55 protein-coding genes (1 of these 55 running past the window's edge) are annotated in these 55,814 nt (G+C 67.4%); 32 read left to right on the top strand and 23 right to left on the bottom strand.

Going from position 1 to position 55,814, the window contains the following annotated elements:
* From AC57BR_RS07185 to AC57BR_RS07165, 5 genes are all read left to right on the top strand, one after another.
* A protein-coding gene (locus AC57BR_RS07185; protein WP_496359085.1) for a glycosyltransferase crosses the window boundary here: on the top strand, positions 1–186 show its final stretch. Its footprint begins 627 nt before the window's first position; the window shows 186 of its 813 coding nt (coding positions 628–813); its start codon lies beyond the left edge, outside the window; it ends in the stop codon at positions 184–186.
* Positions 183–1,469: a lipopolysaccharide biosynthesis protein gene (locus AC57BR_RS07180; RefSeq protein WP_496359084.1), complete on the top strand. Its 1,287-nt coding sequence runs from the start codon at positions 183–185 to the stop codon at positions 1,467–1,469. Before AC57BR_RS07185 ends, AC57BR_RS07180 begins: the two co-directional genes overlap by 4 nt.
* A 347-nt stretch (positions 1,470–1,816) precedes the next feature.
* Complete coding sequence (locus AC57BR_RS07175) at positions 1,817–2,866, top strand: metallophosphoesterase family protein (RefSeq protein ID WP_496359083.1); 1,050 nt, start codon at positions 1,817–1,819, stop codon at positions 2,864–2,866.
* Positions 2,867–2,988: 122 nt separating this feature from the next.
* A complete protein-coding gene (locus AC57BR_RS07170; protein ID WP_496359082.1) occupies positions 2,989–3,318 on the top strand; it encodes a type II toxin-antitoxin system Y4mF family antitoxin in 330 nt (109 codons plus the stop codon).
* The gene (locus AC57BR_RS07165) at positions 3,315–4,607 is read left to right on the top strand and encodes a type II toxin-antitoxin system HipA family toxin (protein WP_496359081.1); all 1,293 of its coding nucleotides are present in this window, start codon (positions 3,315–3,317) and stop codon (positions 4,605–4,607) included. Before AC57BR_RS07170 ends, AC57BR_RS07165 begins: the two co-directional genes overlap by 4 nt.
* A gap of 11 nt (positions 4,608–4,618) precedes the next feature.
* On the opposite strand, the gene AC57BR_RS07160 is transcribed toward AC57BR_RS07165, so the two are convergent.
* From AC57BR_RS07160 to AC57BR_RS07150, 3 genes are all read right to left on the bottom strand, one after another.
* The gene (locus AC57BR_RS07160) at positions 4,619–5,572 is read right to left on the bottom strand and encodes a hypothetical protein (RefSeq protein ID WP_496359080.1); all 954 of its coding nucleotides are present in this window, start codon (positions 5,570–5,572) and stop codon (positions 4,619–4,621) included.
* Between the two features lie 27 nt (positions 5,573–5,599).
* A complete protein-coding gene (locus tag AC57BR_RS07155) occupies positions 5,600–6,217 on the bottom strand; it encodes a uracil-DNA glycosylase family protein (RefSeq protein ID WP_496359079.1) in 618 nt (205 codons plus the stop codon).
* Positions 6,218–6,324: 107 nt separating this feature from the next.
* Complete coding sequence (locus AC57BR_RS07150; RefSeq protein ID WP_496359078.1) at positions 6,325–7,857, bottom strand: amidohydrolase; 1,533 nt, start codon at positions 7,855–7,857, stop codon at positions 6,325–6,327.
* A gap of 171 nt (positions 7,858–8,028) precedes the next feature.
* On the opposite strand from AC57BR_RS07150, the gene AC57BR_RS07145 reads away from it, so the two are divergent.
* The 3 genes from AC57BR_RS07145 to AC57BR_RS07135 are packed head-to-tail and all read left to right on the top strand — an operon-like array spanning position 8,029 to position 10,903.
* A complete protein-coding gene (locus AC57BR_RS07145) occupies positions 8,029–8,514 on the top strand; it encodes a hypothetical protein (RefSeq protein WP_496359077.1) in 486 nt (161 codons plus the stop codon).
* Entirely contained in the window at positions 8,511–10,256 is a 1,746-nt protein-coding gene (locus tag AC57BR_RS07140; protein WP_496359076.1) for a DUF4389 domain-containing protein, read from the top strand. Before AC57BR_RS07145 ends, AC57BR_RS07140 begins: the two co-directional genes overlap by 4 nt.
* Positions 10,253–10,903 (top strand): dihydrofolate reductase family protein, encoded by a 651-nt coding sequence (locus AC57BR_RS07135; RefSeq protein ID WP_496359075.1) that lies wholly within the window; start codon positions 10,253–10,255, stop codon positions 10,901–10,903. Before AC57BR_RS07140 ends, AC57BR_RS07135 begins: the two co-directional genes overlap by 4 nt.
* Positions 10,904–10,989: 86 nt before the next feature.
* Here AC57BR_RS07135 and AC57BR_RS07130 read toward each other — a convergent pair whose 3' ends face one another.
* The 7 genes from AC57BR_RS07130 to AC57BR_RS07100 form a co-directional block, all read right to left on the bottom strand.
* Entirely contained in the window at positions 10,990–11,373 is a 384-nt protein-coding gene (locus AC57BR_RS07130) for an RNA-binding S4 domain-containing protein (RefSeq protein WP_003798614.1), read from the bottom strand.
* Between the two features lie 34 nt (positions 11,374–11,407).
* Positions 11,408–11,602: a DUF2795 domain-containing protein gene (locus tag AC57BR_RS07125; RefSeq protein WP_496359074.1), complete on the bottom strand. Its 195-nt coding sequence runs from the start codon at positions 11,600–11,602 to the stop codon at positions 11,408–11,410.
* Between the two features lies 1 nt (position 11,603).
* Positions 11,604–12,500 (bottom strand): glycosyltransferase family 2 protein, encoded by an 897-nt coding sequence (locus AC57BR_RS07120; RefSeq protein WP_496359073.1) that lies wholly within the window; start codon positions 12,498–12,500, stop codon positions 11,604–11,606.
* A 197-nt stretch (positions 12,501–12,697) separates the two neighbouring features.
* Complete coding sequence (locus tag AC57BR_RS07115) at positions 12,698–13,354, bottom strand: GntR family transcriptional regulator (RefSeq protein WP_496359072.1); 657 nt, start codon at positions 13,352–13,354, stop codon at positions 12,698–12,700.
* 124 nt (positions 13,355–13,478) lie between these two features.
* On the bottom strand, positions 13,479–14,498 hold the full coding sequence (locus AC57BR_RS07110) for a transketolase family protein (RefSeq protein WP_496359071.1): 1,020 nt from the start codon (positions 14,496–14,498) through the stop codon (positions 13,479–13,481).
* Positions 14,495–15,361 (bottom strand): transketolase, encoded by an 867-nt coding sequence (locus tag AC57BR_RS07105; RefSeq protein ID WP_496359070.1) that lies wholly within the window; start codon positions 15,359–15,361, stop codon positions 14,495–14,497. The genes AC57BR_RS07110 and AC57BR_RS07105 overlap by 4 nt, the downstream gene beginning before the upstream one ends.
* A 65-nt stretch (positions 15,362–15,426) precedes the next feature.
* Entirely contained in the window at positions 15,427–16,764 is a 1,338-nt protein-coding gene (locus tag AC57BR_RS07100; RefSeq protein ID WP_496359069.1) for an MFS transporter, read from the bottom strand.
* 190 nt (positions 16,765–16,954) lie between these two features.
* On the opposite strand from AC57BR_RS07100, the gene AC57BR_RS07095 reads away from it, so the two are divergent.
* The 4 genes from AC57BR_RS07095 to AC57BR_RS07080 all read left to right on the top strand — a co-directional run bounded on the left by AC57BR_RS07095 (position 16,955) and on the right by AC57BR_RS07080 (position 20,900).
* Positions 16,955–17,779, top strand: a complete 825-nt coding sequence (locus AC57BR_RS07095; protein ID WP_496359068.1) for a sugar phosphate isomerase/epimerase family protein — start codon at positions 16,955–16,957, stop codon at positions 17,777–17,779.
* Positions 17,780–17,808: 29 nt separating this feature from the next.
* Positions 17,809–18,582 (top strand): SDR family NAD(P)-dependent oxidoreductase, encoded by a 774-nt coding sequence (locus AC57BR_RS07090; protein ID WP_496359067.1) that lies wholly within the window; start codon positions 17,809–17,811, stop codon positions 18,580–18,582.
* A 66-nt stretch (positions 18,583–18,648) separates the two neighbouring features.
* A complete protein-coding gene (locus AC57BR_RS07085; RefSeq protein ID WP_496359066.1) occupies positions 18,649–20,415 on the top strand; it encodes a dihydroxyacetone kinase family protein in 1,767 nt (588 codons plus the stop codon).
* Positions 20,412–20,900, top strand: coding sequence for a ribose-5-phosphate isomerase (locus AC57BR_RS07080; protein ID WP_496359065.1), 489 nt, complete (start codon positions 20,412–20,414; stop codon positions 20,898–20,900). The genes AC57BR_RS07085 and AC57BR_RS07080 overlap by 4 nt, the downstream gene beginning before the upstream one ends.
* Before the next feature lie 19 nt (positions 20,901–20,919).
* Here AC57BR_RS07080 and AC57BR_RS07075 read toward each other — a convergent pair whose 3' ends face one another.
* The 4 genes from AC57BR_RS07075 to AC57BR_RS07060 form a co-directional block, all read right to left on the bottom strand.
* Positions 20,920–22,044 carry a sulfite oxidase gene (locus tag AC57BR_RS07075; protein ID WP_496359064.1) on the bottom strand — a complete coding sequence of 375 codons (1,125 nt, stop codon included), beginning with the start codon at positions 22,042–22,044 and terminating at the stop codon, positions 20,920–20,922.
* A gap of 110 nt (positions 22,045–22,154) precedes the next feature.
* Positions 22,155–23,006, bottom strand: a complete 852-nt coding sequence (locus AC57BR_RS07070) for an SDR family oxidoreductase (protein ID WP_496359063.1) — start codon at positions 23,004–23,006, stop codon at positions 22,155–22,157.
* 8 nt (positions 23,007–23,014) lie between these two features.
* Positions 23,015–24,019: an aldo/keto reductase family protein gene (locus AC57BR_RS07065; RefSeq protein ID WP_496359062.1), complete on the bottom strand. Its 1,005-nt coding sequence runs from the start codon at positions 24,017–24,019 to the stop codon at positions 23,015–23,017.
* Positions 24,020–24,132: 113 nt separating this feature from the next.
* Positions 24,133–24,918, bottom strand: a complete 786-nt coding sequence (locus tag AC57BR_RS07060) for a hypothetical protein (RefSeq protein ID WP_496359061.1) — start codon at positions 24,916–24,918, stop codon at positions 24,133–24,135.
* A gap of 221 nt (positions 24,919–25,139) precedes the next feature.
* Between AC57BR_RS07060 and AC57BR_RS07055 the strand changes: the two genes are divergently transcribed.
* Positions 25,140–25,544, top strand: a complete 405-nt coding sequence (locus tag AC57BR_RS07055; protein WP_496359060.1) for a YchJ family protein — start codon at positions 25,140–25,142, stop codon at positions 25,542–25,544.
* A gap of 43 nt (positions 25,545–25,587) precedes the next feature.
* Here the strand turns inward: AC57BR_RS07055 and AC57BR_RS07050 are convergent, their stop codons facing one another.
* The 3 genes from AC57BR_RS07050 to AC57BR_RS07040 form a co-directional block, all read right to left on the bottom strand.
* A complete protein-coding gene (locus AC57BR_RS07050; protein WP_496359059.1) occupies positions 25,588–26,496 on the bottom strand; it encodes a YrzE family protein in 909 nt (302 codons plus the stop codon).
* 198 nt (positions 26,497–26,694) lie between these two features.
* Positions 26,695–28,668, bottom strand: a complete 1,974-nt coding sequence (locus AC57BR_RS07045) for an acyl-CoA dehydrogenase family protein (protein ID WP_496359092.1) — start codon at positions 28,666–28,668, stop codon at positions 26,695–26,697.
* Positions 28,669–28,861: 193 nt separating this feature from the next.
* Positions 28,862–29,164, bottom strand: a complete 303-nt coding sequence (locus AC57BR_RS07040; protein WP_496359091.1) for a hypothetical protein — start codon at positions 29,162–29,164, stop codon at positions 28,862–28,864.
* A gap of 314 nt (positions 29,165–29,478) precedes the next feature.
* Here AC57BR_RS07040 and AC57BR_RS07035 point away from each other — a divergent pair, with 314 nt between their 5' ends.
* The 4 genes from AC57BR_RS07035 (at position 29,479) to AC57BR_RS07020 (ending at position 36,136) form a co-directional block, all read left to right on the top strand.
* Positions 29,479–30,927, top strand: a complete 1,449-nt coding sequence (locus AC57BR_RS07035) for a DUF3375 family protein (protein WP_496359058.1) — start codon at positions 29,479–29,481, stop codon at positions 30,925–30,927.
* A gap of 2 nt (positions 30,928–30,929) precedes the next feature.
* Complete coding sequence (locus tag AC57BR_RS07030; protein WP_496359057.1) at positions 30,930–31,838, top strand: DUF4194 domain-containing protein; 909 nt, start codon at positions 30,930–30,932, stop codon at positions 31,836–31,838.
* Positions 31,835–35,287: an ATP-binding protein gene (locus AC57BR_RS07025; RefSeq protein ID WP_496359056.1), complete on the top strand. Its 3,453-nt coding sequence runs from the start codon at positions 31,835–31,837 to the stop codon at positions 35,285–35,287. Before AC57BR_RS07030 ends, AC57BR_RS07025 begins: the two co-directional genes overlap by 4 nt.
* 180 nt (positions 35,288–35,467) lie before the next feature.
* On the top strand, positions 35,468–36,136 hold the full coding sequence (locus AC57BR_RS07020; protein WP_496359055.1) for a hypothetical protein: 669 nt from the start codon (positions 35,468–35,470) through the stop codon (positions 36,134–36,136).
* Between the two features lie 63 nt (positions 36,137–36,199).
* Here AC57BR_RS07020 and AC57BR_RS07015 read toward each other — a convergent pair whose 3' ends face one another.
* Both AC57BR_RS07015 and AC57BR_RS07010 read right to left on the bottom strand, forming a co-directional pair.
* Positions 36,200–36,763 carry a TetR/AcrR family transcriptional regulator gene (locus AC57BR_RS07015; RefSeq protein WP_496359054.1) on the bottom strand — a complete coding sequence of 188 codons (564 nt, stop codon included), beginning with the start codon at positions 36,761–36,763 and terminating at the stop codon, positions 36,200–36,202.
* Positions 36,760–38,721 (bottom strand): MFS transporter, encoded by a 1,962-nt coding sequence (locus tag AC57BR_RS07010; protein ID WP_496359053.1) that lies wholly within the window; start codon positions 38,719–38,721, stop codon positions 36,760–36,762. The genes AC57BR_RS07015 and AC57BR_RS07010 overlap by 4 nt, the downstream gene beginning before the upstream one ends.
* Before the next feature lie 207 nt (positions 38,722–38,928).
* Here AC57BR_RS07010 and AC57BR_RS07005 point away from each other — a divergent pair, with 207 nt between their 5' ends.
* The 10 genes from AC57BR_RS07005 to AC57BR_RS06960 all read left to right on the top strand — a co-directional run bounded on the left by AC57BR_RS07005 (position 38,929) and on the right by AC57BR_RS06960 (position 49,392).
* Positions 38,929–40,062, top strand: coding sequence for an iron-siderophore ABC transporter substrate-binding protein (locus tag AC57BR_RS07005; protein WP_496359052.1), 1,134 nt, complete (start codon positions 38,929–38,931; stop codon positions 40,060–40,062).
* A gap of 24 nt (positions 40,063–40,086) precedes the next feature.
* A complete protein-coding gene (locus tag AC57BR_RS07000) occupies positions 40,087–41,196 on the top strand; it encodes a FecCD family ABC transporter permease (RefSeq protein WP_496359051.1) in 1,110 nt (369 codons plus the stop codon).
* Positions 41,197–41,216: 20 nt separating this feature from the next.
* On the top strand, positions 41,217–42,335 hold the full coding sequence (locus AC57BR_RS06995) for a FecCD family ABC transporter permease (RefSeq protein WP_496359090.1): 1,119 nt from the start codon (positions 41,217–41,219) through the stop codon (positions 42,333–42,335).
* Entirely contained in the window at positions 42,335–43,162 is an 828-nt protein-coding gene (locus tag AC57BR_RS06990) for an ABC transporter ATP-binding protein (protein WP_496359050.1), read from the top strand. Before AC57BR_RS06995 ends, AC57BR_RS06990 begins: the two co-directional genes overlap by 1 nt.
* Entirely contained in the window at positions 43,159–44,232 is a 1,074-nt protein-coding gene (locus AC57BR_RS06985) for a siderophore-interacting protein (protein ID WP_496359049.1), read from the top strand. Before AC57BR_RS06990 ends, AC57BR_RS06985 begins: the two co-directional genes overlap by 4 nt.
* A 141-nt stretch (positions 44,233–44,373) precedes the next feature.
* The gene (locus tag AC57BR_RS06980; protein ID WP_496359048.1) at positions 44,374–45,198 is read left to right on the top strand and encodes an SGNH/GDSL hydrolase family protein; all 825 of its coding nucleotides are present in this window, start codon (positions 44,374–44,376) and stop codon (positions 45,196–45,198) included.
* Between the two features lie 265 nt (positions 45,199–45,463).
* Complete coding sequence (locus AC57BR_RS06975; protein ID WP_496359047.1) at positions 45,464–46,558, top strand: extracellular solute-binding protein; 1,095 nt, start codon at positions 45,464–45,466, stop codon at positions 46,556–46,558.
* A gap of 1 nt (position 46,559) precedes the next feature.
* Entirely contained in the window at positions 46,560–47,447 is an 888-nt protein-coding gene (locus tag AC57BR_RS06970; RefSeq protein ID WP_496359046.1) for an ABC transporter permease, read from the top strand.
* A complete protein-coding gene (locus AC57BR_RS06965) occupies positions 47,434–48,261 on the top strand; it encodes an ABC transporter permease (RefSeq protein WP_496359045.1) in 828 nt (275 codons plus the stop codon). Before AC57BR_RS06970 ends, AC57BR_RS06965 begins: the two co-directional genes overlap by 14 nt.
* Positions 48,262–48,270: 9 nt before the next feature.
* Entirely contained in the window at positions 48,271–49,392 is a 1,122-nt protein-coding gene (locus AC57BR_RS06960) for an ABC transporter ATP-binding protein (RefSeq protein WP_496359044.1), read from the top strand.
* 88 nt (positions 49,393–49,480) lie between these two features.
* Here the strand turns inward: AC57BR_RS06960 and AC57BR_RS06955 are convergent, their stop codons facing one another.
* Positions 49,481–49,783, bottom strand: a complete 303-nt coding sequence (locus tag AC57BR_RS06955) for a YciI family protein (protein ID WP_496359043.1) — start codon at positions 49,781–49,783, stop codon at positions 49,481–49,483.
* 98 nt (positions 49,784–49,881) lie between these two features.
* Here AC57BR_RS06955 and AC57BR_RS06950 point away from each other — a divergent pair, with 98 nt between their 5' ends.
* Together AC57BR_RS06950 and AC57BR_RS06945 are read left to right on the top strand one after the other, a co-directional pair.
* Positions 49,882–50,367 carry a MarR family winged helix-turn-helix transcriptional regulator gene (locus AC57BR_RS06950; RefSeq protein WP_496359042.1) on the top strand — a complete coding sequence of 162 codons (486 nt, stop codon included), beginning with the start codon at positions 49,882–49,884 and terminating at the stop codon, positions 50,365–50,367.
* 80 nt (positions 50,368–50,447) lie between these two features.
* A complete protein-coding gene (locus tag AC57BR_RS06945; protein ID WP_496359041.1) occupies positions 50,448–51,209 on the top strand; it encodes an SGNH/GDSL hydrolase family protein in 762 nt (253 codons plus the stop codon).
* Positions 51,210–51,223: 14 nt separating this feature from the next.
* Here the strand turns inward: AC57BR_RS06945 and AC57BR_RS06940 are convergent, their stop codons facing one another.
* Genes AC57BR_RS06940 through AC57BR_RS06930 form a run of 3 tightly spaced genes read right to left on the bottom strand, consistent with a single transcriptional unit; the run spans position 51,224 to position 54,112 of the window.
* On the bottom strand, positions 51,224–52,093 hold the full coding sequence (locus AC57BR_RS06940; protein WP_496359040.1) for an FAD:protein FMN transferase: 870 nt from the start codon (positions 52,091–52,093) through the stop codon (positions 51,224–51,226).
* On the bottom strand, positions 52,077–52,649 hold the full coding sequence (locus AC57BR_RS06935) for an FMN-binding protein (RefSeq protein WP_496359039.1): 573 nt from the start codon (positions 52,647–52,649) through the stop codon (positions 52,077–52,079). Before AC57BR_RS06935 ends, AC57BR_RS06940 begins: the two co-directional genes overlap by 17 nt.
* A complete protein-coding gene (locus AC57BR_RS06930; RefSeq protein ID WP_496359038.1) occupies positions 52,646–54,112 on the bottom strand; it encodes a ferredoxin reductase family protein in 1,467 nt (488 codons plus the stop codon). Before AC57BR_RS06930 ends, AC57BR_RS06935 begins: the two co-directional genes overlap by 4 nt.
* 453 nt (positions 54,113–54,565) lie before the next feature.
* Between AC57BR_RS06930 and rpmB the strand changes: the two genes are divergently transcribed.
* The 3 genes from rpmB to rpsN are packed head-to-tail and all read left to right on the top strand — an operon-like array spanning position 54,566 to position 55,279.
* Positions 54,566–54,802, top strand: coding sequence for a 50S ribosomal protein L28 (rpmB, locus tag AC57BR_RS06925; RefSeq protein ID WP_003798559.1), 237 nt, complete (start codon positions 54,566–54,568; stop codon positions 54,800–54,802).
* Positions 54,802–54,969 carry a 50S ribosomal protein L33 gene (rpmG, locus tag AC57BR_RS06920; RefSeq protein WP_003798558.1) on the top strand — a complete coding sequence of 56 codons (168 nt, stop codon included), beginning with the start codon at positions 54,802–54,804 and terminating at the stop codon, positions 54,967–54,969. The genes rpmB and rpmG overlap by 1 nt, the downstream gene beginning before the upstream one ends.
* Positions 54,970–54,973: 4 nt before the next feature.
* Positions 54,974–55,279 (top strand): 30S ribosomal protein S14, encoded by a 306-nt coding sequence (rpsN, locus tag AC57BR_RS06915; RefSeq protein ID WP_003798555.1) that lies wholly within the window; start codon positions 54,974–54,976, stop codon positions 55,277–55,279.
* Positions 55,280–55,814: the final 535 nt, after the last annotated feature.

The raw sequence follows: 55,814 nt of genomic DNA, 5'->3' as shown, positions 1-55,814 counted from the left end.
ACGGGGCTGGGACGCATGATCCGCAAACACGGCTGGCGCGGTGCGAGGCTGGCGCTGCTGCCCGCCGCCGCGGCAGTCCGGGGCAGTGCCTTGAGCCTTGCCGCGGGCCAACCCCGATGGCTGCGCTACTATGTCGCTTTCTGCTGGTACAACTACGCGGGCCTGGCGCGGGGTCTCGCGTCGTGAGGGCTGAGCGGGGTGTAGCTGTCACGGACGCCTCGACCGTCCGGCACTCCGCCCTGCGCAGCTCGCTCGGCCTCATCGCGGGCAAGGCCGCCCAGACGGGCGCGGGCTTCGCTTTCTGGATCGTGGCCGCGCGCGCGACGTCTGACCGCGAGGTCGGGCTCACCACGGCTGCAGTCTCGGCGGTGATGATCTGCACGCAACTCGCGGTGCTGGGCGCCGGGTCGGCCGTAATCGTCTCGGTGGGGCGAGGGGAGCCGCCCGCACGGGTGTTGGACGCGGCGTTCGCCATCGTGGGGGTAGCCGGCACCGGGCTGGCCCTCGGCTACCTCGTGCTGCAGTCGGCCGTGGCGCCGGACACAGCTTCGGCATCGGTTCTCTTCTGGCTCACGTTCCTCGTGGCTGCCGTCACCGGCACCCTGGTCATCGTGCTGGACCAGGCGCTCGTGGCGTTGGGACGCGGTGCCACCGCGACCTTGAGGTACACGGTGGGCGGCGTGGTCTCACTGGCGGCTGTTGCGCTCGTGGCCTGGCGGGCGCACGGCGCCGCCGCCGACGTGCTGATGGCCTGCTGGGCCCTCGGAACAACCGTGGCGTGCGTGGTCGGTGCGGTGCAGCTGCGAAGACTTGTCGGCTACCGGCCGCGGCCGTCCTTTCGCTCGGCCCGCCGCGGCCGTCCGCTGCTGGCGCTGGGAATTCCGCACCAGCTGCTCACCCTCACCGAGCGAGCCCCCGGGCTGGTGCTGCCGCTTCTGCTTGCGCACATGGTGGCGCCGGAGGCCGCTGCCTACTGGTATCCCGCATGGATGATGGCTTGGGCCGCCTACACCGCTCCGATGCTGATGGGCATCGTCCAGTTCTCGGAGGGTGTCCGCGAGCCGGACCGCCTGGTGTCCACCACCTGGGCGAGTCTCCGTTGGTCGCTCGCTGTAGGAGGCCTGGCTGCCGCCGTCCTCGCGCTCTTCGCTCACCCGCTGCTCAGCCTGCTGGGGGAGCGGTATGCCGACTCGTCCGCCGACGCTCTGCGCTGGTTGGCGGCCGGACTCGTGGGGTACGCGGTGCTGCAGGCCTACAACGCAGTGTGCCGGGCCAGCGGCCGCTACGCGGAGGCGATCGCAGTCGGCCTGGTGCTCGGAATCGGCCTCTGCGTCTCAGCGCTGTCGGCCGCCGACAGGGGCGCCAGCGCCATGGCTCTTTCATGGCTGGTGGTGCTCTCCGTCGGGGCCGCGGCCGTCGGCCTCCGGATGGTCGCCATTCTTCGGCGCGTCAAGCGGGACACGCGATGATCAGCACGCTCGATGGGACCTGCCGCAGCGAGGGACGCTGGAATCTCCGTTACGTGTGGCCGACAGTGATTTGGATCGTCGTGGTGGTCGTGCTCATCGGGGCCGGAGCCTTCGTGGCGGACGTACCGCGGGATGAGCTCGCGTTCCGTGAGCTAGGCATCGCTGACGCCCTCTCGCGCCTACAGGGGCCCGACATCGAGGGGCACTTTAGCTGGCCGGGTATGTTCGCCCTCCGAGCCCCGATGAGCCGGACCAGATACCGGACAACCCAGATGCCGCCAGAGGCTCCCTGGCCTGAGGACCTTGTAGCTGCGCCTCTTCCTTCCACGCATGCTGGGACTGCTCGCGTGGAACGCGCCGGGCAATGGTGGCTCCTCAGCGACCTCCATCTGGGCCTCACGGACGACGACCCGCGGTGCCCCGGGAGAGTGCTGCCCCAGTTCCTGTGCCGTGAGGTGCTCGCCGCCTCCGGTCCGCAGCACGTCGCCTTCGTCGGTGACACGTTCGAGCTGGTCGGGTTCGCCGAGGACGAAAGCCTGGCCCGGCTTGAGTCCATCCTCACCCGCCACCCCGACACGTTGTGCGCGCTGCAGGCCTGTGCGGCCCGCGGCGTGCAGTTGCACTTCGTGTGCGGCAACCACGATGCGGAGCTGGCCCGCCCCTCCGTTGCCGCACGCCTGTCGGGGCTGTTATCACCCGCCGAGCCGGCACGGGTCCGGGTGTACCCGTGGTTCCTGCACGTGCCCCGTGTGCTCGTGGCCGAGCACGGGCACCAGCACCACGCCCTGCATCGGATGCCCGAGGTGCTCCGCGTGGCGGTGAACGGCACCGACGGGCTGGACCTGCCGCCGCTCGCCGCCTGGCACGCCGATCCGTCGAAGTCACCCCTGAGCCGTGCCGCGGCCGTTGCCCGGGCCTGCCTGGCGTCCGAGCGGGCGGAACGCCGCGTCCGTGAGCTCGCGTACTTCGAGCTGTTGCAGGCCGAGTCACTGCGGCTCGCGCTTGATGCAGTGGCCGTCCGGGACCTGGCGCACCTCTCCCGGTTCCGGACGGTGTCGGCGCTCCCGGTCGCCGCGACTCGCATGGTGCTCGCGGCCGCCGGGCGCAGAGTCGCCGGCAAGAGGGCCCCTGCTGCAGCGGCCCGGTTCGCACATACTCTCGAGGCGCACGGCGCCGGGGTGGCCTGGTACGTCTCGGCCCACACCCACCGGGCCTTTGAGTCGGCGCTCGAGGCGTGTCCCACCCGTTACGTCAATACCGGCACATGGAGTTCGGACGTCCGCGGTCGCGGCCCTGACCAGACGGACCGTCGGGCGTTCCCGTACGCCGTGGTCGACCTCGCCCGCGACGGCACCACCAGCGGCGGTTTGCGGTACTGGCGTCCGGACGGCGGGTGAGCATTAACTATCCAAGAAACCGGTACGAACGTTCCGAAATTCTCCGTGCCTCCATCCGTTGTTAGGGAGTACGATGTGGATGAAAGTGAAAACGGCACGATCGTACCGATGCGGGAGCGAATGTGGCTCAGGATTTTGCAGAAGATCTGGCGGCAGCCGTCCGCGCCCGTCGCAGCGCCCTCCGGCTGAGCCAGCAGGACCTCGCGGACATGGCCGGCGTCTCCGAGCGCTTCGTCCGCTTTGTTGAGCAGGGCAAACCGAGTCTCCGGCTGGACACCCTTTTGGCCTTGCTGGGCACGCTTGGCCTCGAGCTGCAGCTCGCCACCCGGACCAGCGCCGCCGCCCGTTCACTGGTGGCCCAGCCACTGGTGACCCAGCCGCCGTCGGCCGACCCGCCGTCGTACGCGCCGCTGGAAGGTGACAGACCCGCCGCACGGGAGAACCAACCGTGAGGCACCGCATCGCCGACATCTACAAGCGGGGCGTCCTGGCCGCCCGGCTGGAACGGCACGACGGCGGCACCAGGTTCAGCTATCTGCCGGCGTATCTGCAAAGCGGCCGCCCTGCCGTTGCGAGTTCGCTGCCGCTCACTGAGGAACCCGTGCTCTCGGGAGCCGGCGCCGCACCGCCGTACTTCACCGGGCTGCTCCCGGAGGGCCGGCGGCTGAACGCGCTGCGCCGGTCCATCAAGACCAGTGCCGACGACGACCTTTCGCTGCTCATCGCCGCCGGCGGCAACCCGGTGGGCGACGTGCAGATCGTGGGCCACGGGGAACCGCTGGACCCGGAGGAACATGCCGTCGAGGTGGACCCACGCAGGCCCGTGGACTTCGACGAGCTGCTGGGTGACTCGGGCCTGATCGATCCGGTGGCGCTCGCCGGTGTGCAGGACAAGCTGTCCGCCGGGATGATTTCCATGCCCGTGGCCAGCGCGGGGCGGCGGTTCATCCTCAAGCTCAACGCCCCCGAGTTCCCGCACGTGGTGGAGAACGAGTTCATCATGTTCCGCTACGCCGCGAAGCTGCGGATTCCGCTGAGCCGTGTGCAGCTGATGCGCGACGTCGCGGGCCGGCCGGGGCTGCTGGTGGAGCGGTTCGACCGGGTGCCGCTGGCGGGAAAGGTCGCGGGCGGGAATGCTGCCGAATCCGCCGGTGAGACGGACGCGGTGCAGCGCCTCGCCGTCGAGGACGGTGCGCAGGTGCTGAAGCTGTACCCGGCCGACAAGTACAACGTGGGGTTCGGAACGGTGTGCCATGCGCTCGCCGAATACTGCGCGGCGCCGTTGCCGGCGCTGCGGAACCTCGCCATCCAGGCCGCCTTCGCGCTCCTCAGCGGCAACGGCGACCTGCACGCGAAGAACGTGTCCATGGTGCAGCAGCCGCACGGGGAGTGGTCCATCGCGCCCGTCTACGACATCCCCTCCACAGTGGTCTACGGAGACAAGACGCTCGCCCTGACGCTTGGCGGCAAGCGCAGCGGCATCTCGCGGAAGCACTTCCTGGCCTGGGCCACGGGCCTCGGGCTGCCCGACCGCACGGCGGTGCAGACGGTGGATCTGGCGCTGAAGGCTGCGGGTCCGCTGCTGGCCGATCTGGAGGCCGGGACGGCTTTTGCGGCAACTGCCGCCGTTTCAGCGGCCACCGTTTCAACGGACGACGGCGGCGCCTCCCCTTTTCCGGACATGGTCACCAGGGCGTGGGTCAAGGAGCTCAAGCACCGGCGGCGGCTGCTGGAGGGGTGAGCCCCGGAAGCCTATAGGTTAGGGCCGCCGTCGTACCAGTTGAGCACGCGCAGGGCCCGAAGCGTGTTCCAGCGGCTGGGGCGCCCGTCACCGTCCTCCATGGCGAAGTGGATGCGCCCGGGGTGGGTGTTCTCGAGCAGCCAGGTTCCGTCGGGCTGCCGTTTTGAGCGGAGCAGGCCGACGGCCTCGGCAAGGCGGGTGTCCGGCGGTCCGCCCGGGTCCTGGAAATACGCGTCGCGGAAGTAGTCAAGGCCGCGCAGCGCGTCATAGAACCAGCGGGTCGGGTAGGAAAACTGCAGCCAGTCCGGGTCCACCAGCTCGCCCGTGCTCTTGCGCCGGAGCAGCGCCCGTTCCAGCAGGTATTCCTCGCCCAGCTTCCGCGCAGCAACCGACTCCGGAGTCCCGCCCGTGGCCCGCTCATGTTCCAGCAGCCCTTCCAGGACATTGATGGTGGTCGCGAACGACGAGCGCACCGACCCCCGCTCCGCTTCGCAGTTCCAGCCGCCGTCGGCCAGCTGCTCGCCAAGAAGCCGCTTGACTATGCCGTCGACGTTCTCGCCGAAGTACGCTCCGAGGGCAACGGCCTTGCCGTTGATGCAGGGCTCCACCTCGCCTTCGAAGAACGGCTGGCCGCCCTCTTCCCAGCGGCTGTTCTCCCGCACTTTCCGGACCGCGGCGCGGGCCTCCTCGCTGCCGGGGTCGAGTCCGAGGTCGCGCAGGAGCAGAAGGCTGTAGGTCGTGGCGGTCCAAGGCTGGCCCGCCTCGGAGCCGTCGTAGGGGACCGGAAAGAACGTGCCGCCGTCCCACTGGCCATCATCGCCCTGCAGCGCGAGCATGCGCGCACCCCAGCCCTCGGTGGCCACCCGGGCCCGCTCGGTCCGCACCTCTCCGGCAGACGCATCCGTCAGGTCGCGCAGGACCTGCCACCGGATCGAGGGGTCGGAATCGAGCAGCCAGTCGAGCACGCGTTTAACCGGGCCGGTAACCGGGAGCTAAAGGTGCTGGATGCCCGCGCGCTGCATGGCGTCCTTGTAGACCTCCACGCTCTTGGCCAGGAGTTCTTCCTGCTTGGCCTCGGAAACAGCAAAGGCCCGCCCGCCGAGCGCGCTGGCCTTGTAGATTTTGATGCCGTTGTTTTTGAGTGAGTAATGGTACGTCTTCTCGAACAGGGTCAGGAAAGTGGCGGCGTCGGTCCCGTGGGCGATGATGGCCGAGACGCGCCGGTTGATCTTCATGAACTGCCGGAAGGGGCGCAGGCCGTCCGTCTTTTCCTGAATGCTGAGGGCCGAGGGCATGTCCGGGTCGCGTACCCAGGGGTAGGCGTTCCACGGCATGACGTAGCGCGGATCCAGCTCGGCGAGCTCGTAGATCTGGGTGGCGCGCCGGGCGGCCTCGTCATCGTTGAAATGGGACACGAAACCGGACTCGGTTCCCTTGCCCGGGCTGACCTGGAGGCTGACAATCCGGCATTCGTCCTCGTCATGGACGGGGTCGATGTAAGGAACGGTCGATCCCGGCTTCTTCTCCATGAGTTCATCGCACAGTTGCGTCACTGCTGCGATGTTCGGTTCCTGTAGCAGGGCTTTCTTTTCGTCCCAGTCAATCGTCACGATTTCTCCCTTAGCTGCATGGCGTCCAAGAATCAGGCGTCTTAGGCCACTCTACGCTTTTGACGGTAAGGGTGGGTGGGCGAGTTCCCGCCGACCCAACAGGACTTCTAAACCCCTGCACCCCGGAACGTGAACCGGCCCGCCACGAGCGTTGCAGCGACGGGCATTCCGGCGAACACAGTATCGGACGCGGCAAGGGGATCCGCATCCAGCACGGCGATATCCGCCACATCCCCGGCCCGGATCCGGCCGCGCCCCCGCGTTGATGCGAGCAGCGCCTCCTCCCGGGTCAGTGCTTGCTCCGGGTGCCAGGGGCCGCGGCCGTCGTTCCGCGCCCGCGCCGTCGCCGCGGACATCGCCAGCCACGGATCCAAGAGGGCCACCGGCGCATCGGAACCCAGCGCCAGCCGCGCCCCGCCGTCCAGCAGCGATCGCAGCGGGAAGGCCCGGTCGGTGCGGCCGGCCCAGTTGGCCTCAGCGGCGTCGCGGTCGTCGAGCGCGTGGGCGGGCTGGACGCTGGCCGTCAGGCCAAGCTCACCGAACCGGGAGAAGTCCTCCTGCCGCACAAACTGGGCGTGCTCGATCCGGCCTCCGGTCCCGGCTTCGGCGAAGGCATCGAGCGCAACCTGGTTGGCACCGTCGCCGATGGCGTGGACCGCCGCCACAAAGCCCGTCTTCCCGGCCCTGGCGAGCAGGGCCACCAGCTCGGTTTCACTCACGGTCAGGAGGCCGTGCCCGCCGTGCGGGTACGGGTCAACGCAGAAGGCGGTGCGCGTATTGAGGGAGCCGTCGATGAGCACCTTCAGCGGACCCACCCGCAGGAGTCCCGCCCCGCCGTCGACTGTTTGCCCCGTCCGCATTCCCGCGGCAGCCGCCCGCTCCAGGTCCTCCGGATACACGCCCGCGTCCACGCGCAGGGAGCTGAACCCGCCGGCGATCCGGCGCAGCCACACGTCGCGGTTCCACGTCATCTCCAGGTCCACCACGCCCACAACACCGCGGGCGGCGGCTTCCTGGCCGGCCGTGCGCACCCAACCGTCGACGACGCCGTCGGGCAGCTTTCCGAGCGCCCGCGTGAGCGCGAACGCAGCCTCCTCGCGGAGCAGCCCGTCTGCCGGGAGCTGAACACCGTACCTCCGGGCGGCCGCTGAATTCAGCCAGACACAATGCAGGTCATGGCTGATCAGGGCCGTGGGCACTGCCCGGGTGGCGTCATCGAGCATTGCGGCGCTGGGGGCGTCGTCCCATACGGCGTCCCGGAAGCCTGCCCCCACCACCGTCACCGTCCGGTCCGCCCCGGGGCCCGCCGCCGTAATCCGGTCACTGACAAGCTCGACGGCGGCGCGCGCCGATGCGGCGCCGGACAGGCCGATCCGGTTGGCGGCCAGGGCCCACTGCGTCATGTGGACGTGCTCGTCCCACAGGCCGGGGACGACGAAACACCCCTCAAGGTCCAGCACCCGGGCATCCGCTGCCGTGGAACCCCCGGGGCGTTCTGCGGCTGCGGTGATCGCCGAGACGTGGCCGTCGCGGATATGGAGGTCGCAGCATTCTGTCTGGCCGGGGAGCCTCACAGAAGCCAGCACCATGTCCGTGGGCATCCGGTATTTAGCTGCTGGTTCGTCCTGGCTGGAAGGCATAGGAACAGGCTAGGCACGTTATCGGTCAGCGCCAATCAGGGCTCCGCCGGAACGCCTCTTCCCTGTGCCAGCAACAGGGTGCATTCTGGACGTTACACGGTTCCGACAAAGAGGTCGGGGAGGCGTTGGCCATATGAACCTCAGTATCCGGTCCCTTCGAGTGCTCGGACCATGCCGTCTTGGCCTGCGACCGCCCGCCCGGGGGACGTGAGCGCCGTGGACATCACTACCAGCCATCACCGCCTCAAGGTGGTGGTCCATATCGACTCCAACATGGAGCGCGCCTGCATCGAGGTCCGCGGAACACTGACGCCGGCCAACATCCGGGCGCTTTATGTTGTTGCGCGGCGTGCCAGGACTCTGCTGCCAGGCAAGGAAATCATCCTGGACCTGTCGATGGCCCGTGCCGCCATGGAGACCATCACGGCGCTCCATGATCCCGCCCAGCTCACCCAACTCAGCGGCGAAGGCACGTCCGAGAAACCTTGCCGGCTAAGCATTCTGGACCCCCGGCCGGGCATCCACGCGCACCCCTCATTCACTCACGGGCACGGCGGCCATAAGCAGTCCGACCATAAGCAGCCCGACCATAAGCACAGTGACCACAAGCGCGCTGACCAAACCGGCCGCAGGGCCCGAGATAAGGAACCGGCATGAAACCCGGCCGCATGGTGATGCTCGTCCTCGGTACACTCGCCGCCCTCCTGGGGCTGGGACTGCTGGCGGGCGCCGCCGGGGTGGGCTGGCTCAACTTCCAGCAGCGCGATGAAGGCTACTTCACCACGCAGCCGCACCGGTTCGACGCCGCGTCCTCCGCCATCACCACGGCAGGGCTGGACGTCATGGTCAGCGGCAGGCTGCCGGACGTCATTCCCTCGGAAACGGCCGGCAGCATCCTGCTCCGCGGGGCGGCAGACAGCCCGGGCAAGGGCATCTTTATCGGCATCGCACCCCAGCAGGACGCCGGGCGCTACCTCGAGGGCGTCAAACGCTCCGAAATCCGGGAATTGAATCTGCGGCCCTTCAGGGTGGATTACAGCGAAGTGCCCGGGACACGGACCCCTGACCGCCCCGGAGCACAGAACTTCTGGGTCGCATCCGCAGAGGGCACCGGTACGCAGGAACTCAAATGGAACATCCTTCCCGGCAGCTGGACCGTGGTGGTCATGAACGCCGACGCCACCGCCCCGGTTTCCGTGGATCTGCAGGCCGGCGTCCGCTCCGACCTGCTCTGGCCGCTGTTCCTGTGGCTGCTCATCGCCGGGATCGTGTTGCTGGTCATCGGTGTGCCGCTGATCGTGGCAGGGGCAATGGGGCTCGGACGGCACGGCCCGCCGCCGCACGTTCCTCCCGGCCAGTACCACCCTGGCCAGTACCGCCCCGGCCGCTATCCGCCTGGTCATCCGCTCGCAGGGCATGCCCCGCCAGCGGAAACCCCGACGGCGGGACCTCCCGCCGCCGCCGGCGCCACCGGACCGTTGGTCAGTTCCGCCGTGCCGGGCGGAAGTGCAGGCGTTCCGCCCGGGAACGCGGGAGTACCGCCGGGGACCGCGCCTGTGCCATCAGGTATGGAGCCGGCTTCATACCCGTCCCCGGGCTATCCGGCCCCTGGATATCCCGCCACCGGCGGAGGGGCGGGCGCACCGCCGCCGCCCGCCGTCGTCGACCTCTTGGAAAACCCGAGGTACCCGGCCCGACTGACGGGCCATGTCGACCCGGCGCTCTCCCGGTGGATGTGGCTCGTCAAATGGTTCCTGGCGATCCCGCACCTGATCGTTCTGTTCTTCCTCTGGTTCGCGCTGATCGTTACCAGCATCGTGGCGTGGTTCGCGATCCTGTTCACCGCCCGCTACCCGCACTCACTGTTCAACTTCAACGTGGGCGTGCTGCGCTGGAGCTGGAGGGTGTCCTTCTACGCCTTCACGGCGATCGGCACGGACCGCTACCCGCCCTTCACCCTGGCCCGCACCGACTACCCGGCCGACTTTGAGGTGGACTACCCGGACCATCTGTCGCGCGGCCTGGTGCTGGTGAAGTCCTGGCTGCTCGCCATCCCGCACCTCCTGATTGTGGGCGTGCTCGCAGGATCCTCGCGTACGTGGGTGGCGGCGTCGGATGACGACTTCGGCGGTGCCGGCCGATACTCGGCCAGCGGCGCGGTCTCCCTGCTCTCGCTCCTGGCCCTCATCGCCGGCGTCATCCTGCTGTTCACCGGCAGGTACCTCCGCAGCCTGTTCGACCTGCTGATCGGCCTCAACCGCTGGGTGTACCGCGTCCTGGCATACGTCGCGCTGATGCGGGACGAGTATCCCCCGTTCCGGCTCGACATGGGCCCCGTCGATCCCGGCGAACCCCCCGCCGCCAGCCCACGAACCACTCCACCGGGAGGGCCATCATGAAACTCACCGTTCACACCTTCGTGAGCCTCGACGGTGTCATGCAGGGCCCGGGCGGCAGGGACGAGGACACCAGCGGCGGCTTCGAACTCGGCGGCTGGGTGGTGCCGCTCTTCGACGAGGACATGGGCAGGATCGTGAACGGGTGGTTCGCCGAAGCCGACGCCATCCTCCTGGGCCGCACCACCTACCAGATGTTCCAGCCCTACTGGGAGCAGGTCACTGACCCGGACGACACCGTAGCCAAGGCGCTCAACAGCCTGCCGAAGTATGTGGTGTCCTCAACCCTCACCGAGGCGACGTGGAACAACACCACCATCCTCCCCGCGAATTTCCTCGAGGCCGTTGACGACCTCAAATCGGGCCCGGGCCGGGAGCTCCAGGTCCACGGCAGCTACCGGCTGGTCCGTGCCCTGCACGACGCCGGTCTGGTGGACGAGTACCGGCTGATCATCTTCCCGGTGGTCCTGGGCCAGGGGAAGCGGCTCTTCGAACCCGGCGTCACGCCGTCGGCATTTACCCTGGCCGGGAGCAAGGCGACGTCGTCAGGTGCGGTCCACCTGACCCTGTTGCCCGCTGCCTTCGGTGCCGCTGACCTGGAGGTGGGGGAGTTCGAGGTGCGGGAAGGCCGCGAGCAGGTCAAGGACTGAGCCGCTGCGCTGTCAAAATGCAACGCGGGGTCAGATATGGCCCAATATCCGCGGCGGATCGGGCGGTATCTGACCCCGTGTTGCAGTCAGCCGAGGCCGCGCAGGCGCTCCATTTCGCGGCGGTCCTTCTTGGTGGGCCGCCCGGTCCCGCGGTCCCGCTGCGGCAGCCCCAGCGCCGGAGCCGCGGGCCGGGGAGGCGTATGGTCGGTGAAACAGTGCGAGGCTGCCTCCGCACCCACACGCTTGGCGATAAGCCTGCGCACTTCGAGGATCCGTTCGTAGCCGGGCTGGCGGACGCGGACAGTGTCGCCGGGCACGAGTGACTGCGAGGCCTTGGCCGGGTTCCCGTTGATGCGGACATGCCCGGCGCGGCAGGCGGCAGTGGCGGCTGACCGCGTCTTGTAGGCGCGGATGGCCCACAGCCAGGCGTCGACGCGGACGGTGCTGGGGGCTGAGGGTAGGCTGCTCATGGTTGCAGCCGAGTATAGCCGGGCCGCCGCGGACCTAGCCGTCCGAGACGGCGGAACTCACCGCAGTCGGACCGTCATATTCCTTATCCGGAATGTTCTGCAAGGCATCCAAGACCTTGTTGTCGGCTCCGGACTCCTTGGCACGGCTGATGAGTGTCTCTTTGTCGGCGGGGTAGTCGATCCCGCCCAGGAACTTTTGGATCTGTATGGGGTTGGGCGTTTCGGCCATGTCAGCACCTTTCGGCTAGTTGTTGCTGTGCATCGTCTGGCTTGTCCGCCAGTACGACGTCGGAGGCCTCCACCCTGCGGTCTGCCACCGTGGTGGGGGATTCCAGGTGGACGGCGCCCGTTGGAAGGATGCCCGCGCCACCGAACCTTTCCATCACCCGCCACTGCGCCACGACGTCCTCGCCGCAGTGCTCGGGCGGCAGCTCGGTCCAGAACCGGAAACCGCCGGCTTCCTCCAGGGCCTGGCGGCGGAACAGGGTGCACCCTCCCAGCCACGCCACCTTGTACGGGATCCACTGTTCGGATGTGAGTCCCAACTGTGCGCTCAGGTGGCTCAGGTTGGCTGCACTGTGCAACGGCCAGCGCTGAAAAGCCTGCTCGCCTCGACGGATGCGCTCGGGGGTGACGGGCCCCTGCCACGGTGTGAAGGCGCCGGTCTGTTCCGGGCGGTGGTCGTCCAGGAAGGACAGTCCCTGCGGTGCCATTCCCACAAAGCCGCAGCCCAGGGCATCGAGAGCGTCACTCATCCTGCCGAGCGCTCCCGGTTCCAGCCAAATGTCGTCGTCGAGGAACAGCACCTTGTCTGTCCGGGCCAGTTCCAGGAGGAACTGGCGGTGTTCGGCGAGGCCGCGGCGCGGGAGGTGGCGGTGCAAGCCGACTTCCGTTCCTTGTGCACGAAGCACCCGGACCAGGGCAGCCGCTGGCGAATGCTCCCAGGCGGGCAGCCCGTCCGACTGGTCGCTGATCATGAGCCGGAAGGCCGGTGCGCTCTGCGAGGCAAGCCCGGCAAGTGTTACCGCAAGCTCTGCAGGGCGGTTGCAGGTGGGGATGAGGATGTCCAGGGCGGGGTGCTCGGTTGTCTTGCCCGAGGCCCAGTTGGCGGATGTGTGGCGATCCATGATCACCGCCTTTCCGAGACGATAAGTCCGTCGCGAACGATGGCTTCCGGGGGACGATGAGCCCGTTCAGTCGGATGAGTCGGTACGGTGCACTGGTTCAGGTACCCAGGCATTTCGTTGCCTAAACGCGCTACGGGCGTGTCGGCCGAAATGGACGCCCTTGGCGGAGCCGCAAGATGGACTGGGGCGGCTAAAACCTACGCGACGAGGACGGCCGCGGCGGAGTCCATGTGTTCGCGGATGGTGTTGCGGGCCAGGGTGGCGTCGCCGGTCTCGATGGCGGCGACGATGTCGTTGTGCCGGTCCACGCTCATGTTCCGCACGCCCTTTTCGAGCCCGGCGAACATGATGGACATCCGGATGGACCCTTCCAGGGACTCCCACGAGTGCAGCAGGGTCTCGTTGCCGGTGAGACGGCACATGGTGCGGTGGAACTCGAGGTCGGATTCGACCCGCTCCTCCAGGGTGCCGTGGGTGGCCGCCTCCATGGCCTGGACGGCCGCGCGGAGCGACCCGATGACGTGCTGGCGCTCCGGCAGTTCGCACAGCGTGCGGGCGGCAAGGGATTCAAGGGCAGCCCGGACGGAGTAGATGTCGCGGATTTCCTTGGCGTCCAGGTGGCGGACCGAGAGCCGGCCGCGGGCCCCCGCCGACACGAGGCCTTCCTGCTCGAGCTGCCGCAGGGCCTCACGGAGCGTCCCGCGGCTGATTTTCAGCATCTCGGAGAGCTCGGTTTCCACCAGGTGGCGGCCCGGCTCGAGGGCGCCGCTGGTGATGGCGGTGCGCAACGCGGCCAGCGCTTGCTCGCGGAGGCTTTTCTTTTCCAGTCCCAGGAGGGTTGCTGTGGCGGCCATCGGATTCTCCCCAAGGTCAGAGGTCGACTGTTTACAGTCGCCGTGTTAACAATGATGCCATGGCAGGAGCGCGGGGCCGGCTGTTGTTCCCGCGATCCTGCCGCAGCTGCGCCGGAGCCGGGTTTTAGCCCAGTTCGGCGAGGACCTTCGCCACGATGCGCTGGACGGTCAGGCCGTAGCGTTCGTGCAGCGTGGGCAGGGCGCCGGCGTCGAGGAATTCGTCGGGCAGGGCCACGGGTACCACGCGCTTGCCCAGGCCTGCGGTGACCACGGCCGAGGCGACGGTTTCGAACAGTCCGCCCACCACGCTGTGGTTTTCCAGGGTCACGGCCAGCCGGTCGGTGTTGATTTCGGCCAGGACGGTTTCGGCGTCGAACGGTTTGATGGTAGGGGTGTGGACGACGGCGACGTCCACGTTGTGTTCCGCGAGAGCCTTGGCTGCCTGGAGGGCGCGCATGGTCATCAGCCCGCTGGAGACGAAGACGACGTCGTTGCCCCCGCGCAGGACCTTGGCCTTGCCGAGTTCGAACGTGTAGTCGTACTCGTCCAGGACCGTGGGCACGTTGCCGCGGAGCAGGCGCAGGTAGGTGGGTCCTTCGCTGGCGGCCAGCTGCGGGACGGCCTGTTCGATGTCGAGGGAGTCGCAGGGGTCCACGATGGTCAGGTTGGGCATGCCGCGGAAGATCGCCATGTCCTCGGTGGCCTGGTGGCTGGGGCCGTATCCGGTGGTGAGTCCGGGGAGGCCGCCCACGATGTTGACGTTCAGGTTGGGCTCGGCCGCGTCCAGGCAGAGGAAGTCGTAGGCGCGGCGGGCGGCGAACACGGAGTAGGTGGAGGCGAACGGCACCAGGCCGGTTTCGGCGAGGCCGGCAGCTGCACCGAAGAGGAGCTGCTCGGCCATGCCCATCTGGAAGAACCGCTCCGGAAAGGCCTGGGCGAAGATGTGCATGTCCGTGTACTTGCCCAGGTCCGCGGTGAGCCCGACGATCTTGTCGTTCTCCTGCGCGGCCTTGACCAGTGCGTGCCCGAACGGGGCGGAGCTGGTTTTCTGGCCCGGGTCGGCGAAGGACGCGATCATGGCCGAGGTCTTCAGCTTCGGCTTGGCCGCGGTTGTCGTGTCGGGGGCCTCGGTTGTGGCGCTCATCGGGCGGCCTTTCCTTCGTATCCGGCGGTCAGCTGCTCGCGGCAGGTCTGCCATTCGTGTTCTTCGATGCGCATGAAGTGCGCCTTTTCGCGTTCCTCCAGCAGCGGCACGCCGCGGCCCACCCTGGTGTCGCAGAGGATCACCGAGGGACGTCCGGTGATGGCGGCCTGGGCTGCGGCGTTGTCGAACGCGGCGAGCAGCGCTGCGACGTCGTTGCCGTCCACCCGCTGGGTGTACCAGCCGGCGGCTTCCCATTTTTCGGTGATCGGCTCGGTGCGGAGTACGGTGTCGGTCTTGCCGTCGGCCTGCAGGGCGTTGATGTCCACCATGGCGGTGAGGTTGCCGAGCTGGTGGTGGTGGGCGCCCATGGCGGCTTCCCAGGTGGAGCCTTCGTCCAGTTCCCCGTCGGAGAGGAAGTTGTAGATCCTGGCGCCGGAGTCCTGGTAGCGCAGGCCCAGGGCCATGCCGACGGCGATCGTCAGTCCGTGGCCCAGGGAGCCGCCCGAGATTTCCATGCCGGGGGTGTAGGTGGACATGCCGGACATGGGGAGCCGGGAATCGTCGGAGCCGTACGTTTCGAGTTCCTCGACAGGGACGATGCCGGCCTCGGCGAGGGCAGCGTAGTGTCCGATGGCGTAGTGGCCGGTGGAGAGCAGGAACCGGTCGCGGCCCTTCCAGTGCGGGTCCTCGGCGCGGTACCGGAGCTGGTCGGCGTAGACGACGGCGAGCATGTCCGCTGCGCCGAGGGCCTGCCCCACGTAGCCCTGGCCCTGGACCTCGCCCATGTTCAGGGCGTGGTGCCGGATCCGGTAGGCGGCGGCGCTGACCCGTTCGAGTCGCTCTGCTGCAGTTTCCTGGGTCATTCGTTCCTTCTGGGGGAGTGCTTGCGTGTGCAATTTCTGCGGGACAGTTTCGTTGACGGCGGTCATCAGGCGTTCACCGACTGGGGGGTGCTTTTGGTGATTTCATCAGCCAGCTGCCTTTCCCGCTTGCCCCAGGTTTCCCGGGTGGCGAAGGCTGCCCAGAGACCGATGAGGGCGTACAGGCCGAACAGCAGGGCCGGGCCCATCCATCCGAAGCTGACGAACAGCAGGGTGGTGATGAACGGGGTGAAGCCGGAGACCATGGCGGAGATCTGGTAGGCCAGCGAGGCACCGGAAGCGCGGGTCTTGGCCTGGAAGAGCTCGGGGAACCAGGCACCCTGGGCTCCGGCGAGGGAGTTCTGGCAGACCGCGTAGGAGATCACGATCGTGGCGATGATGAAGACGAACAGGCCGGTGTTGACCAGCAGGAACATCGGAATGGCGAACAGTACGGCGAAGGCGGTGGACCAGATGTAGAGGGGGCGGCGGCCGATCCTGTCGGTCAGGCGGCCCCAGGCCTGGGTGGCGAAGATGCCGATGGCGGACGCGATGCAAAGGGCCACCAGGGTCTGGGTCTTGTCGGCCAGGTGCTGGCTGTTGAGGTAGGAAATCATGTAGGTGATGGACACGGCATAGCCGGCGGTCTCGGCGATCCGGAGGCCGATGCCCTTCACGATGTTGCGCCAGTCGGTCTTGATGACCTCCACGATGGGGGACTTGACGATGTCGCCGTGGCCCTTGACCTCGTCGAAGACCGGGGACTCGGGGACCTTGGAGCGGATGATCAGGCCGACCACCACCAGCACGATGCTGGCAAGGAAGGGGATGCGCCAGGCGAGCTCGCCGCCGAGGTTCACGCTGACCAGGAACACCAGGTTGGCCAGCAGCAGGCCCACCGGGAAGCCGGCTTGCACGATGCCCGTGTACTTGCCCTTGGACTTCCACGGTGCATGCTCGTAGCTCATCAGGATGGCACCGCCCCATTCGGCGCCGAAGGCCAGGCCCTGGACGATGCGCACGAACACCAGCAGCGCCGGCGCCAGCAGGCCCACCTGGCTGTACGTGGGCAGCAGCCCGATGAAGAAGGTCGCGATGCCCATCAGGATCAGGGACGTGACCAGGACCGGCTTGCGTCCTACCTTGTCGCCCAGGTGGCCACCGATGATGCCGCCCAGCGGCCGTGCCGCGAAGCCGACGCCGAGCGTGGCGAAGGCGGCGAGCGTTCCGGTTACCGGGTCACCGGTGGGGAAAAACGCAGTTCCAAAGTACAGGGCGGCCGCGGTGCCGAAGCCGATGAAGTCGTACGTCTCGATCACGGCGCCGACGCCCGAGCCGATGGCGACCCGGCGGGCGTCCTTGGTGCCGTGGACCGGCCCCCGCATGTTCAGAGCTTCGTTGCTCATGGTGGTTCCCTTTCGAAGAGCGGCTGAAGAAGGTCCAGCGCGGTCGACTGTTAACAAGATACGTCCCAGTGTGACGGGCGTCATGCTGACTGTCAACAGTCACCGTTAGGAGTTGACTGTTAACAGTTACCGAAGCTACTGTGGTGTCCATCACCACGGCCTGCCGGGCACGACCAGAGGATCAACGACGATGTTCCATTCCCGACTCGGGTGCTCATCCATCAGCTTCCGCCATCACGAACTGCCGACAGCCCTGCGAACCATCGCCGGGCTCGGATTCGCTGAGATCGACCTTGGCGCCCTCCCCGGCGTCTGCGACCACGTTCCGTATGAACTTGACGCTGATGCCGTCTCAGCCGTGGCCAGTGACGTGGCTGCATCGGGCCTGCGGGTGCGTTCCGTCAACGGGGATATCGGGGATCTGAATGCAGTGCTCGACGCCGGCCGGCAGGCTGAGCGGGACAGTCACCTTGATGCCCTGCTCACCCTCACCGCCAAAACGGGGGCCAAGGCACTGGTCCTTCCGTGCGGTGCCCTGAGCCACGAGCCGGTACGGAGCCTCGAGGAGGATCTGGACACCGTCGCGGCCCAACTGATCCGGGCGGGGGAGCGCGCGGCCGGGTTCGGCGTCGAACTCTGGACGGAATCGCTGCACTTCCTGCGGTTCTGCTGGAACCTGGAACGCGCCGGACTGCTGGCGCAGCGGCTGGCGGGGTCCGGCGTCGGGATTGTCATGGACTTCAGCCACATCGTCGCCGCCGGCGAGGACCCGCTGGAGTACCTGGCACGGCACGAGGGGCGGATAGCCCACGTGCACCTGCGAGATGCCGTGCCCGGGAACATCAACCTCAGCATCGGCAATGGCCAGGCCGACTTCGCCGCCGGGCTGCGGGGCCTTGCCGGGCAGGGCTACACCGGGCACTTCAGCCTGGAACTTGAAACCCGGGACATCACCCACGACGAACGCCCGGCGGCCGCCGCCAAGGCAGCCAGCTTCATCACCGACCTCATCTGAACACCCCACAAAAACCACCAAGGAGAATCATGACCGCCATTCAGCGCACCGCCGTCCTCACCGGAGCCACCTCCGAACGGGGCATCGGCATCACCACCGCCCGCCGCTACGCCAGCCAGGGCTGGGGCGTGGTGATCCTGGACCTCGACGGCGAGAAGTCCGCAAAGGTCGCCACCGAAATCGGCAACGAATTCAACGTCCCGGCATTCGGCTACGAGATCGACGTCGCCAACGAGGACTCCGTCAACGCCGCGTACAAGGCAGTTTCGGCCGAGGTCAGGAGCGGCGCCCTTCCCGTGGTCGGCGCTCTGGCCAACATCGCCGGCATCACCTCGCCGGTGCCTTTCCTGGAAACCACGCTCGACCTCTGGAACAAGGTCATGGCCGTGAACTCCACCGGCACCTACCTCGTTACGAAGGCCTTCCTGCCGGACATGATCGACAACGGCTGGGGCCGCATCGTCAACATGTCCTCCGTTTCCGCACAGCGCGGCGGCGGCGTCTTCGGCAAGGTCCCCTACTCCGCGGCCAAGGCCGCCATCCTCGGCTTCACCAAGGCCCTGGCCCGCGAACTCGGCGATTCCGGCGTGACCGTCAACGCCATCACCCCGGGCGCCGTGGACACCAACATCCGCGTCGGCAGCACCGAGGAGCAGGAGGCCGCCATCAACGCCGGCATCCCGCTGGGCCGCAACGCCACCACCGAAGAAGTCGCCGCCGTCATCACCTTCCTGTCCTCCGAGGACTCCGCCTACCTGACCGGCACCACCATCGACATCAACGGCGGAAGCCACATGCACTAGGAACGCTTCAAAGCGCAAACCCCCCCGCCCAGCCCACTGCCCGCCCCGGAGCATAGAGAGCCAGCCATGACCAAAATCTTCAACAATCCGGCGGACTTCGCCGAGGAAGCCCTCGCTGGCTTCTGCGATCTTCACTCCGCGCTGGTCCGCCAGGTCCCCGGCGGCGCGGTGCGCCGCCACCGACCGGCCGCGCCCAAGGTGGCAGTCCTGGCAGGCGGCGGCTCGGGTCACTACCCCGCCTTCGCCGGGCTCATCGGACCCGGGTTTGCCGACGGCGCGGTGGTGGGAAACATCTTCACGTCACCGTCCGCGAACCAGGCCTACGCCGTGGCCAAGGCAGCGGACAGCGGCGCAGGTGTGGTGTTCACCTACGGAAACTACGCCGGTGACGTGATGAACTTCGGCATGGCCAGCGAGCGTCTGGCCGGCGAGGGCATCGCCGTTGAGAACGTGCTGGTGACGGACGACGTCGCCAGCGCCCCGCCGTCGGAATCGTCCAAGCGCCGCGGCATCGCCGGGGACTTCACGGTCTTCAAGATCATGGGCGCTGCCGCCGAGGCCGGTGCGGACCTGGCCGGGGTTGCCCGCCTGGGCCGCAAGGCCAACAGCCTCACCAGGACCATCGGCAGCGCCTTTGCCGGCTGCACTTTCCCGGGCGCCGACGCGCCGCTGTTCTCGCTGGGCGAGGGGCAGATGGGGCTGGGCCTGGGGATCCACGGCGAGCCCGGCCTCTTCGACACGGACCTGCCCCCGGCAGCGGACCTGGGCCGCGAACTGGTGACCCGCGTGCTGGCAGAAACTCCGGACGGGGCGGGCCAGCGCATCGCCGTGATCCTTAACGGCCTGGGGTCCACCAAACATGAGGAGCTGTTCGTGCTGTGGGGAACCGTGGCACCGCTTCTCCGCGACGCCGGCTACACCCTGGTGCTTCCGGAAGTGGGCGAGCTGGTCACGAGCCTGGACATGGCAGGGGTGTCCCTCACTGTCACCTGGCTGGATGATGAACTGGAGCCGCTCTGGGCAGCGCCGGCGGAAACCCCGGCGTACCGGCGCGGTAACGCTGCGGCGCAGTCCGGCAGTCTTGCCGCCGAGGCGTCCGACGACGACAGCACCGCGGTCGCGTTCGCCGCCACCGCTTCCTCCCGCGAGTACGCAACAGCCTGCGTCGCCGCACTCGAGGCGGCACGCGACCTCCTGCACGCTGAGGAGCCACGTTTGGGCGACATGGATGCCGTTGCAGGCGACGGTGACCACGGCCGCGGCATGGTCCGGGGTGTTGATGCAGCCGTGGCCGCCGCCGTTGACGCATTCGCCCGGGGCGCCGGTGCTGGAGACGTCCTGGCCGCCGCCGGGGATGCCTGGGCGGACCGGGCAGGCGGCACGTCGGGGGTTCTCTGGGGCGCAGGCCTGCGGGCGCTCGGCGAGTGGCTGGGCAACAGCCAGGCACCCGGACCGGCGGAGCTTTCGGCCGCCATGACGGCGTTCGCAGGCCGCATCACCGGCCTGGGCAAGGCCGAGCTGGGGGACAAGACCATGGTGGATGCGCTCCTGCCCTTCGCCGAAACCCTGGCCCGCCGGACGGCGGAAGGCGCCGGTGCCGGGGCCGCCTGGCAGGAAGCCGCAGCCGCTGCCACGTCCGCCGCTGCAGCCACCGCGACGCTTCGCCCGCTCAAGGGCCGCGCCCGGCCGCTCGCGGAGAAGAGCCTGGGCACCGCTGATCCGGGCGCCACGTCGCTGGCCATGATCTTCACCGTGCTGGGCGGACACCTGGCGTGCCATGCCGCCCCGCCATCGGCAGGACAGGTCCGCGAGGAAGCGAAGGCCACGGCATGACCGCCGCAGCTGTTCCCGCGCTGAAGGTCATCGTGGGGGCCGACGAGGCCGGCGTCGACTACAAGAACCGCGTCCTGGAGGACCTCCGCGCCGACCCCCGCGTGGCCGACGTGATCGACATCGGGGTCAACCGCAGCGACGAACCGGACGAATTCAGCAAGCCGTACCCGCATGTGGGCATCACCGCCGGCGAGATGATCCGGGATGGACAGGCGGACCGGGCCATCCTGTTCTGCGGGACAGGGATCGGGGTGGCGATTGCCGCCAACAAGGTGGCGGGTGTCCGTGCCGCCACCACCCACGACTCGTTCTCAGTGGAGCGGTCCGTGCTCTCCAACAACTGCCAGGTCCTCACCATGGGCCAGCGGGTGGTCGGCCTGGAACTGGCGCGCAGGCTCGCCCGGGAATGGGTGGGCTACACCTTCGACCCGGAGTCGGCGTCGGCAGGCAAGCTGAACGTACTCAGCGACTATGAAGGGTGCTGAACCGCCATAACCCCCCGGCTCATTCGACGATGACCCGCACCCGCTGCACCGTGTTGTTGCCCATGCCCTGGTAGTTCCAGTGCTGCTCCAGCGGCTGCACGGCGCCGGTCGCGTCGGTGGCCCGGCATGCCAGTTCATGGTGGCCGGCGTCGGCAACCCAGGGAAGGCTCCAGCCGCGCCAGGCGAAGGCGCCGGCAGGCTTGTCCAGTTGCGCCGGAACCCACTTGCCGTCGATGCCGACCTCCACCTTCGTCACGGCCCCTTCACCGGACCATGCCCGGCCCTGGAGCATGACCGGCCCGCGGGGCAGGTACCTGCGGCGGGTGAAAAAGTCAGGAATGCCCGGCGGAACCATCAGTGACCGCACCCTGATCCGCGAAACCGGGGTGCCGGCGTCGTCCGCGTTGTGCTGGTAGCGGTAGGCGACCGACTGCTGGAAACCGGTGAACGGCGCCGTGACCACCTGGACCGACTGCAGCCACTTGACGCTGGCCATGCCGTACCAGCCGGGGACGACGAGCCGCAGCGGATAGCCGTGCTGCGGCGGCAGATCACTGCCGTTCATCTTGTAGGCAAGGACGACGTCGGCCCGGGAGGCTTCCGAGATGGGCAGGCTCCGGGCGTACTGCTGCCGGACGCCGCCCTGGATCCCGGCGTCCAGCCCGGTGAACACCACCTCGACGGCCTCGGGCTCGACGCCGGCCTGGGCCAGCAGGTACGCCAGGGGCACTCCGGTCCACACGGCCGTTCCGACGCCCTCCAGGGTCCAGGGCTGGCTGAGCGGACGCGGCCTCAGCAGCGATCGCCCGTTGCCCGCGCATTCCATGGTCACCTGGACACTGATGGCCGGATCCCGCTTCAGTGCCGCAAGGCTCAGTTCCATTGCCCGCTCCACGGCGCCGCCGATCCGCAGGTGCCACGCGCCGCTGACCTGCGGAATGTCGAAGTGCGTCAGCACGTAATGCAGCCCGGGGGGAGTCACGTCCTCGCGCAGGGCCTCGAGCGGCATCGAGTGGTTCCGCACGGCGAGCTGCAGCTCTTCCCGGGTGAGCGGGCCATGCGTGGGTTCACCGGAATGCGCTGCTACACCGGAATGGGCTGCGGGGCGGGCGGACGGTCGGCGTCGGTAGATCAGCTTGGACATGGCCTTGCGATTCTGCTCGGTGCTGCGGGGTGCAGCTGCTGATAGGCGTGCTCCTCCTCACAGGTTTACGCCGTGTCCGCAGGACGGTCAACACAGGCCGTCAACAGCCCCTACAGCTGCGGCAGCTTCACAAATTCCTCGAGTGCCATCGGGTCCTGACCGGTGAGGCCGCGCACGTCCGACGTCGCCCCGGCCAGCTCTCCGGCGGCGATCGCCGTGTACGTGCTGACCCAGGCCTCGACCTGCCACGCCGGTGCGCCGTAGGAAGCGCGCGAGGCGAAGGCTTCGTCCACGGTTTCGTGGTGGTACGTGACGGTCCTGCCCGTGGCACGCGTGAGCACCTCGGCGGCGCGCGCCAGGGAGATGTCCTCCGGCCCGGTCAGGTCGTAGGTTGCCCCGGCGTGGACGGCCGGGTCACGGAGAACGGCCACCGCGGACCGGGCAATGTCCTCCCGCGCGACGGCGGCCATTACGCCGTCGCCCGCCGGACCCCGGATGACGCCGTCCTCCCCGGCCAGCATGGGCAGGAAATCAAGGTAGAAGTTGTCCCGCAGGAACGTGAATCCCATGCCGGACGCCCTGATCCGCTCCTCGGTGGCATAGTGGTCGCGGCCCAGGGTGAAGGTGCAGTCCGGCGCTGCCCCGAAGAAGGACGTGTACACAACGTGCTGCACGCCGGCATCGGCTGCGGCGTCCACGAAGGCGTAATGCTGCTGCAGCCGGTCCTCCGCCTCGGCCGCCGACACCATGAACAGGACCTTGACCCCTTCCAGGGCCGTGCGGGAAAGCGCGGGGTCCGCGTAGCTGACCGCCACCGCCGGGGCGTCCAGCAGGCGCGGCGCCCGCCGGGGGTCGCGCACCACCAGGCGCTGGGAGAACCCGGCTTCGGACAATTGGCGGGCCACCATGCCGCCAAGGACCCCGGTGGCGCCGGTGACCGCAAGGTCTGGAAGATCCGTCATGGGTGCTCCTAGGCCTCGCGGGTTGCGGGGGACTTTGTCTGGGCCGGGTCCCGTTCGGCGAGGGAGCCGACGGCGGCGTCGATCTTCTTCAGGACATCCGGGTCTAGGCGCACGCCGGCGGCAGCGGCGCTGTCGGCCACCTGTTCGGGCCGGGAGGCGCCCACGATGGCAGAGGCGACGTTCGGATTCTGCAGTACCCATGCCACCGCCAGCTGTGGCATGGTCAGCCCGGCTTCCTCGGCGACCGGCCGCAGCTCCTGCACGGCGGCCAGGACGTCGTCCCGCATCCAGCGCTGGATCATCTTGGCGCCGCCCTTGTCGTCGGTGGCGCGGCTGCCCTCCGGGAGCGGCTGGCCGGGCAGGTACTTGCCGCTCAGCACACCCTGCGCCATGGGGGACCAGACGATCTGGGAGACGCCCAGTTCCTCCGACGCCGGAACCACCTCCTCCTCGATGACCCGCCACAGCATGGAGTACTGCGGCTGGTTGGAGATGAGCTGGAAGCCCAGTTCCTTGGCCAGGGCGTGGCCGTTGCGGAGTTGCTCGGCGGTCCACTCGCTGACGCCGATGTACAGGGCCTTTCCCTGCCGGACGATGTCCGCGAACGCCTGCATCGTTTCCTCGAGCGGCGTTTCAAAGTCGTAGCGGTGCGCCTGGTACAGGTCCACGTAGTCCGTCTGCAGCCGGGTGAGGGAACCGTCGATGGATTCCATGATGTGCTTGCGGGACAGGCCGAGATCGTTCTTGCCCTTGGGGCCGGTGGGACCGAACACCTTCGTGAAGATCTCGATGGACTGCCGGCGTTCGCCCTTCAGCGCTTCGCCCAGGACGGTTTCCGCCGCGGTGTTGGCGTAGACGTCCGCGGTGTCGAAGGTGCTGATGCCGGCGTCCAGCGCCGCCCGCACGCACCGGGTGGCGACGTCGTTCTCCACCTGGGAGCCATGCGTGAGCCAGTTGCCGAACGTGATTTCCGAAATCTTGAAGCCGCTGTTTCCGAGGTATCTGAATTCCATGGGTTTCACGCTAGCGGAGATGGTTGCTCGGGGTAAGGGATACCGGCGGCTTATCTCGCTGCCTGCCCCGCGACGGGCCGCGGCCGGCGGCCAGCTGCATGGAAGCAGCAGGGTCAGGCGCGGGTGCGGGTGTCCGGGCGCTGCGCGAGCGACGTCATGGAACCGGTGTCCAGGACGGTGACATGTCCGGCGACGGCCGGTTTCCGCGCAGGCCGTGGCGGCTGGGCAGAGAGCGCCAAGGCGGACCGGACCGTTTCACCCTTGCTGGTGGCGCTGTTGTTGGTGGCACCGTTGCTTGCAGGACTGGCCGGCACGGCATCGTGGCGCAGGGCCGACTCCACGAGCGGAGCCACCTCGGTCACGCTGGCCGCGGCGACGTCGGGCGGCGGCAGGTCCCGCACGGTGACCTTGACCTCCGGCGCGGCGGCCCGGGCACGCGCCACTGCGCGGGCGTCGGCGGCAGCTACGGCGTCGGCCCAGTCCTTCGCGAGGACGGGTGGCACCGGCCGGGCGGCAGTCACCAGGGGATGGTGGACGACGGCGCTGCGGAGCGCCTCCTGAAGGCCGGCGCGGGTCCGCAGTTTCTTCCAGTCGATCGGTGCACGCGGCTCGCGGACCGGGCCGGGGGCCTTGGCCTTTTTCGCCTTGGCTTTTGCCGGCACCACTTCTGCGTCCGGGGGCAGTGGGCTTCCGTCGGCAGCGAGCCGCACGATCTCGATGGTCTCGTTTTTGGGGAGGCGGCCGAACAGCGCCATCACGATCAGCGCCACGAGGCGTCCCAGCCCCGCAATCACCAGCGTGAGCATGACGCTGATGCACAGGCCGACGAACATTAGGAAGGCAACACCCAGGGTGCCGAAAAAGGTAAGGTTCAGTGCAATCGTTGTCGGATCTTCCACTTCACCCTCCTTACCATCGGCGCCCAGCCCGTCACCGGTGTGACCGAGCCCGGTGACCACGCCGGAAAACAGCCCTTAACCACCATACGGACTATTTACTGCCGACATGCCCTCATGACAAGTGCCGGCAATTGTTGTTTCAAAGCTGTTATAGGACCTTCCCGTATCAAGCGGCCTATAGTCTGATTCAGCAAGCGGCCCACCACGTTCCCAGGGATGCCATGACCGAGCCAGAACCCTTTTCCGGTAACTGCCCGTGCCTGTCCGGCGAGCCGTATGCGGACTGCTGCGGCCGGTTCCACAGCGGTGCGGCAGAGGCAGCCACCGCCGAGCAGCTGATGCGTTCGCGCTACTCTGCCTTCGTCCTGCTGGATGCCGGCTACCTCCTGAAAACATGGCACTCCAGCACACGGCCTGCGGAGCTGGACTTCGACCCGGGTCTGGAGTGGCGGCGGCTGGACATCGTCTCCGTCGAGCGGGGCGGCCCGCTCGACACCGAAGGCGTTGTGGAATTCAAGGCGCACTTCAGCCAGGACGGCGGGCGCGGCGTCCACCACGAAACCAGCCGCTTCCTCAGGGTGGACCGGCGCTGGTACTACGTGGACGCCGTCGCGCTTCACCGGTAGGGAATGACCGGCTGGCCGGCAGCCGGTCAGCGGTCCTCCTTATTCAGTGCTCCTCATAATCCGCCGTGGGAGTGAAGCCGGCGCGGTCCACCTTGCGGTGAAAGTGCATGCCGGCCATGCCGCCCAGCACGGCACCCACCAGGGCCACCAGGGCGACCACGACGGCGGCAATGATGCCGGTGGTGGTGACCTGGCCCTCGTTGACCGGAATCCGCGGGAAGCTGTTCAGCTGCGCCAGGATATTGAACTGCTCGCCGGCGATCATGCCCAGCACGGCCACCAGCACAGCAGCGATCAGGGCCCAGATCCACACCATGAACCCCTGCTTCGCACCATTGAACCGGGCCATCCTGCCGGCGACGTAGCCGCCGCTGTAGTAGGAAGCGAAGAGGATGACCAGCAGGATGATGATGCCGGCGATCCCCACTGTCTGGTTCGAGGCGGCCCGGCCCACGGCGGCGTTCACGTCGGTGTTCGTGGCAAGTCCCACGGCGGTCCCGGCCGCGGCGACCAGGGCGGTCAGCAGCACGGCCATACCCGTGGCGGCCAGCCAGCCAAAGAACGCCGAGCCGATCTTAATGCCGCCGAACGCCTCCCTTTCGCGGGCCGCGGCCATCTCCCGGGTGGCAAAGGCCGGGTCCTCGGGCCGTGCCGTGTCCGGGCGGCCGTCCGGTTCATTGCCGGGTGTGTAGTCGCGCTCGGCGTACGGCGTGTCCGAGTCCGTGGTGTTGAGGGCCCGGGTGTGCGTGTCCGTCGCGGCGCCGGCGCTGGTCACGCCCGGACGGTCCGAACGCCGGTTCTGGGTGGCATCGTAGACAGGCGTGGCTTCCGTGGGGGCGTCTGCCGCGCTGTGTTCGGGCCTGTTGAGATCGGGCCTGCTCGTTTCGGACGTGCCTGATTCAGAGGAAGTGCGCCGGGGGCGTCTGTCCCCGGAGCCGGTTGGGCTGCTCATCAGCGACTCGCTTTCATTGAACGGACCCGGACTCAGGGGCCTAAGCCGGGCAACGCAATGCCGAGGCCAAGGCACTGGCCTCAGTTTCTAGCTAACTCCGTTCAATGGGCATTAGCAAGGATGCTTAGTATCTTCGTGTCGCGCGTCTTCCCTTGTCAGGGGCGGGGAGCCAGGGCCGGCGACCGGTGCCTGGCGCGGTCAGCGGTAAGACCGGTGCAGGTTCTCCTTGGTCGACTCGCGGGCGGTGGCATCGGCGATCCACGGGCCGGTCCCTTCGGACTGGTCCAGCACGCCGGCCTCCAGCCACGTGTAGTTGCCGGCCAGCACCTTGCGCGCGACGTCGCGGTCGCCGTCGTCAGTGTTCCGCCAGAGCTGGTCGAAGTACTCGTCCACCCGGACGCGAGCCTGCTCGCAGAAGGCGTCGGCCAGTTCAAACGCGGTGGCGCCGCGTTCGGGCGCCGTGCGGAGCAGCATCTCGGCGCGGGAGCAGCTGGCGGCCATGGCGAAGAGCTCGGCCCCGATGTCCACGATCCGGCCCAGGAACGCCTGTTTGTGCTCAAGGCGGGCCTGCCAGCGGCCCATGCCGTAGAAGGTCTGGCGGGCGAGCCGGCGCGAGGACCGCTCCACGAAGCGGAGGTGCTTGGCCAGCCGCCCGAAATCACTGTAGGAGCGCGGATCCATGCCGGGGCCCGCCACCAGTTTGGGCAGCCATTTTGCGTAGAAGCCGGAGGCGCCGACGGCGGCCCGCGCCTTGTCTGAAAGGCTCGCCTCCGCGGAGGCCAGGTCCCCGGCGGCGGCGAGGTGCGCGTCCACGGCCTCGCGGGCTATCAGCAGCCGCATAATCTCGGAGGAGCCCTCGAAGATGCGGTTGATCCGCAGGTCGCGCAGCTGCTGCTCCGCGGGGACGGCGCGCTCGCCGCGGGCCTCAAGCGAATCGGCCGTCTCAAAGCCGCGGCCGCCGCGGATCTGCACAAGTTCGTCCGCGATCCGGCAGCTGATCTCGGTGGACCACAGTTTGGCCAGCGCCGCCTCGATGCGGACGTCCTTTTGCCCGGCATCGGCCATCTCGGCGGACAGCTCGAACACGGCGTCAAGGGCGAACGCCGTGGCGGCGATGAACGCGATCTTTTTGCCCACTGCTTCGTGCTTGCCCACGGGGCGGCCCCACTGCGTGCGGGCATTGGACCATTCCCGCGCGATCTTGAGGCTCCAGCGGCCCGTCGCCACGCAGAGCGCCGGCAGCGAGAGCCTGCCGGTGTTCAGTGTGGTGAGCGCAATCTTCAGGCCCTGCCCTTCACGGCCAAGCCTGTTGGCGGCGGGCACACGGACCTGGTGGAACCGGGTCACGCCGTTCTCGATGCCGCGCAGGCCCATGAAGGTGTTGCGGTTCTCCACCGTGATTCCAGGGGAGTCCATTTCCACGACGAAGGCGGTAATGCCGCCCTTGTGGACGGCGCCGTCCGCGTCGGTGTGCTGTGGAACGACGGCCATCACCACCACGAGCTCGGCGATCACGCCGTTGGTGGTCCAAAGTTTGACGCCGTCCAGAAGGTACGACTCGCCGTCGGCAGCGGGAACAGCGGTGCTGCCCATCCGGGCGGGGTCGCTGCCGACGTCGGGCTCGGTCAGAAGGAATGCCGTGACCGACCCCTCCGCGCAGCGCGGCAGGTACTTGTTTTTCTGCTCAGGCGTGCCGAACACTTTCACCGGTTCCGGCACGCCGATGGACTGGTGGGCCGAGAGCAGGGCGCCCAGGCTCGGATGCACAGAGCCCAGCAGAGCCAGCGCGCGGCCGTAATAGACCAAGGACAGACCCAGGCCGCCGTACGCCTGCGGAATCTTCATGCCGAACACGCCCAGCTCCGCCAGGCCGCGGAGGTATTCGTCGGGAATTTTCGCGTCGCGTTCGATGGTCCGTCCGGACATGGTGCGGCAGAACTCCGTCAGGCGTGCCATGAAGGCCTCGCCGCGTTCCACGTCATCGGGTTTGGCGGCGGGCCAGGGATGGATGAGGCCCAGGTCAAAGCTGCCGAGGTACAGGCCCTTGGCGAAGCTGGGCCTGGCCCACTCGGTTTCGCGTGCTGCCTCTGCGATGGCGCGGGCGTCCTCGGCGGACGCGCCCGCGCCGATCTTCTCTGGAGCGACGGGCGTTTCGGACGCGGGACTGTCCACGGGCGGCACGGCGCCCGTGCCGTCCGCAGCCGTGGTGGTTGCAGTCGTACTGGCTGCTGCTGTGCTGTTTCCAGCCCTGCTGTCAGGGGCCGGGCGTTCTGTCGCCTGGCTGTCAGTGGCGGAGCTCACGGGGCATCTCCTCTAACCGGATGACCGGCTCAAAGCCCTGGGTCCGCCGCGGGTGGAGAACCCTTCAGCTGTCCCTCAATGCTACCCGCGGGTAGGTTCCGGTGCTAGGGGACGGCTGCCCCTGAAACTCCGCGGGAAACTCGACTGCAGAGGCGTGGTGCACCAGGCTGTCCCAGGCGTGGTTGATCGCGTGGACCGTCCTGAGCAGCGCCGTGGCAATGACGAGCCACGCCAGTCTCCCCACGCCTACCAGGACGAGCGCGGCGAATGCCGCCGCCGCCACGAACAAGACAAGCACCAGGGCAAACATCAGCGTTCCAATGAACACCAAGGTGGCTGTCTCCACTGCACTCAAGTCGAACTGCATGCTTCCCCCTGCGCCGTTGCTGCGGATGGACCAGTAGCTCGAGACTAGGGCCAGGAGCGAAGCTTCCTCCAGCGTCTCGGCCATGCTGTGGCCGCCTTGATACGGGATCGAGACAATACTCCTGCGTAGGTCACAGAGTGATTGCGGAAACCTCATCTGTCACACCCGTAACGTTGTCTGCTGGGCAACCACGCCCGTTTCGGTGGCACGGGAGCGCGGCGCGGGCCGGCCGGTGGCTCTGCGTTAACCTTGTAGTTGGCAGTTTTCGGGTTTTCGGCTGCCCAGACCACCCCCAAGTTACTGAAGGAGAGTGTGTGCCCCGGTCCGCCACGTCCTCCGCTGACGCGATCAGCGCAAGGCTCAGGGACCTTGAGCTCCTCACCAAGGGGCCGGCATGGGCCCTTACCCGGTCCGCCCCGTGGGTGATCGCGGTGCTGCAGGCGTCCTTTACCCGCACCCGGCCGCAGCTTCCGCTGGAAGAGTTCCACGCCGACGTCGACTCCTTCCTTGAACAGTTGCGCCGCCAGGACCCGGGGCTGGGCGGGCATGCCAACGGGAAGTCCTTCGGCGATGAGTGGACGCGCAAGCAGTTCCTGACCCGCCGGAACCAGTCGGGGCAGATCGTTTACGAGGTCACGGAGCCGGCCGCCCGCGTGCTGGCGTTCCTGGACAGCCTCTCCAGCGAAAGGTCCACGCTCAACGGCTCCCGACTGGGCACACTCCTAGGTGACGTGGAGAAGCTCGCCAACGAGACCAACCCGGACCAGAGCGCACGGCTGGAAGCGCTGGAGGAGGAGATCGAAGAGCGGCAGCGGCTGATCGAGGACATCAGCTCCGGTGACTTCGATGGCCTGCTCGACGACGACCAGGCTGTGGAAGCAGCCGGCAACATCCTGGACCTCGCCGCGAGCCTCCCCGCGGACTACAAGAAGATGCGTGACCGCATCGAGGAGCTCGTGGGCGAGCTCCGGAACCAGATCATCGAGGAATCCCTGACCAAGGGCGCCACGATGGCGCAGGTTCTTGAGGCGGACAAGCGGCTGCGCCAGAGCCCGGAGGGCAGGACCTTCCGTTCCTTCACTGCCTTCCTCGAGGACCCGCAGCAGCAGCTGCGCTTCCGTTCCGCGATCGGCGAGGTGCTCAGCCGCCAGTTCGCGGACGACCTGTCGCCGGACGACCGGGAGACCCTGAAAAATCTGGTGGCGGAACTGCGGCAGCAGCACAGCCAGATCCAGCGCATCTACGGCAAGCTCAGCGAGAGCCTGAACACCTATGTCCAGAGCGACGACTTCCGCCAGTCGGTGCGCCTGCGGAAGGTGCTGCGCGAGGCGGAGCAGGCCATCCGGTCCCTGCCCTATGAGCGTGAACGGCCGGGCCTGGTCCGCGGTCCGGTTCTGTTCAACGCCGGGTTCGAATCCCTCGCTATGGTCAAGCTCTTCGATCCGGACGAGTTCGCTGCCCCGCCCAGGCTCGCCGACCCCATCGCGTTCAGCGACTCGGACCGGGTCCGCTCGCCCCGGACCGCCAAGGCCAGGCCGGAGGCGATCCGCGCCGCGGCTGCCGGCGCCTCGACCCTCGCCGAGGCGTGGGAGCAGCTTCCGCCGGAGGAGCAGCACATCAACTCCATCCGGGCGCTCCTCTCGCACGCACTCCACACCGGCGCCGGCTTTGACCAGCTGGCGTGGGAGGCCCTCGACTTCGAACAGATAGACGGCACCACCCGCAAGGCATACCTGCCGGTGGTAACGCTCAAGAAGGATTAGCGATGACTGAAGAGATAACGACGGCGGACGCCGGGCTGGGCGAGCGCGCCGAAACCCCGCAGGTTGAGCCTGCCGAAGCCACGGCAGGGGCGGCATCGGCTGCGGAGTCACCCCGCTCCGACCCGTTCACGGTCACGCCCCGCGACACGTTTGTGGACGGCGCCGCACTCTTTCCGGGTGACACCGGAGTGCTGCCCATGAAGGTCCGCCAGGCCCTCGTGAAGCTGCTGAAAGGCCCGTATGTCGACGGCGGCCGGGACGAGAAACTCTGGACAACGCTGCTGGACAACCAGCTGATCCTGCGCAGCCGCCTCTCGGAGCTTTTCCTCACGCTGCAGCTGGATCACGAGCGGAAGATCGCGGTGCTGCGTCCCGTTGACCCCGAGGCAATCGGCGGCAGTGCCCGCTCCAGCATCCTGCGCCAGCAGCGTGCCCTGAGCCGGGTGGAAACCATCGTGCTGCTGCGCCTCCGGCTCCTGCTGGACCGCCACGTGACGGCGCAGACGGACCCCACCATCACCCGCGAAGAAATCGCCGAACTCGTGGCGCACTACCAGCCGGCCGGCCAGCAGGACGCCCTGCGCGACTCGGACGTGGTGAACCGCGCGATCACCAAGCTCCTCGCCCGCCAGCTCCTGCTCACCACCGGCCTGGACGACGTCTACACCATCTCCAACGCCCTGCCCCTGGCCCTCCCCTTCGACAACATAGGCGACATCCCCGCCCAAATCGAAGCCCTAATAGCCGCCACGGCAGACCCCACGGGCACCGAAGCAATGCTGGAACTCGATGACAATCCGCTGGTTGAGCCTGTCGAAACCGATGAAGACGACGACGCCGAAGGTGAGACGAACAACGACGCATCGGCTGCGGAGTCAACGGCAACCACGGCGGAAGGGGAAGAAGCATGAGCATCGCAACCATGCTTCCGCTGGGCGAGGTCGTTAACCCGGGCCAGATGCGCCTGGCACTGGTGCAGGTGGTCAACTGGGGCACGTTCCATGGCGCCCACACGATGCACGTGGACCGCAACGGCACCCTGCTGACCGGCAATTCGGGCGTGGGCAAGTCGACACTGTTTGACGCCATGCTGCGGGTGTTCGACGCCCGGCCGCGTTCCAACGAGGCCGCCGCGCAGCGCTCGGGCGCCGTGGAGGACAAGCGGACCACGTTCACGTACATGCGCGGCAAGGTGGGCGATAAGGCCGTCGGGGAGGGCTCGGCCAGCGCGTTCCAGCGCCCCGGTGCCACGTGGTCCGCCGTCGCCCTGACGTTCGACAACGCGGCGGGCACCAGGGTGACGGTGTCGGCGCTGTTTGACCTGCCCAAGAACGGCACGGAATCGAGCGTCGGCCGGTATTACGTGATCGACAACAGCCCGCTGGACCTCGCCGCGATCGAGGACATCGCCGAGAAGCGCTTCACCCGGGCTGCACTGGAAAACATCTTCCCGGACGCCCAGGTTTTTGACGTCCACAAGGCGTTCGCGGAGCGGTTCCGCCGGCTCCTGGGCATCAACTCGGACCAGGCGCTGCCCCTGCTCCGCGTCATCCAGGCCGGAAAGGGCCTGGGCGGCAGCGTAAACACGTTCTTCCGCGACCAGGTGCTGGACGCCCCGGCCACCCTGGCCGCGGCGGACGACGTCGTCGAGGAATTCAGCAACCTCATGTCCATCCGGCAGCGCCTGGAGGACGTCCGGCAGCAGCGCGACCAACTGGCCCCCGTCCCGGGCCTGAACCGGGAGTACGCGCAGTCGCTTCTGGACGCGAACCGGCTCCGCGAGCTCACGGGCGAGGAGTTCGAGGCCTACCGGCAGCAGCTTGCTGTCACCGTGCACGAGAAAACCCTGGCCCGCTTCAAGGCGCTCGCCCAGACGAAGGCCAAGGAGCTCGCAGCGGAACGCGGCGTGCGGGACGGCCTGGCCAAGGAGCTCCGGCAGCTCGAGGCGGACTACAACAACCAGGGCGGCAACGCCATCTCCTCGATCGAGCAGTCCCTCGAGAACGCCCGGGTGGGGCTAAAGCTCCGCCAGCAGGTGGAGGAGGCGGCCCGGCAGGCGCTGACGGACGCCGGTCTGGACCTGGAGTGGACGGCTGAAGGCTGGGAGCAGGCCCACGAACAGGCGGCCAGCCGCTCGGCCGAGCTGAAGGATGACTCCGCGGCCCTGCAGGAGCTCCGCTTCGAGGCCTTCGACGCCCATGCCACGAAGAAACGCGAGCTTGCCGCGGCCGAACAGGAGCTTGTGTCGCTGAAGACGCGCAAGTCCCTGCTGCCGCCGTCGAGTATTGAAAACCGGTCCGCCATTGCGGCCGCCACCGGCGTTCCCGAGGAGCAGATGCCGTTCGGCGGCGAGCTGATCGACCTTGCCGAGGGCCAGGAACAGTGGCGTCCCGCCGCTGAACGTGCCCTGCGGAACCTGGCCACCACGCTGCTTGTTCCGGGTGAACATTTCGCTGCGGTCACCCGCTACCTGAACGGCCACACGGTCCGCGGCGCCTTGCGCGCGGTGGACGTATCCAAGCCGCTCGCCGGGGCGGCGCTCGCGGTGGAGGACGTGGCCGACGGCGACCTGCTGACCAAGCTGGACATCCTCACCACCGGGACAAGCGCGGAAGCCGGGGTGTGGATCCGTGAGCGGATCGCCCTCGACTTCGCGTACCCGTGCGTGGAGAACCCGGACGAACTGGCGGGCCTGGACAAGGGCCTGAGCATCGGCGGCGTGGTCAAGCGCAATAGGCATACCGTGGAGAAGGACGACCGGTTCACCAGCCGCCAGGATTACGTCCTCGGGTTCGACAACGCCTCCAAGCTGGAGCTCGTAGCCGGGCAGGCGGAAGACCTGCGCCAGGAACTGGCCAAGGCGGCGCAGCTGGCCCAAAGCCGCGAGGAATCACACCAGGGCATGTCACGGCAGCTCGAGGCCCTGCGCCGGGTGGCCGAGGACCACCGCCCGTGGGAACAGGTCTCGGCAGCGGTGGCTGCCGACGAGCTCGGCAGGATTGAGCAGCGGCTCAAGGACGCCCTCGCCGCCCAAGCCGACCTCGAACCGCTTCGCGCCAATATCGAAGCGGCGCGCCAGAAGCACCAGTCCAGCACCGAGGCAGCCGCGGTGCTGCAGAGCGAATACAAGTCGCTGGACCAGCAGCTCACCGCCTCCGATTCACTGCTGGAAGCCGCACGTACCCGCCTGAACCAGGCCCCGCCGTCGGACTCCACCACCGCAGCGCTGGCGCCCTACTTCGCCGAATTCGGCGACGTCACGGAAATGCACGAACTGGACAACCTCGCCGGCCGGGTGCGGTCCCAGCTGCTCGGTGACCTGCACGGTGCAGAGTCCCGCGCCCAGGCCACGTCGGAACGGCTCACACGGATCTTCGAAGGTTTCGTCCGCGACTGGGGCACCGCCATTTCGGCCGACCACGGCACGTCCATCGGCGCCGTCGGGGAGTTCGAGGCCCGGTACCACGCAATCATCAATGACGGGCTTCCCGCCCAGGAGGCCGAGTTCCGGCAGTTCTTCAACCAGCGCACGCACGAGTCGTTCAGCACCCTGCTCCACCTGCTGGATGAGGAGCGCCGCTCCATCACCAGCAGAATCCTGCCGCTGAACGGAATCCTGTCCGAGGTGAATTTCCACGAAGGCAGCTACCTGGAACTCGACATCAAGCAAACCCTGCCGGCCACGGCCAAGCAGTTCAAGGACGCCATCCAGAACGCGCTGAAGACCCGGCACGCCCGGCACGGCAAGACGGAAACCGCCCCCGCGGGCCAGAACGACGACGCCGAACTGACCGCCCGGTACAAATCGCTGGAGACGCTGGTGAAGCGGCTGGGGTCGCAGACTCCCGAGGACCGGCGCTGGCGCGCCGAGGTGCTGGATGTGCGCGGCCACCTGTTCATTCAGTGCAAGGAGCACCGCGAGGCCGACGCCCCCGGGAAGAAGGGCGGCAAGCGCACGGAAGTGTTCATGCACGCCGACACCGGCTCCATGTCCGGTGGTGAACGCCAGCGGTTCACCGCGTTCATCATGGCGGCGGCGCTGAGCTACCAGCTGGGCATCGCCGAGCAGGGCTTCACCACGTACGGCACGGTGATGATGGATGAGGCATTCGTGCTGGCTTCCGAGGAATTCGCCGGCGCGGGCATCAAGGCGCTGCATGAGTTTGGCTTCCAGCTGCTCCTTGCGGCACCAGAGAACGTCATTGACCTGTCCCGGCACCTGGGCTCAGTCACCGAGATCCTGCGCGACAGGCGCACCAACCGCTCCGGCGTGCTCACCGCCCCCGTTATCACCCCGAAACCCGGAACAGAAGGCGAGTGGCGGTCCGAGGCCAATCCCGTGGATATCGTGCTGCGCTAGTCCGTAACGCTTTCCAACGGTTTATAACAAATCGATGGATTTATTGCTCGCGCCCTAGTGGCGGGCTGTTTTGGCGTGCCAGTGTGGTGACTCCACCAGTCTTCGCCGAATGCTCCACAGGGTCAGGGCACTCCCACGCGGCGGGCAAGAGCAGCCCCTTGAGAGCTTGACGGCGTCACCATGAAAGGCACCACCATGCGCCCTGCATTCCGCGCCCCCGTCATCACTGCCCTTGCTGCTGCCGCTGCCCTCTCCCTGGCGGGCTGCGGCGCCATGGTTTCGGCGGCTCCGTCGTCATCCTCCCCGGCCGCTTCCGCGAGCACCTCCGCTTCCGCGACTGCGGCGGCTGACGTCAAGACATACACGTTCCCGAACGGCCACGTGTCCTTCAAGTACCCGGCCGACTGGAAGGTTGAGCTCTTCACCGGATCCGGCTCGCCGTCGGACTCTGCCACGGCGACGGTTGTCGATGCCAGCGGTACGAAGCAGGCCACCATGTACTCCGGGCGGATCGCCGACGGCGTCTCCCACCCGGTGACCCGCACAGTCTTCGAGTCCCAGCCCGTCCCGGGCCTGGCGGCGCAGCCCGCGCCGGCCGCCCACTACGCGTTCTATGTGGACCGGATGGACAGCAATGCGACCTACCGCATGCACCTTGCGGCGGGGGCGCCCAAGCCAGGACAGGGCACCGCGCTCGACGGCATCATCCGCGCCGGGGACGGTGTGATCGTGGCGGAGGCGCAGTTTATGGAGAAGCCGTTCGCCAGTGACGCCGCGGCCAAGTCCTGGCTGGCAGGCACCGAAGGGCGGGCCCTCAAGGCGCTGCTGCTGAGCATCTCGTACAAATAGCCCGAGCCTCTGCCGGTTGAGCTGGGGCCACGACCGGAGGGTTCCCTGGCCGAGCTTGTGAGGTCAGGGGGCCGTTGGGGAGGAATGCGCGGCCGTGCAGGCGTCGATCTGGGCCTGGACGATTCCGCCGTAGTAGGCCACCAACTCGTCAAAGTCCCAGCCGTCGAAGAGCCCCAAAGTCCGGACCGTTTCGCCGAACCCGGTCATCAGGGCGGTGACCGTCGAGGCATAGCGGCGGTCCGGCGTCGCATCCCCGATCAGCCTGGCGATGCTGCCGAGGTAGCGTTCGCGCAGTTCGTTCCGCGCCGACTCGGGGTCCGGAGCATCGTGGACATTGATCGGAATCATGGCCCAGGGTTCCTGCATGCCGCGTTCCCGCCGCATCAGTACGCGGAACACCAGGGCGCCGCCGAGCTCGGACGCCGGGACGGTCAGTTCGGTGAGCAGCGACTCGTCCGGCTGCACAGCAGCGAACAGCTTGGCCTTGGAGATGAACAGTTTCATCACCAGGGCCGCCGAAACCCCGGCTTCCGCGGCGATGTCGCGGACGGTCACGGCCCGGTAGCCGCGTTCGCCGAACAGCCGCCCGGCCGCGGTCAGGATGGATTCCTGGCTGGGGCTGCTCATGCCCGCACTGGCTCCCCGCCGGTCCGCTGGGGGACGTGTTCGGCTGTAAGGTCCACGGTCACGGACCGGTTGTCGACGGCGAGCTTGCGCGCCACGGCTTGATGAGTCACGGGATGAAGCATAGTCACTATGTAGCGTCCGGCGGCGGGCAGCGGCAGTGTGTACACGCCGTCGTCGTCCGTCCTGGCGGTGTCCACGTGCTCGCCGGTGGCGTGCAGCAGCGTCACCACGGCGCCGGCCACGGGCCTGCGGCCAATGGCCGCCCGGCCACTGATTTCCAGCCGCTCGTGCAGCTGGAAGTTCTGCTTCAGTGTGCGGCCGTCGAAATCGAAGACCTCTGCCATCGGCGCCCAGCCCGCGGCGTTGGCCACTACGAGGTATTTCCCGGCGCCAGGCAGCGCCACGGAATAGTTGCCGTCGGTGTCCACGCGGCTCCAGTCCACCGGCTCGCCCTCCGTCTGGAGGACGGTGACGACGGCGGGCGTGAGCGGGCGGTGGTCCGGTGCCAGGACGCGCCCCTGCACCACCAGCTCTGCCGCTGCCGGCGCGGCGGGGCGGTGGGTGGTGATGCGCGGAATGAAGATGGCGGCGAGGACGGAGGCGGCGGATGCCAGCGCGGCCATCCAGAACACATCCCTGAAGGCATCGAACGAGGGCAGCCGGGCCGCGCCGAGCGGAATGGTGACCGAGGTGAGCACGGCGGCGACGGCGGCGCTCGACGTGGACGTGCCAATGGAGCGGACCAGGCTGTTCAGGCCGTTGGCGGAGGCGGTCTCCGTGATCGGGACGGCACCCATGATCAGTGTCGGCATGGCGGCGTAGGCGATCGCAGTGCCGACGCTCACCACCGTGGAGCCGATGATCACCCACGTGATGGAGTCGTAGAAGAACACCCGGCCCACATACCCGACGATCATCACGCCTGCGCCGGTTATCAGGGCAGACCTGCCGCCGAAGCGCCGGATGATCCCGCCGGACACCGGGGCGAACACCACCATGGCCAGCCCGGAGGGCACCATGCAGAGGCCGGCGGTGATGACGTTCAGTTCAAAGCCGTAGCCGGTGGCGCCGGGGAGTTGAAGCTGCTGGGTGGTCAGGAGCATGTTGGCGAACATCGCGAAACCGATCAGCAGCGACGCAAGGTTGGTCATCAGGACAGGCCGCCGCGCCGTGGTGCGAAGATCCACCATGGGCTGGCCCACCCTGAGCTCGTAGGGAATCCAGGCGGCCAGCAGCAGCGCCGCCGCGAGGAACAGCAGGAGGACAGGTTCCGAGCCCCAGCCCCAGGCGCCGCCCTTGGAAATGGCCAGCAGCAGCGATCCCAGGGCGGCGGATAGCACCAGCGCGCCCGCGTAGTCGAAGCGGCCGGGAGTGCGCACCCTGGATTCCGGAACCACGAGCACCACCGCCAGCAGCAGCAGCGTGCCGGCGGCCGCCGAAACCCAGAAAATCGACGTCCAGCCGAAGCTCTCATAGAGGATGCCGGCCAGCGGCAGGCCCATGGCGCTGCCGATGCCCAGGGTGGCGCTCATGAGTGCCACCGCGGAGCCCATCTTTTCCTTGGGCAGTTCATCGCGCATGATGCTGATGCCCACCGGGATCAGCGACGCGGAGAAACCCTGAAGGGCGCGCCCGATGATCAGCCACAGGAAGGTCCCGCCCAGGGCGGCCATGACCGAACCGGCCACCATGATGGCCAGGCAGATGACCATCATCTTCCGCTTGCCGTACATATCGGCACTGCGGGAGACGATCGGGGTGGCGACGGCGCTGGCGAGGAGCGTGGCGGTCACGAGCCAGGACGCGTCGTCAGGAGTGACCGACAGGATCCGCGGAAAATCGGGCAGCAGCGGCACCACGAGGGTCTGCATGAGTGCCACGAGCGTGCCGCTGAGTGCCAGCGCGGTGGTGATGGCGGACGGGCTGCGGGTTGGCTTCGGGGCGGGGGGTGCTGTCATATGTGGCGGGCCTTTGTGGGGACGGGAGCCCGCATAAGGGTGAACGGGCGTTTACTCCTTCGAGTGAACCATTGTTCACCCTTGGCTGGCAAGGCGCTGGACGTTGGTCTGGCCACTTCGGGGCAATTACGTTACGCAAACCTTTCGTAATGTTCGAAAGGATAGGCTAGCCTTACTTAGGTTCGCTTCATTCACCTAAGGAGTTCCGTGACTTCCCCCCTCTTCCCAGGCCGGTCGGCCGTTCCCGGCGGTTCCGCTGCCGCTGGCACCACACGCCGCTCCCTGCTCAAGACCGCCGGCAAGGCCACCGCCGTCCTCGCCGCCGCGGCACTTTCCCTGACCGCATGCTCCACCGGTCCGGCCTCCTCCGCTTCGGACGCCAGTGCCACATCGTCCGCCAGCGCACAGTTCCCGGTGGCCATCAAGCATGTCTTTGGTGAAACCACCATTAAGGAACAGCCCAAGCGCGTCGTCACCGTCTCCTGGGTCAATGACGACGTTGCCATTGCGCTGGGCGTGGTTCCGGTGGGCGTGCCCAAGAACGAGTGGGGCGGCAACGCCAAGGGCTCCACGCCGTGGAAGGACGCCGCGCTGGAGAAGCTCGGCGCGGGCTTCGGGTCGGACAAGGCTCCGGTCCAGTTCTCCGAGGCGGACGGCATCAACTTCACTGAAATCGCCAAGCTCAACCCCGACGTCATCCTGGGTGCCTACTCCGGCCTGACGGAGGAGGAGTACAAGAAGCTCAGCGAAATCGCCCCCGTGGTTGCGCATCCAGAGCTCGCCTACGGCACCTCCTGGCAGGACTCCACGAGCATCATCGGCAAGGCGCTGGGCAAGGAAGCCGAGGCCACGAAGCTGATCGCCGACACCGAAGCCGCCATTAAGGACAAGGTCGCCGCCTACCCGCAGCTCGCGGGCAAGAGCTTCATCTACGGAAACCTTGAACCGGCCAAGAGCGACGGCGTGAACGTATACACCGCCAACGACAACCGCCCGCGCTTCCTCAGTGAGATCGGCATGAAGCTCGCCCCGGTGGTGCAGGAGAACTCGAAGGGGTCCAAGGAGTTCTTCATCCCGTGGTCCGCGGAGAAGGCCAACGAGCTCGAGTCGGACATTTTCGTGACCTGGGTTCCGGACGCGAAGACCACCGACTCCATCAAGGCTGATCCGCTGCTGGGCCAGATCCCGGCCATCAAGAACGGCGCCATGGTGGCGGATTCGGACAATACGCTCACCCTGTCCATCTCGGCCTCCTCGCCGCTGAGCCTGCCGTGGTCGCTGGACACGTTCCTGCCGCAGCTGGCTAGCGCAGCGGATAAAGCCACCGACGCGGTCAAGTAAGCCCGTTCAAGTAAGCAACCTCTGATGAAACCAAGCACGACGCCGGCCGCTGCCATCCAGCGCGAACGTACACTTGGGGCCCCTGTGGCCGCAGCCGTTGGACGGCAAGCGTCCGTTCGCGCCCAGCCTGCCCGCAAGGTCCGTGGGCCGCGCGGCGCCTGGCTGCTGGCCGCCGGCGTCGTGCTCGTTGTTGTCTGTTGCGCCTCGCTTGCCGTCGGCGCACGGGGCCTGTCCCTGGAAACCGTGTGGCAGGCCCTGTCCCAGTTCAACCCGGCAAACGGCGACCATGCCGTGGTGCACGCCCGGATCCCGCGGACTGTCCTGGGCCTGCTCGCAGGTGCGGCGCTGGGCCTGGCCGGTGCCGCCATGCAGGGCGTGGCGCGCAATCCGCTGGCAGACCCGGGCATCATCGGCGTCAACGCCGGTGCCGCCCTGGCCGTGGTCACCGGAATCTACGTCTTCGGCATCTCCTCGCTGACCGGATACATCTGGTTCGCGTTCATCGGCGCGGCGGCCGCCGCCGTCGTCGTTTACCTCATTGCCTCCATGGGCCGGGACGGCGCGACACCGGTCAAGCTCGCCCTGGCGGGCGCCGCCCTGAGCGCGGGGCTGTTCTCCCTGATGAACGTCATCCTGGTCTCCAGCCAGGACACTCTGGACCGCTTCCGGTTCTGGCAGGTGGGCGGCATTGCGGGGCGCGACTGGTCCGTGGTGCTGCCCGGCCTGCCGTTCCTCATCGTGGGGGCACTGATCGTGCTCCTGGCCGGCCGGGTCCTCAACAGCCTGGCACTCGGCGACGACGTCGCCCGCGGCCTGGGCCAGAACGTCGGCCTGGCGCGGGCGGTCACCGCGCTGGGTATCGTCATGCTGTGCGGGTCGGCGACGGCGCTCGCCGGCCCCATCGGATTCGTGGGCCTCGTCATCCCGCACGCCGTCCGTTCCCTGACCGGCCCCGACTACCGCTGGATCCTGCCGTTCTCCGCCGTGCTCGCGCCCGCGCTGCTGCTCGTGTCCGACATCCTGGGCCGCGTGATCCTCCTGCCCGGCGAAGTCCCGGCGGGAATCATGACCGCCCTGGTCGGCGCCCCCGTCTTCGTGTGGCTGGTCCGGCGCGGCAAAGGGGCAGGCCTGTGACTCCGAACCCCAGCGCCACGATGCGCGAACGGGCAGATAATGCCCCCAAAACCCCGGAAACCGGGCATTATCTGCCCGTTCGCGCTTCGAACCGGCCCCTGCTGAACCGTACGCTGCTGAACCGGACGGCGGTACTGGCCGCCGGCGTCGTGCTTCTGGTGGCCACCAGCATCCTGCTAGGCAGCTACACCGTGACCATCCCCGACTTCTTCAAAATCCTCGCCGCCCACTTCACCGGCGGTGAGAAGATCCCTGGCGCCAGCTTCATCGTGATGGAGGCCAAGCTGCCCCGGGCGGTGATCGGCACGCTGATCGGCCTGGCCTTCGGGCTCTCCGGCGCGCTGTTCCAGACCATGCTCCGCAACCCGCTGGCCAGCCCGGACGTGATCGGCATCAGCTACGGGGCCAGCGCGGCGGCGGTGCTGGCCATCGTGGTCTTCGGCGCCTCCGGTGCCGCGGTGTCCGGCGCTGCCCTCGGCGGTGCGATGGCCGTGGCGGCGCTGATCTACGGCATTTCACGCAGCGGATCCCTGGGCCTCGGAGGCGGCAGCCGCGGTAACGCCGCCGGCAGCCGCCTCATCCTGGCCGGCGTCGGCGTCGCTGCCGCGCTGCACGCCATGGTCAGCTTCCTCATGACCCGGGCCGACATCCGCACCGCCGCGGAGGCGCTGATCTGGATCAACGGCTCGCTCAACTCCGCCAGCTGGGACCGTGCGGGCGTGCTGGCCCTGACGCTGATGGTCCTGGTTCCGGCCGCGGCCGTGCTGGCCGGGCCGCTGCGCATCCTCGAAGTGGGGGACGACGCCGCCGCGGGACTCGGCGTGCGGGTAGGTGCCACCCGGCTGGGTCTGGTGCTCACCGCCGTCGCGCTGGCCGCTGTGGCGACGGCGGCAGCCGGGCCGGTGGCGTTCGTCGCCTTCCTGGCCGGCCCCATCGCGCGCCGCTTCACCGGCCGCTCCAGCCTTCCGGCGTCGGCCCTGGTGGGCGCCCTGATCGTCCTGGCTGCGGACTACCTCGCCGCCAACATCGCACCGCTGCTGCTGGACGGCACCGTCCTGCCGGTCGGCGTCATCACCGGCGCCCTCGGTGCCCCGTTCCTGCTGTGGCTCCTGGTCACATCCAACCGAAAGGATGCCTGATGGCTGTTCTGCAAGCCCGGGACCTCACGCTGCAGTACGATCAGCGCCGGGTCGTGGAAAACCTCACGGCGGAGATCCCCGAGGGCAGGGTGACCATGATCGTGGGCGCCAACGCCTGCGGAAAATCCACGCTCCTGCGGGGCCTGTCCCGGCTCCTGAAGCCCGCCGGCGGCACGGTAACCCTCGACGGCAAGGACATCCACTCCCGCCCGGCGCGCGAACTGGCACGCACCCTTGGCCTGCTCCCGCAGCACCCGACGGCGCCGGACGGCATCACCGTTCGAGACCTGGTGGGCCGCGGGCGGTACCCGCACCAGGGCTTCTTCCGCAGTTGGTCGGAGAAGGACGACGCCGCAGTGCAGCGCGCGCTGGAAGCCACAGAAACGCTGGAGCTCGCCGGGCGGAACGTCGACGAACTCTCCGGCGGACAGCGCCAGCGGGTGTGGATCGCCATGGCGCTCGCCCAGGAAACGGACGTGCTGCTGCTCGACGAGCCCACCACCTACCTGGACCTGGCGCACCAGGTTGAGGTGCTGGACCTGGTCACCGACCTCAACCGCCAGCGCGGCACGACCGTGGCGATCGTGCTGCACGACCTCAACCTGGCGGCGCGTTACGCCGACCATGTCATCGCCCTGAAGGCCGGGCAGATCGTGGCCGAGGGCGCAGCGTCCAGCGTGATTACCGAGGAGCTGGTGCGGAACGTCTTCGCGCTGGACTCCCGGGTGGTCCCGGATCCGGTGTCCGGCACTCCGCTGATCATCCCTCTCGGCAGGCACCACGCCGACCCAAAAGTTCTGACCACGACCCTGGAGATGGCCTCATGAGTGCAATACAGAATGGTTCCGCCCGCACGTCCATCGCGGACCGTCCCGGCCTCGCCACCGAGCCGATGACCCTGGCGCTTGATGTCACCGTCTCGGCCGTGCAGGAGCTGAGCCCGAACTTCCGGCGCGTGACGTTCGGCGGCTACTCGCTGCGCGACTTCGGTGTCCACGGGGACAGCCTGGACCTCCGCATCAAACTCATGATCCCGTCGCTGGCGCCGGACGGCAGCCGGCTTCCGCTGCCGAAGTTCCGGATGGAGGAGAGCGGCTGGTACCAGGAGTGGCTGGCCATGGATCCGGCCACCCGCGGCTCCATGCGCACCTACACCGTCCGGCAGGCCCGGCTGGACGCCGTCTACCCGGAGATCGACGTCGACTTCGTGATGCACTTCGACGCCGACGGCAACGGCGGTCCCGCGGCGAACTGGGCGCTCACGGCCAAGCCGGGCGACGCCCTCGCCCTGATCGGGCCGAACAACCGGGCGGCGCACTGCGTCACCGCAGAAACGTATGCGGGCATCGAATGGCGGCCGGGCCTGGCCGGGCATGTGCTCCTGGCCGGCGACGAGACGGCTGTCCCAGCGATCAGCGCCATTCTCGAAAGCCTGCCCGGCTACATGACCGGACATGCCTTCCTGGAAGTGCCGGAGGCCGGTGACTTCCTGGACCTGGAAACGGCGGCCGACGTCGAAATCACCTGGCTGGCACGCGGTGCCTCGATCGGCAGGTCCCGGCCGCACGGCGAACTCCTCCGGGAAGCGGTCAGGGACGCGGTACCCGTGCCGGGCTGGGTGGGCATCAAGTCCGTCGAAGCCGCCGGCCCGGAACCCGACGACGTGAACGTTGACCAGGAAATCCTCTGGGAAACCCCTGCCCGCCTCGATGCCGCCGCGGTCAGCGCCACGAAGAACCCGGACAAGCCAGCGGGTGCCCTGCCGTTCTATGCGTGGATCGCCGGCGAGGCGGGTGTCATCAAGGACATGCGGCGCTACCTGGTCCGTGACGTCGGGATCGACCGGAAGCAGGTCGCCTTCATGGGGTACTGGCGCCAGGGCAAGGCCGAGCTCTGACCCGGGACGCTTCCTCAGCTTTCGTCGCTTGATCCGGGATGCTCCCTCAGTTTTCGTCGCTTGATCCGGGATGCTCCCTCAGCATGATGGCGTTCATCTGCGGTTTCCCTGGGTGTTGCTCGGCGCGTGTACCTTGTCCGGGTGGGTGTCTCTCCAGTGCGTCCGGACCGGGACAGGCGTCGGGTGTTCGTCGCCGTCGGAGATTCCTTTACCGAAGGCGTGGGCGACCGGAGTTCCCGGATGCCGAACGGCGTGCGCGGCTGGGCGGACCGAGTGGCGGAGAAGCTGGCGAAGGCAGAACCCGGCTGGCATTACGCCAACCTGGCGATAAGGAGCAAGCGGCTGCGCCACATCGTGGATGAGCAGCTGGAGCAGGCAATCGCCATGGAGCCCACACTCATCACCCTCTATGCCGGCGGCAACGACATCCTGGACTTCGGCACTGACATGGACCAGCTCCTGGCCCAATACGAGGAAGTGGTGGCGCGGCTGGCTGCCACCGGCGCCACCCTGGTCCTTTTCACGGGGTTCGACGTCAAAGTATCCGCGGTGCTCGAACCGCTGAAGAAGCGGAACACCCTGTACAACCGGAGGGTCCGGGAGCTCGCCGCCAAATACGGGGCTGTACTCGTGGACTACTGGTGTTTCGAGGCCTTCCACGACCGCAGGATGTGGGACACCGACCGGCTGCACATGTCCAAGGCCGGGCACAAGTATCTCGCGGCCCAGGTCCTCGACCACCTCGGCGTGCCGCACAAGATCACCCTCAAGGAATGGGAGCCACCAGCCAAGGTGACTCTCCGCGACTGGGAGCGGAGGCAGCGCCGCTGGGTGAACGACTGGGTGTTTCCCCTTTTCGGACGGAAGCTCCGCGGCGTCACGCTGGGGGACAACCTCAGCCCGCGCTGGCCCCGGCCAGTGAAAGTTCCGCGCAAAGGCGGCCTGAAAAAGCTGGTGGACCGATAACGCCCTTCCGGTTAGCGGCTTGAATAGTGTCACTGTAAACAACTGTTGACTTGTGTGCAACGTCACAGCTAGTGTTGCGGCACTGACAAACCGTCAATCATCCAGCTTCAAGTCCGCTCAGCGTCGCGGGCACCGTTCGAGGGCGTGAACCGCCGTCGCCGGCACCCCGACCTGACAGCCGGATCCCTGCACTGCTCCCTCATTCATGCGCACCTTCTTCCCGCGTGCGCCGAGGCGAGCCACCGCCACGAGAGGCATCACCGCCATGACTGACAGCAATTCCCTCCATTTCGACCGCCGGAAGCTCCTCAAGGCCGCGGCACTTACACCGTTCGCCGGCTTGGCCCTGTCCGGCTGCGGCGCAAAGCCTGCCGAAAGCGCACCGGCCAACAAGACCGTGACGGTCACGTCCTACGGCGGTTCCTACAACGACCAGTTGACCCAGACAATCCTCGATCCCTTCTCCAAGAAGACGGGCATCCAGCCCACGCTGCTGGCCAACACCAGCCTCGCGGCGCTCAAGGCCCAGGTGCAGTCCGGAGACGTGCAGTGGGACCTCGTGGAAATCACGGCACCGGAGTACGAGACAGCGGTCGCCGAGGGCCTGCTGGAAAAGTTCGATTACGACATCATCAGCGACAAGGGCTTGCCCGGCTACGCCAAAGCCGAGTACGGCATCAAGTACCTCAGCTTCCTTTTTGTCATGGCGTGGGACCAGAAGGTCATTTCGGACGCACAAGCGCCAAAGGACTGGGCCCAGTTCTTTGACCAGGACAAGTACAAGACCAAGCGTTCCGTTTACAACCAGCTATCCGACAGCTCAGTCCTGGAGGCCGCGCTGCTGGCAGATGGGGTTCCGTTCGACAAGATCTACCCCCTTGACGTGGACCGCGCCCTTCGCGTGCTTGGACACCACCCGGGCAAGGACCGGCTGCTGTACCACGCCGCCAACCAGGAGCCCATCCAGCAGCTCACCTCCGGCGAGGTGTCCCTCTCCACGAGCTTCAACAACCGGATCAACGCGGCCCGCAATGACGGCGCCAAACTGAACTTCTCCGCCGAAAACGCCGTCCTGGCCGGCGACTACTTCGTGGTGCCAAAGGGTGCGAAGAACAAGGAAGCGGCCTTCAAGCTGATGAACTTCATGTCCAACGACGCCGAGGCCGGCGCCGCGTTCGACAAGGTCACCAACCTGACCCTGGCCAACACCCCGGCCCTGTCCAAGCTGCCGAAGGAAATCGCGGACACCCTGCCGACGAGCCCGCGGTTGGCCGACAAGATCCTCGTCCGCGACGACAAGTGGTGGTCGCAGAACCTGAAGAAGACCGAGCAGCAGTTCAAGCTCTGGCAGGCCAGCTGAGATGAGCAACGCAACTCTGGAATGGACACGGCCGCGGGGCCGCGGCGCCCCGCCTTCCGCTGAATCAGCACCACGACGGCGGCGCAGCGGCTGGTGGCTGCTGCTGGCCCCAATCCTCGCCTTCGACGTCGTGCTGTTCCTGACGCCGCTGGGCAAACTGGTCGGTGCAAGCTTCGCCGACAACGCCTACCAGCGGGTCCTCGAGGACCCGCTCGTGATGCTCGCCCTGGTCAACACCCTGACCATCAGCCTGGCGAGCACCATCGTGACGGTGGTACTCGGCTACATCATCGCCATGGTCCTCTGGCGTGCCGGCACCGTCACCCGGGTGATCCTGTTCGCCGTCGTACTCCTGCCGTTCTGGACCGGCATCCTGGTGAAGAACTTCGCCTGGGCGGTCCTGCTGCAGGACAACGGCATCGTGAACGCCTTCCTGCAGGGAATCGGGCTTACGGGTGCGCCGATCCCCCTCCTGCACAACCGGTTCGCCGTGATCGTCGGCATGGTGCACTGTCTCCTGCCATACGCGGTGTTCCCGATCTTCTCCTCGCTGGCATCCATCGATGACCGGCTCGGGCTTGCGGCCCGCTCCCTTGGCGCGCGGGAAGGATCGGTCTTCCGCAGGATCACGCTGCCGCTGAGCATGCCCGGCATTTCTGCCGCCGGGCTGCTGGTCTTCATCATCAGTACGGGCTTCTTCATCACGCCGGTGGTGATGGGCGGCCCCGGCGACATGATGATCGCCAACCAGATCGACTACTACGCCCGACAGCTCACGGACTTCTCCGGGGCCGCTGCATTGGCCGTCATCCTGACTGTCATGGTCAGCCTCCTCGTGGCTGTCTACCAGCGCGTCCTCAAGGCGGGAGGCCAACATGAAGACAATTAATCCGCAACAGCGCCTGCTGGCGCTGCTTTCCATTCCAGCTTTCCTGTTCCTCGTCGTTCCGACGGCGATTGTGGTGCCGGTCGCGCTGAACGACAGCCGCTACATCACCTTCCCGCCGGAAGGGATTTCCTTCGCCGCCGTGGCCGGATTCTTCGCCGACCTGGCCTGGACCTCCGCCCTGACGGCCAGCCTCCAGTCGGCGGCAATCGCCGTGGTGATCGGTGTCCTGCTGGGCGCCACCGCGGCGATCGGCCTGCACGGGCGCAAGTTCCCTGGACAGCCCGCTGTCGTGGGCCTCATCCTCGCGCCGATGATCGTGCCCACCGTGGTGCTCGCGTTGGCGTTCTACCAGTTCTTCATCTCCATCGGGATGGTGGGCAGCATCCTCCCCATCGGCCTGGCGCACGCGGTGATCGCCACCCCGTACGTCTACCTCACCACCCGGGCGGCCCTCGCAGGCCTAAACCCGGCACTCGTGAGGTCGGCGCAAAGCCTTGGTGCCGGCCCGTTGTCAGTACTGCGGCACGTGTATCTCCCGATCATCCTGCCGGGCCTGATCTCGGGCGCCCTGTTTGCGTTCTCGGTCTCCATCGACGAGACCGTGATGTCGCTGTTCATGCAGTCCCCGGGTGCCACCACGCTGCCCGTCAAAATGTTCACGGACATCCAGTTCAATCTGACTCCGAAGATCGCTGTTTCCTCTGCGCTGCTGGTCAGCGTCGCCACTATCGGGCTCCTCTTGCAGGTCATGTTTGTCCTCAGGCGCCGGTCCACCGCACGGATGCTGCCGCTGGCAGAGTCCGCCCAATCGTAAGGAATGCCGATGACCACATCAGTGATTTCCGCGGAATCAATATCAGGCACCCGGACCGCTTCGCGGGGCGCCATTGAACTCCGCAGTGTCAGCAAGAACTACGGCGACGTCGTGGCCGTGGACCGGCTGGACCTCGCTGTCCAGCCGGGCGAGTTCGTCACCCTGCTCGGGCCCAGCGGGTCCGGCAAGACCACCACCATGATGATGGTTGCCGGCTTCGAGGAGCACACCTCCGGGTCCGTGTTGATCGATGGCCGACCAGTGGACACACTGCCTCCGCGAGAGCGCAACCTGGGCGTGGTGTTTCAGAACTACGCACTGTTCCCGCACATGAGCGCGCTCGAAAACGTCGAATTTCCTCTCCGCATGCGGAAAATCCCCAAGAATGAACGCCGCCAACGGGCTGAGGAGGCCTTGGACCGCGTGGGTCTCGGCAAAATGGGGAGCCGCAAGCCCCGCCAACTCTCCGGCGGGCAGCAGCAACGCGTCGCCCTGGCCCGCGCGCTGGTCTTCAACCCGGCCGCGTTGCTGCTGGACGAACCAATGGCCGCACTGGACAAGCGGCTGAGGGAACAGATGCAGGAGGAAATCAAGACACTGCAAAAGAGCCTCGGCATCTCCGTGCTATTCGTCACCCACGACCAGGACGAAGCCATGGCTATGTCGGACCGGATCGTGGTCATGAAGGATGGCAAGATCGTCCAATCTGGCCCGCCGGAGGAGGTGTACAACCAGCCGTTGACAGACTGGGTGGCCAGCTTCCTCGGCGATACCAACCTCATTCCCTGCACCGTGCTGGAACGCAACGGCATCGAGGCCCTGGTGGACCTTGGCGGGCTTGGCACGGCACGGGTTGCAGACCGTGGGGTCCAAGGCGAAAACTATGCCCTCTCCATCCGGCCGGAGCACCTCAAATTCCGCTCGGCAGGTCAGTGCGGCAACGGCGGCGCGGCAACGTTGGTGTCCTCCACCAACTTGGGCGCCACCGTCCGCCACCGCCTGACGGCAGGCGGCCATGAGCTCCAGTTGCGCGAACTCAGTCCGGACTCTGCCGGCAGGGCTGCGCCCGGGGGCCAAGTATTCGTGGGATGGGACTCCGGACGGGCCCAGCTTCTGGTCCTGGAGTCCTAGGGCCCGTAACGGGGCCGAAGTGGCCCGGTTTGACCGGCATTCCGCGTGTTGAGGCCCCGGACAGCGCGGCCGGGGCCTCAACAATGGGCTAGTTCTGCTGCCCGGGCTCGTCCAGCAGGTTCTCGAACCCCGGCGCAGCGCGGTTTGCAGCGAATTCAGTGACGTCGAAGTCGGCTACCCCGTGCACGTTGAACGGATCCTTGGCCAGTGACCCGTCGAGGGTTGGACGGTCTGCCCTGGAGAGCAGCACGCCTCCCGTGCGCGGAACCTTGCGGCCGGCGGCGATGAAGACGCCTTCGTCAAAGGCATCCTTCAGCCAGTCCACGTGGGCATCCAGATGCTGGTCCACGATCTCTTGGGCAACTTTGTAGGTCAGGGAAACTACGTACATGACCGCCAGCCTACCGCCAGAGCCTTGGCCGCCCGGCGACTCGCCGCCGCCGGAACCGGCCTTGAACCGTCAAGCGTTAGTTCTCCTAGGATGGAGTAATGACCGAACCGCGCTGGCTCAACTCCAATGAACGCCGGGCATGGCTTGCCCTGCTGAGCATCAACACCATGCTGCCCGCGTCGCTGGATACCCAGCTGCATGCCGCCGGCAAGGTGTCGCTGTTCGACTACAACGTGCTGGCGATGCTCTCCGAGGCCGAGGGCCGCTTCCTGCCGATGAGCGAGCTGGCGGCACGGACCAGCGCCTCCCTCTCCCGGCTGTCCCATGTGGTCACCAAGCTCCAGAACCGCGGCTGGGTGGAACGCCGGCCGCATCCCGGAGATGCCCGCGTCACCACCGCACACCTCACCGAAGAGGGCATGTCCACCATCGTGGATCTGGCGCCGGGCCACGTCGAATCCGTGCGCTCGCTGTTTCTCGATGCCCTGACTGAGCGGGATGTTGCGGACCTCGCCCGCATCGGCGAAAAGATAGTGGCCCGCCTGGACAGCAATCACTGGATCCTCCGCGAGCAGCAGCAGTAGCACCACCCAGGCAGAGGCAGTTCCTGCGCCGCGCGCAGCTGTCTTGGTTGCTCCCGGCAACGGGTGGCAGACTTGCTCCCATGGATTTCACGGCCCGCTACGTCGCCCTTGGAGATTCCTTCACGGAGGGTGTGGGTGACGACGACCCGACGCGGCCCAACGGGGTCCGCGGCTGGGCTGACCGGGTGGCGGAGCAACTGGGCTCGACTGACCCCGGCTTCGGGTACGCCAACCTCGCCATCCGCGGCCGCAAGCTGCGGCAGATCCTGGCCGAGCAGGTGGACGCCGCCATCGCGCTCAATCCCACTCTGGTGACTCTTTACGCCGGTGCCAACGACATTCTTCGGCCCAAGATCGACATCGACGACCTGCTCGCGGACTACGAAAAAGCGGTGGGGAAGCTGGCGGCCACGGGCGCCACCGTGGTGCTGTTCACGGGCTTCGACGCGCGGGGCTCGAAGGTCTTCGGCACCATGCGGGGGCGTACGGCCATCTACAACGAACTCGTGCGCGGCATCGCCGGAGACCATGGAGCCCTGCTAGTGGACTACTGGCGCTTCAACGAATACTACGACTGGGGCATGTGGGCTAAGGACCGGATGCACATGTCCGCCGCCGGCCACGCCAACATGGCCAAGCGCGTCCTGACGGTCCTAGAACACGAGCACTCCATTGAGGTTCCGCCAATGACGCCCGTCCCGGAGCTCAGCAAGGCGGAGGCGCTAAGGGCTAACGCCCGCTGGGTCCGGGAATTCGCCGCGCCGTGGGTGGTCCGGCGGGTCACAGGCAAGTCCTCGGGCGACAACCTCCAGCCCAGGTACGCCCAGCTCACCCGGCTCTAGGCGGGCAAGCCAACCTACCGCCGGAACCCGCCCGTCGCCAATAGCTCGCCATTTGCACGCACGGCCAGCGCCTCGATGTCCCACATGGCGGTCGCGCGGTTGAGCATCGGGACGCCGCCGGCCACGATCGCGGTTGCCAGTACATCGGCGGTGACCACGTCCGCTGCGGCGACGGAAACCTGCCGGAATTCCGCGGCTCCGGCCGCGACGCTCCAGATATGGTCCCCTCGTTCAGCGGAACCCGAGGTGGCCAGCGCCGCCCGGGTCCCGCCGTCGGCCGTCTTTCCACCCAGCGGAGCCGGACTCTGCGGACGCGAACCAAGCGGAGACGTACCCGGCGCGGCCCCGCGCAGCGGGAAACCGGCCAGCAGGGTCCTCCGGTCCGCCGGATCAACAATCCCCGCCCGCCATGGCCCATCGGTGCCGGGAATGGGGGAGCCGCCGACCAGCACGTCCCCGCCGGCGTTCAGGCACCAGTTGGCCATGCCGAGCGCCAGCAGCGACATGCCGGCTTCCCTGATGGCGTGGCCCTTGACGATTCCGGAGAGATCCAGCGCCCCGTCCGGACGTTCCGGCGTGAACGCACCCTCCGTGAGAAGCCTCCACTCGGCCGCCTCCTCATACCGCGCCCGCATTTCCGCGGAAGCCTCCGGCAGCGCGAGTTCGCCGCGGACCAGTCTGCTCGCCTCTGAATCGGGGCGGTAGAGGCTGAAGATGCTGTCCAGTTCAGTGAAAAGGCGTTCGACGACGGCGGTCGCCGCTTCCAGCTCATCCGCCGCAGCCTGGGGTGCTTTGTGCGCGTCCGCGGGGATAGTCAGGCTGATGACGGTCCCCATGCAGGTGAAGGTCCGGGCCCGGAGCCTTGTTTCAAAGGTTTGCGGCATCGAGGGCTGCCTGGAGGGAGGTGAGGTAGGCGTCGCTGGTCACGGTGGCGCCGCCCACGGTCTGCACGTTGCCGGACTGTGCCTGGAGCACCTCGCTGCGAAGAATGGGGGCGGCGTAATTGCTGATCTGCACGGACCGGCCCTCGGCGTCGGTGAGTTTCAGGGCCGTGACGTCGGTGATCTGCCCGGCCTTCACAGTGATCTGGACCTGCACGGTGCCGAAGCGGGTCTGGACCACATCGCCGTCGTATGTGCCGCCGGCCTTGGCCGCCGCGCCGGCGGCTCCGGCCGCGCCCGAGCTGCCCGCCGCGCCCGAACTGTCCGTCGCCCCGGAACTGCCAGTCGCCCCGGAACTGCCAGTCGCCCCGGACGACGCCGAGGATCCCGACGACGCGGTGCCGCTGCTGTCCGTGGTTCCCGCCCCCGACGCCTGGTTTCCCGTTGCCGCGGCCGCAACCGCGCTGCGTGTATCGGCCACATGGACACCCGATTGCCAGCCGGCCAGGAGGATGCCGGCCGAAGCCAAGGCGGCTGAAACTGCTGCTCTGATTCTCACCAGTCGAACCTTTCGTGATGGAGCTGATCTTCATGGACACCAGCGGCGCGGGCGGCGTTCAGGACGTTGCCCGCCCAGCGTGAGGGCCCGCATACATAGACGTCGGCGTGGGCGATTTCCGGAACGTAATCCGCCAGCGCGTACCCGGCGCGGTGCGCGGTGGCCGGAAGCCAGCTGTCAGGGGAGCCGGGGTCCCGTCCGCCGGTCAGGTGGAACAGGGTGGCGCCGCGCTGCCGGCACAGTTCGAGGATTTCCTCGCCCAGGTAGAGCTCCTGGCTGCTGTGCCCGCGGAGCAGAACCGTCGCCTGGCCAGGGGAGAAAGGGGTGGTCTCCAGGAGGGCCCGCAACGGCGTAATACCGATGCCGGCACCGATCATGACCACACGGTCCCTGCTGCGCGCGGCGGAGCTGAAGAGTCCGTACGGCCCTTCTACGGCGACCTTCGTTCCGCGCCGCAGCTTTAGCAGTTGTGCCGAGCCCCGGCCGAGATCACGAACCGTGATCCGCAGCCGCCCGTGCCCGTCAGGTCCGGTCCGCGCCGGCTCCGCCGACAGGCTGAACGGATGCGGATGCCACCACAGGCCCGGAGCGAGGAAGCGCCAGATGAAGAACCGCCCGCCGTTGCCGGCCAGCGAACCGAGCTGCAGGCCGCTCATTTCGATGTTGACCACCCCGGGTGCCACTGAGGTGACGCGCTCAACCGTGAGCTGATGCCTGAAGGTTGCCTGCACAGGCTGGATGATCCGGTAGTACAGCAGGGCGGCCCCGGTGGCGATGCAGATGGCCAGCCAGTACCCGCGCTGCCACGTGCCTGCGGCGAACAGCCCGCCCACGCTGAACTGGTGCGGCAGCGAGGTGAGCACGGCAGCATAGGTGAGCAGGTGCACGGCGTACCAGAATTCGTACGGGAAGCGCCGGCGGACGGCCACCAGGGACGTGACAACAACCGCGATGAAGAGTGCCAGGGAGATGAACGCGAGCCACATGTCGGGCACCAGCACCCAGAGCGCCACAGCTTCGCTGACCGGGTCGAGCCCTTCTGCCATGCCATAGCCCACCGCGATGAGGAGTCCGTGGGCCAGGAGCAGGTACAGCGAGGGTTTCCCAAGCTTCCGGTGAAACTCCAGAGCCCGGTCATGCCCAACCGCGCCGTCGATGAACGGGATCCTGGCGGCCAGCAGCAGCATGAGCAGCACCAGGTCCATGCCGGCAAGCCCGGCAACAATACCCAGCGCTGTGACCATTCCGGCAGGCGAGGACGCCGCCGTCAGGCCGCCGTCGGCAAGCCAGAGGGCAACCGAGGCGGCCAACGAGGACCAGGCCGTCACCGCCAGGGCATCGGCCCGAAGGAGTCTGCGCCGGTGCCGGCCGGCGAATCGGCCGGTCTCCCGGACCGAAACAGGCCGGCGGTCCGGACGCCTCGGGGTGCCGGCTCCGGGGGAGGGCAAGAGCTGTGTGTTCATGGCTCAAGATTCCGCCGCGAGCCTTTGACTTTGCTGTGAGGAGCCTTCTTTCCGGATATGTCTTGGAAGAAGGAAGATCCCCGGGCTGCCCTATAACACCGTTCCCCGCCGGATTGGTCTTTAATTCGCGTGTCTCGTAGACTTGGTTGGCGCTAGGTGGCGCGGAGCGTGTGCAATTGCTCCGGTTTGCGGTGGCTGTTGGCAGTATTCACAGTCCTGGAGGCCGGTAGTTAGGGGCTCAAGTTGCGTGCATTCCTGTATTCGCCCAGTATCCCGGCATTTCGCAGTGGCTTCCATTGCCAAGTGTTTGTGGCTCATCGTATTCCGCCGCAGTAAACCCGGTTCACCGGTGTTGAAACGTGCGGATACGTGGCTGGATGCGGACGCCGCCTGCCGCACGGTGAAGCAGAACTCTGCCCGCCGTTTCATTCATTTTTTCAGAGGAGAGTCGTCATGGCAGCACACTGCCAGGTGACCGGAGCCGAGCCGGGCTTTGGACACAGCATTTCGCACTCGCACCGCCGCAACAAGCGCCGGTTCGACCCGAACATCCAGAAGAAGCGCTACTGGGTTCCGTCCCTGCGCCGTAATGTCACTCTGCAGGTCTCTGCAAAGGGCATCAAGACCATCGACGTACGCGGCATCGACGTTGTCGTCGCCGACATCCTGGCGCGAGGAGTGAAGCTCTAGTGGCAAAGGACAAGGACGTACGTCCGATCATCAAGCTCAAGTCGACCGCGGGCACGGGTTACACCTACGTAACCCGTAAGAACCGTCGTAACGACCCGGACCGTCTGGTCCTGAAGAAGTACGACCCCAAGATCCGCCAGCACGTCGAATTCCGAGAGGAGCGCTAAACACATGGCTAAGAAGTCCAAGATTGCTCGCAACGAGCAGCGCAAGGTCATCGTTGAGCGTTACGCTGCAAAGCGCCTCGAACTGAAGAAGACCCTGGTCGATCCGAACGCGACTGACGAAGCACGCGAAGCTGCACGCCTCGGCCTGCAGAAGCTGCCCCGCAACGCCTCCCCGATCCGTCTGCGTAACCGCGACATCATCGACGGCCGTCCGCGCGGTACCTTCCAGAAGTTCGGTATCTCCCGTGTTCGCTTCCGCGACATGGCTCACCGCGGTGAGCTCCCGGGCATCACCAAGTCCTCTTGGTAATCCAGCACCGCTGATACCAGCTGCCTGAGGAGGGCCGGCAACCACGTGGTTGCCGGCCCTTCTTTGCGTTAATCCCCCTCGTTTATGGTGACCGCCCCCGGGTGACGCACCACACAATATTGAATTAGGACGGCGACGCCCGACTTCTCGGCTTGTCGCGCCTTGTTGTGCGCGGAATCTAGCGGTTTTTGGGACCTCGAGGCGTGGTTTTGGCTGGGTTGCTTTGGGGGTGGGGTGGGTGTAATGTTTTCCAAGTCGCCGCGAGGGAGACAGCGAAGAGCTGGTAACCGCGGGTGGCCAAATCCCCGAAATCAAGACCATAATCTGGTGGCTCTTTTAGGTCGCTTGGGTTTGGTGGGGCTGGTTTGTTTGCCGGTGTGGGTCCTGGAACATGGATTTGCGTCGGGGAGTGAAACCGGGTAAGTTTGAAAAGTTGCTCCGGAGCGATCCTGAACGTTGGTTTGGGTGGTGCCGGGTGTGTCTGTTGTTTGAGAACTCAATAGTGTGCCAAGTTTGTTGATACCGATTTTTTATG

This window comes from Arthrobacter sp. BGA-UO-ETr-C19 (assembly GCF_059568005.1).
Note: the sequence above shows the minus strand (reverse complement) of the source record. Positions and strands in the feature narration are given on the sequence as shown.

What these genes read in the sequence shown, in the direction of transcription:
- AC57BR_RS07130 (WP_003798614.1), bottom strand. Translation starts at nt 11,373, where the DNA reads ATGAGCAGCCTACCCTCAGCCCCCAGCACCGTCCGCGTCGACGCCTGG.
- AC57BR_RS07100 (WP_496359069.1), bottom strand. Translation starts at nt 16,764, where the DNA reads ATGAGCAACGAAGCTCTGAACATGCGGGGGCCGGTCCACGGCACCAAG.
- AC57BR_RS07085 (WP_496359066.1), top strand. Translation starts at nt 18,649, where the DNA reads ATGACCAAAATCTTCAACAATCCGGCGGACTTCGCCGAGGAAGCCCTC.
- AC57BR_RS06955 (WP_496359043.1), bottom strand. Translation starts at nt 49,783, where the DNA reads ATGTACGTAGTTTCCCTGACCTACAAAGTTGCCCAAGAGATCGTGGAC.
- AC57BR_RS07115 (WP_496359072.1), bottom strand. Translation starts at nt 13,354, where the DNA reads ATGGCCGCCACAGCAACCCTCCTGGGACTGGAAAAGAAAAGCCTCCGC.
- AC57BR_RS07075 (WP_496359064.1), bottom strand. Translation starts at nt 22,044, where the DNA reads ATGTCCAAGCTGATCTACCGACGCCGACCGTCCGCCCGCCCCGCAGCC.
- AC57BR_RS06940 (WP_496359040.1), bottom strand. Translation starts at nt 52,093, where the DNA reads ATGCCGCAAACCTTTGAAACAAGGCTCCGGGCCCGGACCTTCACCTGC.
- AC57BR_RS07145 (WP_496359077.1), top strand. Translation starts at nt 8,029, where the DNA reads ATGCCGTCTTGGCCTGCGACCGCCCGCCCGGGGGACGTGAGCGCCGTG.
- rpmB (WP_003798559.1), top strand. Translation starts at nt 54,566, where the DNA reads ATGGCAGCACACTGCCAGGTGACCGGAGCCGAGCCGGGCTTTGGACAC.
- AC57BR_RS06945 (WP_496359041.1), top strand. Translation starts at nt 50,448, where the DNA reads ATGGATTTCACGGCCCGCTACGTCGCCCTTGGAGATTCCTTCACGGAG.
- AC57BR_RS06930 (WP_496359038.1), bottom strand. Translation starts at nt 54,112, where the DNA reads ATGAACACACAGCTCTTGCCCTCCCCCGGAGCCGGCACCCCGAGGCGT.
- AC57BR_RS06990 (WP_496359050.1), top strand. Translation starts at nt 42,335, where the DNA reads ATGGCTGTTCTGCAAGCCCGGGACCTCACGCTGCAGTACGATCAGCGC.
- AC57BR_RS06965 (WP_496359045.1), top strand. Translation starts at nt 47,434, where the DNA reads ATGAAGACAATTAATCCGCAACAGCGCCTGCTGGCGCTGCTTTCCATT.
- AC57BR_RS07125 (WP_496359074.1), bottom strand. Translation starts at nt 11,602, where the DNA reads ATGGCCGAAACGCCCAACCCCATACAGATCCAAAAGTTCCTGGGCGGG.
- AC57BR_RS06975 (WP_496359047.1), top strand. Translation starts at nt 45,464, where the DNA reads ATGACTGACAGCAATTCCCTCCATTTCGACCGCCGGAAGCTCCTCAAG.
- AC57BR_RS07140 (WP_496359076.1), top strand. Translation starts at nt 8,511, where the DNA reads ATGAAACCCGGCCGCATGGTGATGCTCGTCCTCGGTACACTCGCCGCC.
- AC57BR_RS07055 (WP_496359060.1), top strand. Translation starts at nt 25,140, where the DNA reads ATGACCGAGCCAGAACCCTTTTCCGGTAACTGCCCGTGCCTGTCCGGC.
- AC57BR_RS06950 (WP_496359042.1), top strand. Translation starts at nt 49,882, where the DNA reads ATGACCGAACCGCGCTGGCTCAACTCCAATGAACGCCGGGCATGGCTT.
- AC57BR_RS07135 (WP_496359075.1), top strand. Translation starts at nt 10,253, where the DNA reads ATGAAACTCACCGTTCACACCTTCGTGAGCCTCGACGGTGTCATGCAG.
- AC57BR_RS07120 (WP_496359073.1), bottom strand. Translation starts at nt 12,500, where the DNA reads ATGGATCGCCACACATCCGCCAACTGGGCCTCGGGCAAGACAACCGAG.
- AC57BR_RS06985 (WP_496359049.1), top strand. Translation starts at nt 43,159, where the DNA reads ATGAGTGCAATACAGAATGGTTCCGCCCGCACGTCCATCGCGGACCGT.
- AC57BR_RS07030 (WP_496359057.1), top strand. Translation starts at nt 30,930, where the DNA reads ATGACTGAAGAGATAACGACGGCGGACGCCGGGCTGGGCGAGCGCGCC.
- AC57BR_RS07025 (WP_496359056.1), top strand. Translation starts at nt 31,835, where the DNA reads ATGAGCATCGCAACCATGCTTCCGCTGGGCGAGGTCGTTAACCCGGGC.
- AC57BR_RS07110 (WP_496359071.1), bottom strand. Translation starts at nt 14,498, where the DNA reads ATGAGCGCCACAACCGAGGCCCCCGACACGACAACCGCGGCCAAGCCG.
- AC57BR_RS07105 (WP_496359070.1), bottom strand. Translation starts at nt 15,361, where the DNA reads ATGACCCAGGAAACTGCAGCAGAGCGACTCGAACGGGTCAGCGCCGCC.
- AC57BR_RS07150 (WP_496359078.1), bottom strand. Translation starts at nt 7,857, where the DNA reads ATGCCTTCCAGCCAGGACGAACCAGCAGCTAAATACCGGATGCCCACG.
- AC57BR_RS07070 (WP_496359063.1), bottom strand. Translation starts at nt 23,006, where the DNA reads ATGACGGATCTTCCAGACCTTGCGGTCACCGGCGCCACCGGGGTCCTT.
- AC57BR_RS07010 (WP_496359053.1), bottom strand. Translation starts at nt 38,721, where the DNA reads ATGACAGCACCCCCCGCCCCGAAGCCAACCCGCAGCCCGTCCGCCATC.
- AC57BR_RS07040 (WP_496359091.1), bottom strand. Translation starts at nt 29,164, where the DNA reads ATGCAGTTCGACTTGAGTGCAGTGGAGACAGCCACCTTGGTGTTCATT.
- AC57BR_RS06970 (WP_496359046.1), top strand. Translation starts at nt 46,560, where the DNA reads ATGAGCAACGCAACTCTGGAATGGACACGGCCGCGGGGCCGCGGCGCC.
- AC57BR_RS07015 (WP_496359054.1), bottom strand. Translation starts at nt 36,763, where the DNA reads ATGAGCAGCCCCAGCCAGGAATCCATCCTGACCGCGGCCGGGCGGCTG.
- AC57BR_RS06960 (WP_496359044.1), top strand. Translation starts at nt 48,271, where the DNA reads ATGACCACATCAGTGATTTCCGCGGAATCAATATCAGGCACCCGGACC.
- rpsN (WP_003798555.1), top strand. Translation starts at nt 54,974, where the DNA reads ATGGCTAAGAAGTCCAAGATTGCTCGCAACGAGCAGCGCAAGGTCATC.
- AC57BR_RS07050 (WP_496359059.1), bottom strand. Translation starts at nt 26,496, where the DNA reads ATGAGCAGCCCAACCGGCTCCGGGGACAGACGCCCCCGGCGCACTTCC.
- AC57BR_RS07020 (WP_496359055.1), top strand. Translation starts at nt 35,468, where the DNA reads ATGAAAGGCACCACCATGCGCCCTGCATTCCGCGCCCCCGTCATCACT.
- AC57BR_RS06995 (WP_496359090.1), top strand. Translation starts at nt 41,217, where the DNA reads ATGCGCGAACGGGCAGATAATGCCCCCAAAACCCCGGAAACCGGGCAT.
- AC57BR_RS07000 (WP_496359051.1), top strand. Translation starts at nt 40,087, where the DNA reads ATGAAACCAAGCACGACGCCGGCCGCTGCCATCCAGCGCGAACGTACA.
- AC57BR_RS07095 (WP_496359068.1), top strand. Translation starts at nt 16,955, where the DNA reads ATGTTCCATTCCCGACTCGGGTGCTCATCCATCAGCTTCCGCCATCAC.
- AC57BR_RS07065 (WP_496359062.1), bottom strand. Translation starts at nt 24,019, where the DNA reads ATGGAATTCAGATACCTCGGAAACAGCGGCTTCAAGATTTCGGAAATC.
- AC57BR_RS07080 (WP_496359065.1), top strand. Translation starts at nt 20,412, where the DNA reads ATGACCGCCGCAGCTGTTCCCGCGCTGAAGGTCATCGTGGGGGCCGAC.
- AC57BR_RS07090 (WP_496359067.1), top strand. Translation starts at nt 17,809, where the DNA reads ATGACCGCCATTCAGCGCACCGCCGTCCTCACCGGAGCCACCTCCGAA.